Origin of the sequence: Cohnella terricola, from assembly GCF_007786475.1 — a bacterium.
In the GTDB taxonomy this organism is placed as follows: Bacteria; Bacillota; Bacilli; order Paenibacillales; family Paenibacillaceae; genus Cohnella; species Cohnella terricola.
Map to the genome: position 1 here is coordinate 1 of NZ_VNJJ01000024.1, position 43,756 is coordinate 43,756.

The 43,756-nt window shown below is 48.2% G+C and carries 32 protein-coding genes; 7 read left to right on the forward strand and 25 right to left on the reverse strand.

Annotated elements, in window-relative coordinates; all coding sequences use genetic code 11:
* Positions 1-158: 158 nt before the first annotated feature.
* Positions 159-476 carry a hypothetical protein gene (locus FPZ45_RS23850; protein WP_144707169.1) on the reverse strand — a complete coding sequence of 106 codons (318 nt, stop codon included), beginning with the start codon at positions 474-476 and terminating at the stop codon, positions 159-161.
* An 87-nt stretch (positions 477-563) separates the two neighbouring features.
* Positions 564-1,934, reverse strand: coding sequence for an aminotransferase-like domain-containing protein (locus tag FPZ45_RS23855; RefSeq protein WP_144707170.1), 1,371 nt, complete (start codon positions 1,932-1,934; stop codon positions 564-566).
* A gap of 131 nt (positions 1,935-2,065) precedes the next feature.
* Here FPZ45_RS23855 and FPZ45_RS23860 point away from each other — a divergent pair, with 131 nt between their 5' ends.
* Positions 2,066-2,998 carry a DMT family transporter gene (locus FPZ45_RS23860; protein WP_144707171.1) on the forward strand — a complete coding sequence of 311 codons (933 nt, stop codon included), beginning with the start codon at positions 2,066-2,068 and terminating at the stop codon, positions 2,996-2,998.
* A gap of 183 nt (positions 2,999-3,181) precedes the next feature.
* Here FPZ45_RS23860 and FPZ45_RS23865 read toward each other — a convergent pair whose 3' ends face one another.
* From FPZ45_RS23865 to FPZ45_RS23875, 3 genes are all read right to left on the reverse strand, one after another.
* Positions 3,182-3,508, reverse strand: coding sequence for a hypothetical protein (locus FPZ45_RS23865; protein ID WP_144707172.1), 327 nt, complete (start codon positions 3,506-3,508; stop codon positions 3,182-3,184).
* A 153-nt stretch (positions 3,509-3,661) separates the two neighbouring features.
* Entirely contained in the window at positions 3,662-3,976 is a 315-nt protein-coding gene (locus FPZ45_RS23870) for a hypothetical protein (protein ID WP_144707173.1), read from the reverse strand.
* Positions 3,977-4,068: 92 nt separating this feature from the next.
* Positions 4,069-4,614, reverse strand: coding sequence for a TetR/AcrR family transcriptional regulator (locus FPZ45_RS23875; RefSeq protein ID WP_144707174.1), 546 nt, complete (start codon positions 4,612-4,614; stop codon positions 4,069-4,071).
* 186 nt (positions 4,615-4,800) lie between these two features.
* On the opposite strand from FPZ45_RS23875, the gene FPZ45_RS23880 reads away from it, so the two are divergent.
* Positions 4,801-5,523 (forward strand): dihydrofolate reductase family protein, encoded by a 723-nt coding sequence (locus FPZ45_RS23880; RefSeq protein WP_144707175.1) that lies wholly within the window; start codon positions 4,801-4,803, stop codon positions 5,521-5,523.
* Positions 5,524-5,999: 476 nt separating this feature from the next.
* Here FPZ45_RS23880 and FPZ45_RS23885 read toward each other — a convergent pair whose 3' ends face one another.
* From FPZ45_RS23885 to FPZ45_RS23900, 4 genes are all read right to left on the reverse strand, one after another.
* Positions 6,000-6,872: a hypothetical protein gene (locus FPZ45_RS23885; protein WP_144707176.1), complete on the reverse strand. Its 873-nt coding sequence runs from the start codon at positions 6,870-6,872 to the stop codon at positions 6,000-6,002.
* Positions 6,873-7,156: 284 nt separating this feature from the next.
* The gene (locus FPZ45_RS23890) at positions 7,157-7,732 is read right to left on the reverse strand and encodes a hypothetical protein (protein WP_144707177.1); all 576 of its coding nucleotides are present in this window, start codon (positions 7,730-7,732) and stop codon (positions 7,157-7,159) included.
* A gap of 364 nt (positions 7,733-8,096) precedes the next feature.
* Positions 8,097-8,819 (reverse strand): hypothetical protein, encoded by a 723-nt coding sequence (locus FPZ45_RS23895; RefSeq protein WP_144707178.1) that lies wholly within the window; start codon positions 8,817-8,819, stop codon positions 8,097-8,099.
* A 250-nt stretch (positions 8,820-9,069) separates the two neighbouring features.
* Entirely contained in the window at positions 9,070-10,071 is a 1,002-nt protein-coding gene (locus tag FPZ45_RS23900; RefSeq protein WP_144707179.1) for a DUF4365 domain-containing protein, read from the reverse strand.
* An 843-nt stretch (positions 10,072-10,914) separates the two neighbouring features.
* Here FPZ45_RS23900 and FPZ45_RS23905 point away from each other — a divergent pair.
* The 3 genes from FPZ45_RS23905 to FPZ45_RS23915 are packed head-to-tail and all read left to right on the forward strand — an operon-like array spanning position 10,915 to position 14,228.
* Positions 10,915-12,444, forward strand: coding sequence for an MDR family MFS transporter (locus FPZ45_RS23905; protein WP_281284928.1), 1,530 nt, complete (start codon positions 10,915-10,917; stop codon positions 12,442-12,444).
* A 49-nt stretch (positions 12,445-12,493) separates the two neighbouring features.
* Positions 12,494-13,456 carry a helix-turn-helix transcriptional regulator gene (locus FPZ45_RS23910; RefSeq protein WP_144707180.1) on the forward strand — a complete coding sequence of 321 codons (963 nt, stop codon included), beginning with the start codon at positions 12,494-12,496 and terminating at the stop codon, positions 13,454-13,456.
* Positions 13,457-13,475: 19 nt separating this feature from the next.
* The gene (locus tag FPZ45_RS23915; RefSeq protein ID WP_144707181.1) at positions 13,476-14,228 is read left to right on the forward strand and encodes an SDR family NAD(P)-dependent oxidoreductase; all 753 of its coding nucleotides are present in this window, start codon (positions 13,476-13,478) and stop codon (positions 14,226-14,228) included.
* A 29-nt stretch (positions 14,229-14,257) separates the two neighbouring features.
* Here FPZ45_RS23915 and FPZ45_RS23920 read toward each other — a convergent pair whose 3' ends face one another.
* The 6 genes from FPZ45_RS23920 to FPZ45_RS23945 all read right to left on the reverse strand — a co-directional run bounded on the left by FPZ45_RS23920 (position 14,258) and on the right by FPZ45_RS23945 (position 24,659).
* Positions 14,258-14,797 (reverse strand): GNAT family N-acetyltransferase, encoded by a 540-nt coding sequence (locus FPZ45_RS23920; RefSeq protein WP_144707182.1) that lies wholly within the window; start codon positions 14,795-14,797, stop codon positions 14,258-14,260.
* A 188-nt stretch (positions 14,798-14,985) separates the two neighbouring features.
* Positions 14,986-15,345, reverse strand: a complete 360-nt coding sequence (locus tag FPZ45_RS23925; protein WP_186438547.1) for a DUF2167 domain-containing protein — start codon at positions 15,343-15,345, stop codon at positions 14,986-14,988.
* Between the two features lie 29 nt (positions 15,346-15,374).
* Positions 15,375-17,726: a glycoside hydrolase family 95 protein gene (locus tag FPZ45_RS23930; RefSeq protein WP_144707184.1), complete on the reverse strand. Its 2,352-nt coding sequence runs from the start codon at positions 17,724-17,726 to the stop codon at positions 15,375-15,377.
* A 99-nt stretch (positions 17,727-17,825) separates the two neighbouring features.
* Positions 17,826-20,462: a glycoside hydrolase family 3 protein gene (locus FPZ45_RS23935; protein ID WP_144707185.1), complete on the reverse strand. Its 2,637-nt coding sequence runs from the start codon at positions 20,460-20,462 to the stop codon at positions 17,826-17,828.
* A 96-nt stretch (positions 20,463-20,558) separates the two neighbouring features.
* Positions 20,559-21,389, reverse strand: coding sequence for an AraC family transcriptional regulator (locus FPZ45_RS23940; RefSeq protein WP_186438542.1), 831 nt, complete (start codon positions 21,387-21,389; stop codon positions 20,559-20,561).
* Between the two features lie 159 nt (positions 21,390-21,548).
* A complete protein-coding gene (locus FPZ45_RS23945) occupies positions 21,549-24,659 on the reverse strand; it encodes an alpha-mannosidase (RefSeq protein ID WP_144707187.1) in 3,111 nt (1,036 codons plus the stop codon).
* A 367-nt stretch (positions 24,660-25,026) separates the two neighbouring features.
* Here FPZ45_RS23945 and FPZ45_RS23950 point away from each other — a divergent pair, with 367 nt between their 5' ends.
* Positions 25,027-26,139, forward strand: a complete 1,113-nt coding sequence (locus FPZ45_RS23950; RefSeq protein ID WP_186438543.1) for a GntR family transcriptional regulator — start codon at positions 25,027-25,029, stop codon at positions 26,137-26,139.
* Positions 26,140-26,249: 110 nt separating this feature from the next.
* Here FPZ45_RS23950 and FPZ45_RS23955 read toward each other — a convergent pair whose 3' ends face one another.
* The 6 genes from FPZ45_RS23955 to FPZ45_RS23980 all read right to left on the reverse strand — a co-directional run bounded on the left by FPZ45_RS23955 (position 26,250) and on the right by FPZ45_RS23980 (position 32,377).
* Positions 26,250-27,971 carry an extracellular solute-binding protein gene (locus FPZ45_RS23955; protein ID WP_144707189.1) on the reverse strand — a complete coding sequence of 574 codons (1,722 nt, stop codon included), beginning with the start codon at positions 27,969-27,971 and terminating at the stop codon, positions 26,250-26,252.
* 59 nt (positions 27,972-28,030) lie between these two features.
* Complete coding sequence (locus FPZ45_RS23960; protein ID WP_246120570.1) at positions 28,031-28,930, reverse strand: carbohydrate ABC transporter permease; 900 nt, start codon at positions 28,928-28,930, stop codon at positions 28,031-28,033.
* A 24-nt stretch (positions 28,931-28,954) separates the two neighbouring features.
* Entirely contained in the window at positions 28,955-29,878 is a 924-nt protein-coding gene (locus FPZ45_RS23965) for an ABC transporter permease (RefSeq protein WP_246120571.1), read from the reverse strand.
* Between the two features lie 662 nt (positions 29,879-30,540).
* The gene (locus FPZ45_RS23970; RefSeq protein ID WP_144707191.1) at positions 30,541-31,149 is read right to left on the reverse strand and encodes a hypothetical protein; all 609 of its coding nucleotides are present in this window, start codon (positions 31,147-31,149) and stop codon (positions 30,541-30,543) included.
* A 90-nt stretch (positions 31,150-31,239) separates the two neighbouring features.
* Positions 31,240-31,746, reverse strand: coding sequence for a hypothetical protein (locus tag FPZ45_RS23975; RefSeq protein ID WP_144707192.1), 507 nt, complete (start codon positions 31,744-31,746; stop codon positions 31,240-31,242).
* A 121-nt stretch (positions 31,747-31,867) separates the two neighbouring features.
* Positions 31,868-32,377 (reverse strand): DedA family protein, encoded by a 510-nt coding sequence (locus FPZ45_RS23980; RefSeq protein ID WP_144707199.1) that lies wholly within the window; start codon positions 32,375-32,377, stop codon positions 31,868-31,870.
* Positions 32,378-32,610: 233 nt separating this feature from the next.
* Between FPZ45_RS23980 and FPZ45_RS23985 the strand changes: the two genes are divergently transcribed.
* Complete coding sequence (locus tag FPZ45_RS23985) at positions 32,611-34,632, forward strand: serine hydrolase domain-containing protein (protein WP_144707193.1); 2,022 nt, start codon at positions 32,611-32,613, stop codon at positions 34,630-34,632.
* A 97-nt stretch (positions 34,633-34,729) separates the two neighbouring features.
* On the opposite strand, the gene FPZ45_RS23990 is transcribed toward FPZ45_RS23985, so the two are convergent.
* The 4 genes from FPZ45_RS23990 to FPZ45_RS24005 all read right to left on the reverse strand — a co-directional run bounded on the left by FPZ45_RS23990 (position 34,730) and on the right by FPZ45_RS24005 (position 43,645).
* Positions 34,730-36,529 carry a helix-turn-helix transcriptional regulator gene (locus tag FPZ45_RS23990; RefSeq protein WP_186438544.1) on the reverse strand — a complete coding sequence of 600 codons (1,800 nt, stop codon included), beginning with the start codon at positions 36,527-36,529 and terminating at the stop codon, positions 34,730-34,732.
* 112 nt (positions 36,530-36,641) lie between these two features.
* Positions 36,642-37,229, reverse strand: coding sequence for a sensor domain-containing protein (locus FPZ45_RS23995; protein ID WP_144707200.1), 588 nt, complete (start codon positions 37,227-37,229; stop codon positions 36,642-36,644).
* A gap of 204 nt (positions 37,230-37,433) precedes the next feature.
* Positions 37,434-42,044, reverse strand: coding sequence for an SdrD B-like domain-containing protein (locus tag FPZ45_RS24000; protein ID WP_144707195.1), 4,611 nt, complete (start codon positions 42,042-42,044; stop codon positions 37,434-37,436).
* 719 nt (positions 42,045-42,763) lie between these two features.
* The gene (locus FPZ45_RS24005) at positions 42,764-43,645 is read right to left on the reverse strand and encodes an NAD-dependent epimerase/dehydratase family protein (RefSeq protein WP_144707196.1); all 882 of its coding nucleotides are present in this window, start codon (positions 43,643-43,645) and stop codon (positions 42,764-42,766) included.
* Between the last annotated feature and the right edge of the window lie 111 nt (positions 43,646-43,756).

Below are 43,756 nucleotides of genomic sequence, written 5' to 3' on the forward strand. Positions count from 1 at the left end.
TTTTGTCGATACGCTTTTACGCACAGATTTCTCCATACGCAAGTATCCTAGCTACGCGGGGGCTTGGCCCCTCCCGCGACCGGACTTTCACCGGCTAGATGATGCGTGCCTCTGGGCACGCATGAAACCGAAAGGGCACCCGGTTAGGGTGCCCTGAATCAGGATGCGTCCTGTTGAGCGATCGAGTCCATGACTTCTTCCGTCACGTCTTTGCCGCCACTGAAATTCGTGATCAACGAGCCGATCGTATGGATCGGTCCCCAAGAAATGCCCCACCATCCAAACAAGATGCTCAACACCGTGAACTGCGCTCCTCGTCCCTTTTCCCTGGCCCGAATGAAGTAAATGTCGGATGGACGCTTAAATGTTAATACCAGAACCGAGAAGCAAAAGTAATAGAAGACGAATTTTCCGCCTTGCTGCACCTCGTCCGCAATTTCTTGCGCAGTCATCCCTTCGATTCCGATGATTCTCATAGGGACCTTCCTTTTCTACAAAATAAGTTAAATTATACCACAACTCCGAAAATTTGATAGGGAAAATATGGTAAATAAATCGGAAGTTCAGGGAGATTTAGAATGGCCTACTGCAGCAATATGGCGTATTTCATGGATTAATGTCGTAATCCCATTCTCGATACCATTCAATCGAGCATGCGAAACATTTAACTTGATGAAGTTGTCTTGCGGAAAAGAAGGCAGATAATGCTTATCGATCGGTTCGATCCATATGGATTTCCTCTTTAGTCTCCTGATCACTTCATTGGCCGGTATGCTGTCGTGTAGTTTTATGTGGGTATGGAGTGATAATTTCCGACCTACTTCAAATGTAATAAGATTTTTATTCTCATTGAATTGTCGTTCTAAAGCTTCATAAAGGAGTTGAGATCTTTGATCATAAAAGGACTTGATTTTTTGTTTATGCCGATCAAACATGCTGCTTTTCAAATAGATTTCCAGCGCGCCTTGCGAAAGCATAGAGCTATCGATATCTTGAATTCGTTTGTATTGTGCAAATAAGGAAATCAGCATATCAGGGATAACAGCGATACCGATACGAAGTCCCGGGAAAATGATTTTGGAATAGCTTTTTAAGTAAATGACATGTGACTTGCTATCGTAGGTGTATACAGGATCCGCTTTAGCATCCTGATCCAGATCAGCCAAATAATCATCTTCAACAATATAAACATCGTATTTATGCGCTAGCGCAACGAGCTTCTTTTTCTCCTCCGTACTGTAAGAGCAACCTAATGGGTTATGAAGTCGGGGCATTGTATAAAAGAATTTAATATCTTCTGTTCTGAAAATTTCCTCTAATTCCCCGAAGTCGATGCCGCGGGATGTTCTCTTTATTCCTATTACCGGAACACCATGAGTAATCAAATGTTCAATATATAAATGATAGCTAGGTTGTTCGATTAAAATTTTCCTTTTTCCGTTTGGAAAGGGGAGAGCCGTCAAAATGGAAAGGGCTTGCTGTACCCCGGAAACGACAAAAAGGTTGCGGACCTTCGTGAATACTTGGTAATTGGCTAATTGTTTTTGCATGATGTTGAGAAGTGATGGCAGCCCTTGCGCTGTTCCGTAAATAAACAAATCTTGCTTGTATGTATCAATAGCCTTATTGACACAATGCTGAAAATCCAAATAAGGGAAAACGCGGGAGTCTGGTGAAGAAGCTGCAAAATCAACGGCTCCCTCTTCTTCATAGTTTGGGGTAATTGTCGATTTGACGACGTAATAGCCGCTTTTATCCACAGAATAAACGATGTGGCGTCGTTCAAGATCGGTAAGAGCCCGTATAACGGTGCTTTTGTTCACCTGATATTGATTGGCCAGAGCTCGAATGGAAGGCAGCTTATCCCCTTCTTTGAAGGTATGGTTAACGATTAGCTCTTCTAAATCTTTCACGATAAGCATAAATTTCTGCATTTCATTCGCTCCTATGCACATCTGTACCGATACAGATGTGCTTTTTTCTCATTGTAGCACTTGAGGCTCACGTTTAAGATGAAAACCACGGAATCATTCTATACATGAACGCACCTATCAGGAGGTAAGCCATGAAAAACGCTACTCAAAGAACCGCTGCCGCTTACATCGCAGCCATCGCTTATGCGGTAATTATTGGGTTTTCATTTTTATTCGTTAAGCTCACCGTTACCGCAGCTCATCCCTTGGATGTGCTCGCGCATCGATTTTCTATAGGTTTTATTGCTACAGCTGTCCCTTTCCTGTTCGGATGGGTTCATATTCGCATATCATTACGCGATTTGTGGAGAATAATCCCGTTGGGGCTATTTTCGCCGGTGTTGTTTTTCGCTTTTCAGACTTATGGTTTGACAAACACATCCTCATCAGAGGCAGGCATTATCCTGGCTGCTGTTCCTATATTTACCTTGCTGCTCGCTTCTTATTTCCTAAAAGAACGAACAAGCATTAGACAGAAGCTATCTCTGATTTTGTCCGTGGCCGGCGTGGTGTTCATTTTTGCAATGAAGGGCGGAAGCAGTTTCAGTACCGCGAATCTGGGAGGCATATTTTTGCTGGTGTTATCCGCGCTTTCATTTGCAAGCTATAGTGTTTTAGCTCGTCCGCTGGCGCAAAAATACAAGCCGTTGGAAATCACGTTCGTCACAATTGGGATGGGATTCATTGTTTTCATAGCTGCTTCCCTGGTCCGGCATGCAACTGAAGGCACAATTCATACATTTTTTCAGCCATTTGCTCATCCCACTTACGTTCTGGCGCTTGTCTATTTGGGGGTACTATCTTCTGTGGGGACTACACTGTTATCAAGTTTTGCGTTCTCTCGGCTAGAGGCGTCCAGAGTAAGCGTGTTTAGTAATTTATCGACGCTAATATCCATTATGGCTGGCACTTTGATTTTACATGAGGATGTCACCATCTATCATTGGATCGGTGCCATAATGATCGTTGCAGGCGTTCTAGGTACGAATAGGAAGAAAGATCAGCCGAAGACGAGCCAAGAGTAACCCTATCGAGCAATGGTCATTGCCTTTTATCAATCATACCTTCTCAATGCTGTCTAGCCGACCTTGAGCAACCGATCTTCGACCTTTATTTCCCGTATAAGCATAAAAGTTCTATCGCCGTCCTTGGACAGTGATAGAACTTTTATGTCGGAGGTTTCGTAGATCCCAAAAACAGAAATTTATTTATGCTAACAATACAATGACAAGCAATTCGAAGAGAACCAAAGTTAATATCGCAAAATCGGTGGGACCAAAAAAGAGACCTCTACTCTCCAAATAGGCGCGGTATCCCGGCGTGTTTGCAACCTTCAAATACACGTGTTGGCTGTCCGATTGCACAATGACGCCTTCGTAGATATTGCCGTCTAGGGTCTGAACGCGAACCGTTCGGTTTGTATGCATACCGCAAATATGATGGATACGATCTCGAAGTGATCTTAAAGAGGATACCGCATTAGGGTCTGCTTGGTATAAGACTTGGGGTTGGGTTTCTTGAATGGGTTGATCCATGCACATTACCTCCGAATCCTTATGAACGCTCTCCTCCATGCTATGCATGTGCCTAGCTTAAGGTTCGTTGATAAAGTGAGTCACTTCAATATGTAAAATAAAAGCCGAAGCGCAATGTAGCTTCGGCCCTGGATAAAGCGTTGGAGCGTCATTCTAGTGCTTCGTTTTTCTCACATGACGACGTTTTTTATTCGCGCTTTTTTTATTCGTACTTAAAATACCAACACCCGGTGCACCAAAACCGGCGCCAGGGAAAAAACCTAATCCTGAACCCGGGAAACCAAATCCAAATCCTGGGGCAAAACCCACTCCCGAACCTGGAAAACCTACACCCAAACCAAAGCCTGGCAAGCCAAATCCTGGCGCACCAAAACCGGCACCGGGAAAAAAGCCAAGTCCTGAACCTGGTCCACCGAACCCGAGTCCAGGGGCAAACCCTAATCCCGAACCTGGTAAGCCTATAGCCATATGCCACTTCCTCCTCACTGATATAGTGGAAATATCATATGGAATATAAATACCGGTTGATTGTATATTCGCCTTTTGGTTGATTAAGTGTTTTAGATATTCCGCTCCAACAAGGTCCCCAATTGCTCGGCCAGAACTTGATGAGTGACGGGTCTTGCATGAGTAAACCACCACTCCACGACCCCTAACTGAGCAGAGGCAATAAACTGAACGAGGACATCCTCAAGTAATCCCTGATTTTTACCCTTCGTTACATCCACTCCACTCCTCAACTCTTCAACAAGATAATCAAGGAAACGATTGCGAAAATACGGAGCGCCTTTACTGGCTAACATCATTGAAAAGAATGGGTAGTTACTTTCAAAATATTCTGCCCAGATTAGCGTCGCACTTACTAAATCCAAATCCGACGCTGACTCGCACAACCTTCTAAGTTCGTTAATATGCGATTCGATAAGCTTGTCCAGCAGATCGAATTTGTCCGCATAATGAAGGTAGATCGTACCGCGACTGACATTAGCCCTGTCGGATAGATCTTGTATCGTGATATCATCTAGATTTTTTTGAGCCATCAATTCAAGGATTGCATTCTTTAAAGCTTCCTGTGTCTTCTGTATTCGTCGATCGACTTTCGCCATTGCGGCGTTCACCATTCTTTCTATAGATGTTATACAAAAATCGCTGATCTGTTCATTAATTAACAAATCGAGCCACTTTAACAATTGCATGTTTTTCGGTTCTGTCTAAAATTATATACAGATGTTTATTTTTATATCAATGTTCAATACTTGATTATAGTTCGGTATTTGAGAAGGAGACTATTCATGGGACAGTACAAAGTGATCTGCCATATGGTAACTTCATTGGATGGAAAAATAGACGGGGGTTACTTAGAAACTCCAAGCTCTAGCTATTTTGCACAAGAGTATGAAAATATTCATCAGAAATATAATCCTAAAGCATGGATTTGCGGACGAGTTACTTTTGAAAATCACGTGACATATGGAAAACAAGTCGATTTATCTAAGTATCCGGATACCGATGGTTCTCGTGAAGATTTTATTACGGATACAAATGCTGCTGCATACGCTATTGCGATTGATCCATCAGGCAAACTAGGGTGGGAACAAGGCACGCTTGGTGAAGATTACGAAGAGCGCCGCGGGCAACCTATCATCACAGTGTTAAGTGAAAATGTAAGCAATCAATACTTAGCACATCTTCGGGCTGTCGGCGTTTCCTATATATTTGCGGGAAAAAGTACAAAGTTAGACTTACGATTGGCGCTTGATAAAATCAGCCGATACTACAACATAACCGAATTTATGCTCGAAGGCGGCGGATATATCAATGGTTCGTTCTTAAGTGCCGGGCTAGTGGATGAATTAAGTTTGATACTCGCTCCGATGGTAGAAGGGACTCGCCAATCCGTTTCGCTATTTGAATATGGCGACAATCCGTTTCAACTTGGGGTCGAGTTTGCTTTAGAAAAAGTAGAACCTCTTGAGAATAGCGGATTATGGCTGCGCTACCGATTGAAACGATGATGATGCTTGGTTAAGGCCGAAAAATTCTTCGTTACTTGTGGTAGGGTTCAGCTTAACGGGGCTATCGGCGAAAAAAAGCAAAAGGAGCTGTTGCGGAACGGCAGCAACCATCAACATCCAAATTCCATCGTAGAATTGCCTGAAGTTAGGGGGCGTAAGGTTGTAAGTTTTTCTTTATTTATTGTGCGTCTCACCTTACTACAGCAAGAAAAATATTCAACTAACGTTCTTAAATTCACGAAGCCCCACCACCTTAAGGCTCGGAGGAGCCAGCCGCAATGCGGTTAGGTGGTGCGGGTGTGTCCGGCTGATTCTGCTTCCTTGAATACTGAAATGTCTCTCCGAAATGCATCTAGCTTCGGCCGGACCAAGGGGGGCTTAATCCCCCGAAGCGTGAATATGGTTTATACGAAGACCTCGGCTTCATCGATTTAGCAAAATAAAATAAAAATGCGACATAAAGGTCGCATCGCAATTTAATAATTATAGGGATTTTGGGGTATCGAATTATTTGTAATTATTTCATAGTATTTCGCATCATTTATTAATAAGTGAGATGGATTAATTACATGAACATTAACACCTTGCTGATTTCCTTTGAATCGGATCATTCCAACGCATATAATTATTAATTCATTATTAGCACGCAGATCATGTTTAACAATCCTTAGAAAGGTCTCAAGCGCTGATTTGGTTGTCTTTTCTGGGTCAGCGTAAAAAGCATGAGGCAAATATACACTAACTTTGTATTGGTCATTATCAAGATTTAGATAGACATAATCATCAGTTTCATTAAAGTAAACATGTCGTATCTTGCCAAATACACATTTTCTATATCCTACATAGTCAGGAGTAATATGTTTAGAATCTAAACTAAAAATCTTTATTTGGGAACTTCCCTTTTCATTTATATTTCCATTATCAATTACCTCTGGCTTGCTTGATTGTTCACCTTGAAGAGTTCTTCTAGTTGTCAATCTTCTATTTGGTACTTTTTTCTTTTCTTTTGTCTTTAGGTTTTTACTTTTATTCAAAATTGTATTTATAATATGCTCATCTGTGATTGGAGCAGATTCAATTAATCCTAAAATTTTATTACGTTCAACATCACCTTTGTTTTGGAGATAATATGGGCATTCAGTGTCATGAAGATCACCTTGACCATTCCACGTGCTAAAAAATTTTACTCCATTTTTACGGTGTGTAAATTTAATCATTGCATTACATTCTGCACTTATACAATATAGATGTTCTTGGTACTTTGATTCATATAAATCCTTATCGAGATACTCATAGAACACTTCTTCTGTTTCGTCGCCATTTTGATAAAACGCCCATTCTATTTTCATTACCTTCACCTACCTAAATAGGTATAATTATCTAAATCGATAGCACCACGAATTACAGTATATATCTCTATATTTCTCGAATTTATTGACTTTCCGAGGTTTTTGTATAACGTTCTTGTATTCAAGACATCGATCCCCCTTAGATAACTCCTATCTTAGGGGGATCGACGTGTCTGCCTGGATATTCTACTTTGAAATGCTTCGGGCAGACCGAGGACCGTATGTCCCAAGCGTGAATATGGTGTTAGATGAATTTCCTGATTTCTTGAGGTGCTTAATTGCTTTTATCGTTTTTCAACAATTTTAATAATTCTATTTTCATATCTTTCTAATACTTTTCTTATTACGAACTGATCAGTCCCCCCAAATGATATATCATAACCATTCCTACTTAGTATATCGAACAACCAATTTATACTACTAGGACCACGTCCGTAATATCCATCTCTAAAAGAATCTATTATATGATTTAGATCTCTGTCATTTGCATTTACCTCAAATAAGTAGTTCTGATCGCTTCTTAAATCTCTTTTTTGTAACTTATAGATAATAAAAGGTACAATTATTGATGAAATCAATGATAATCCAGCTATTGTTAATTCTATACTGCCATTCCTGACACTCTTAATAATAGCTTTATTTCTAAAGTTTTTAAGTACGTTATCTTCCCTTGTAAGTGGGAATCTACTTTTAACACGACTTGAATTATACACCATATCAATTCCTTCGCTATCACGTCTTTCTAATAATTCAGAAAACACAATTAGATGATAAATATCAATTGATAAATAACCCAAATCATATAGCGAATTTTCACCTAGATCAAACTTCAACGTTAGTTCGTACCCATGATTTTCCACATCTCATTCTCCTTGTTGTATAACTTATTTGCATTCCGATAAAATCCATATTAAGTAAAATACTCTCTTCATATTTTCAATAAAATATCGAAGATAAACATCGAATAATTCGGGCCTATATTTTGTGGTTTTAGTTTTCAGGAATTTCATCTAACGTTCTTGTATTCACGACGTCCAACTCCCTTAAGTCCGTAGGGCGGCTGCGACGCGGTTCGGGAGTTGGATATGTCCGGCCGCTTCTACTTCCCTATATCTGAGTTCTCTTCTATCGAATCCTCTCCAACTTCTGACGGACCGAGGGGCAACGCCCCTATGCGTGAATATGGTTTAGCCGATGTCTTAGACTTCATCGAATAACATTCGGTCAGTATATCAATTTTATTATTGTGTTTACTCCATCAATTAATTCTGTTACTTGTTCTTTACTAGGGTCTTTATCTTTTTGGTGACTGCAAATATTTCTAATGTCCGCCAATAACTGAATTTTACGCCAAGTTGGAACATCATATATTCCCTCGGACTTTAGTGGATCATTTAAATCGGAAATGGTGGGATTCTTCTTGGTTATTTTTATTCCATGATTTATTGCAACACGCTGTAAATGGCGTTCTAAAACAACACCTGCAAGAGCACCTGCTGCACGTAAATTAATTTTCACTAGCTCCAATGCTGCCCCCAGCTCAGAGTCTTGTAGGCTTGTAAATAGGTGTCCTTCAACATCTTCCAAAACTGTATCTATTCTGGATGATAAAGAATTCAGTATTTGAAATTGATTAATTAATCTTATTTTGGCTACTGCTTTGTGTTCAAAATTACCACTATTGGGGCTTACTCCTCTTGTATAATCTTGAATGCAATAAGTCATTGAGGTAAGCGACTTCCTCTTTGGATCCGCCTGGTATAAGGCGATAAATTCATCTATTCGATCTTTGCCTAGTGTCTGTAAGATCCTCAGTGCTCTTGAATACCATGATTGATAACTATTACCAAATTGTAAAATTTTATGTTCATCGAGAAGTCTGAACATTTCATCTTTTTCATTTGCTAGCGAAGAAATCTGGTCCTTAATCTCTAGTTTTACGCTCACATTCTATGCCCCCAATAATAGATTAATCATAGATTTCGCCTAACGTTACCGTGTTCACGACGTCCTTTCACCTTAAACTGCCTGACGAACGACTAGTTCGATCGGCTGACCACGATGCGATTTAGGTGTACGGATGTGTCCCGGCTTCTACTTCTCCGATTTCTCTTCCGGGACCGAGGCGGCTTGTCCGCCGATGCGTGAACACATTGTTATATGAAGTCAATGCCTTCGTGATAAATCAATCAAAATATTAACTTTCCTGTAAATGTGTTTTTAAGTATTCAAATATCCCTAATGAAATTTCCTTATTAATCTTTAAACTTAGTTTATTTTCTTCTGTGAAAGTATTCAGATTAATGTAATTCTGTTCTATAAATTTTGCCAGATCATTTCCGTCAAACTCTACCATATGTCCTGCATCAGTTCTTATTGTCTTAGTTTTCTTGCAGTAAGAGTGCATTAGTAATGTTAGTCCAGTATTCCTTGTTCGAGTATCCAAAAAGTAAAACCACGGAATTCCTATATTAATAGATCCTTTTAACCAGTCCATTATTTCGGGGATTTGGAATATTTCTCTTTCATCTTCATCATATGCAGGAAAAAATATATCCAGTGTTGCTCTGGATTTTATCAGCATATCTTTATTCTTCGATAGTCTGTCTATAAAATTTATTATGTAATCATAGCTACCTGTTAGTATTTCTTTTTGGGGAATTGCTACAACTCTGAAACTGGCATCTTGAAGTGTAGCGTCAATAGCCCAATTGAATTTTATTTGATCTTCATAATTAATAATTGGACCTGCTGTTTGAAAAAGTTCATCTTTAAAATTACTTATAAGCAAATTATCTTTTGGGACTTCTATCCACCACCTATCGCCACTGTTTGGTGATGTTTTATTTATTTCAAACATTACCCAATTCATACGTTTGAAACTTCCGTCCATTATTACAATATAAACTGGAGATTGACTGTTTAAATAGTAGTTCAAATGCTTACTCTCACCAAAAAACTTATATCCTCCAATAGTTCTTGATCTAAAAAAAGAATCTCCATGTTTCAATTGAATGCCAATAAGTTTTCCAGAAACGTTTTCATTTTCCACAAGTTCAATGTACCCATCAATTCCAAAATCGTTTTCTTGATTAATTGGATGATAAATACAATTAAGTTCAGCATTTATAAAGTGTTGAAAGAATGTCTGGCCAACGGTTCCTTTTAATTGATTTTTATTTCTTTTTGGAAAAGACATATTAAATTCCTCCTATCATAAATAGCATTTAGCATTGATTTCATATAACGACTTTCTTGCGAAATTCGCAAATAACATAAGTTCGAAAATATTTACGAAAACAGAACTTTCTACACACCATAATTTTATCACAGAAATGGAGAAATTTGTCGTATATCCCATGCAAAAATCCCCCTAGAGCCTGTTCTAGAGGGCTTTTTTCTATAACCTTCGGTACTACTCTTCCAATGCCCTTCTAACTATTTATCACCCCACTTATACGGTCCCTTATTGAACTCCGTACTGTGCTTGGCTACCTGCATCAAGCATCATCCGATCTCGGGGAACATGTCGCACGGCTGTTACTTATTCCTTTATTCCATATCAACCAGTTACTTTCTCTCAGTGTCTCAGCGCCATGTTATATCTCCATGCAGCCGCAGACCGCCGTACCACTCATCCATTCCCTTCAATTTCGCCCAGTCCTTCACTCCCGCTAGTACTTCCACCCCTACCTCCGTTAATGCGACTTCGCAATTTTCAAAGGATGGGTAGTTTTCTTTTGATAATCCGGAAAAGGATAAGGACACCGCAGCTCCAAAAGTGCATTCGGTCACTCCGGGTATATTTCTCTGCAGACCAGTATATCTCCGCCGATATTCCCCTTCCTTAACTTATTGCCGGCAGAATCTCTGTTGACGATATGGAGCATCGAAACTCCCCCTACGTAAAGATCGTGCATGGCAAAAACATTTATAAATCCACGCCCCTTCCCTGACACGCAGATGTCAACAATGAAAGCTTATGATGATCTCAGATGATTGCACGCCAATCAATTCAGGTACGAGAAAGGGATGGGGCATTGTGGAAAAAAAGCACAACAAGCTAGCTGTAATCGTGGGAGGACTATTGCTCGCCATTCTGATGGCGTCCATGGACAACACGATCGTGTCAACGGCGATGGGAACCATCGTCGGGGAAATGGGGGGACTCGACAAATTCGTATGGGTTACGACGGCTTACATGGTTACAGAGATGGCGTGCATGCCGATCTTCGGCAAGCTGTCCGATATGTATGGTCGCAAGCGTTTCTTCATCTTCGGGATCCTTGTGTTCATGGTCGGCTCTGCACTATGTGGATTGGCTCAGTCGATCGTCGAGCTAAGTCTATATCGGGCCGTTCAAGGCGTCGGTGCCGGGGCGATGGTGTCCATCGCGTTCACGATTCTGTTCGACGTCGTCTCCCCTAAGGATCGCGGTAAAATGATGGGGGCGTTCGGCGCGGTGTTCGGCCTGTCGAGCGTCGTTGGACCGCTGTTAGGCGGCTATATCACCGATCACGCCAACTGGTCGTGGATCTTCTATATCAATCTGCCGCTCGGTTTCATTGCCCTGCTCTTGGTTGCGGCGTTCTACAAGGAGTCGGCACAGCATTCGAAACAAAAGATCGATTGGGCCGGCGCCATTCTACTCGTCGGGGCCGTCGTTTGCTTCATCTTCGGACTCGAGCTTGGCGGCAAAACCTATGCGTGGAGCTCCCCGCAAATTATCGGCTTGTTTGCCGGTTTCGCGGTTCTTGCTCTCTTGCTCGTCATTGTGGAAAAGCGGGCTGAAGAACCGATCATCTCGTTCGGCTTATTTCGCAGCAGATTATACACGACAAGCAATCTGGTCGCCATGCTCAGCGGGGCAGCGTACATGACGGCGGCGATTTTCATTCCGATCTACGTGCAAGGCGTGCTTGGCGGATCGGCCACCAATTCAGGGCTGACGCTTCTGCCGATGATGATCGGCTCGGTCGTCACCGCGACGCTCGGCGGATTCCTGATGACCAAGCTGCAATACCGTACGATTATGATCGGGACGCTAACGATACTGCTGGCCGGCCTTGCTCTCCTTTCGCAAATTACTGTAGAATCTTCTCGACTTCTCATTACCGTGATTATGATTCTTATCGGTCTGGGGATCGGCGCTACCTTCTCGGTGTTAAGCACCGCCGTGCTTCATTCGTTCCCGGCGACGCAGCGCGGAGCTGCAACCGCGACCTTGAATTTCAACCGCTCGCTCGGCATGGCGCTAGGCATTACCATCTTCGGAATCGTGCAAAGCCACAGCCTGGTCTCCAAGCTCACGCAGTCTTTAGGAGCAAATAAGATCGCAATCCCGGCCGACCTGGATATAAGCGATCCTCATTCGTTGCTCATCCCGGCGTTCCGTCAATCCGTCGATACGCGGCTGCTGGATACGATTTCGAACGGGCTGTCGAATTCGATTGGAACAACCATCGCATGGAGCCTTATTCCCGCTGTTCTAGCGCTGATTGCCGCCTTCTTGATGACGAAGGATAAGATGGACCCGGCTGCGGAAGGAGAAGGGTTCGCAACAGCGCATTAAGATGAATGAATATATCGGCTGACGTCATGCCGGTTTAGGAGCGATAACGATGAAGCTTGAACGACTGATGACCATTACCATTCTGCTGCTCAATCGGAAGAGGATACAGGCGCAGGAATTGGCGGATCGCCTGGAAGTGTCTCTGCGCACGGTTTACCGCGATCTCGATACGCTCGGTCAGGCTGGCATTCCCATCGTTTCTTATACCGGCATGGAAGGCGGTTATGAGATTATGGACAGCTTCCGGCTGGATCGGCAATTGCTATCCTTCGACGAGCTGACTGCCCTCTCAACCGCACTCCGCGGTCTCGAATCGACGAAAGCCTACGATCCCTCGAATATGGACCTGCTGCTCAGCAAAGTAGGCGCAATGGTGACGCAAGCCGAGCAAGGGCGAGCAGGAGAAAGCGAGCGTATCCATATTGATTTTACCCCTTGGAAAAATAGCGAAGAGGACCGAACCCGCTATGATTCGCTTCGCCAAGCGGTGAATGATCGGAAGCTCATTCGCTTCAAGTACACGAGCAGAAAAGGGGATGAGCAGGAACGCGAGGTTGAACCGATGGCGCTCGTGCTCAAAACCTATGCATGGTATCTTCACGGCTATTGCCGATTGCGCGGAGACTACCGGATATTCAAGCTATCGCGAATTCGGGAGCTCAAGGTGCAGTCCGAAGATTTCGTTCGCCGAGCGGAGTCGCTAGCGGAGCTGAATGACCGATGGGTGAATCCCAAGGCGAATGAGAAGCACGAGGCGATTCCGGTTGTCCTTCAGTTTAAGGCATCCGCTGCTGTGTCCGCGATGGACCGGTTTAATGAAAGCGAAATCGAACGGCTGCCGGACGGAAAGCTTATTGTGCGAACAACCTACCCGAACGAGAAGTGGCTGATCGCAAACGTGCTTCACTATGCGACGGACGCCATCGTGCTTGAACCCGCCGGAATTGCCGCGAGGATCAGGCAGGCTGCGCTGGATATTGCGGAACAGTATGCCGTACCCGATTCAGACTAAGCTAAGGAAGGATAAACCCATGATGTCATTAAGCGGAAAAGTAACAATCGTGACCGGCGGAGCTAATGGAATAGGGAGAGCGACGTGTATGCAGTTGGCGAAACGGGGCGCGAAGGTGGTTGTCGTCGACTTGGAGAACGATCCGGCAGCCGAATCCGTCGTGTCCGAGATTGCCGCCAATGGCGGTGAGGCCATGCTGATTCAAGCGGATGTCCGCAGCGCGGAGCAGATGAGCGGACTTGTCGGAGCCGTAAAGAGCGCTTTCGGACGAATCGACGTTCTTGTATGCAATACACGCACGGAAGCGGAAACCGCAGCCTTTGCCGAGCTTTCCTGGGAGCAATTCGAACGACAGCTGACGGATGAATTGAAGGCGGCCTTCGAGCCGACGAAGGCGGTCATCCCCACGATGACGGAGCAGCAATTCGGCCGGATCGTCTACTTGTCCAGCACGGAGGGCAGAGATCCGACACCACAACATATTGCATTCGGCACGGCCAAAGGCGGGCTCGACGCCTTCGCCCGCTATATTGCCCAAGAATTCGGCCCCTATGGCATCTCGGCGAATGTCGTCGCTCCCGGTTTCGTGAGATCGCATGAGCCTCTGATGATCTCCGATGAAGAGAGCCGCGTTGTCGGCAGCTTCACGCCGCTTGGCCGGATCGCCGAGCCAGAGGATGTGGCGGGAGTTATTTCTTTCCTTGCCGGGGATGATGCGCGATTCTTAACAGGAACCTACACGCCTGTAACCGGCGGGCTTGTTATGGAATAAACCCGCCACAGCTCCTTCATAACGAACTCTTATTTCCACTCATCCGCCAAAATGGCATAAATGCAATCGTCATACCATTGATCATTCATCCGATAACTTTTGATAAAATGGGCTTCTTTTCTAAACCCCAGATTTTCAAGAAGCTTAATCGACTTCAAATTGTCAGGATCGACGGACGCTGTAATTCTATGCTTACGAAGTCCGTCAAACAAATAATCGATCACTGCCCGAACCGCCTCGGAGGCATATCCATTACCTTGGAAATCAGGAGAAAGAGTAAAACCTAGTTCAACCTGAAAATCATCATCCATAAAGTGAATGCCGACATCACCGACAAGCTGTCCATTCTTCAGGCAAACAGCCACTTGCAACCATGAATCTCTCGTGTTCGGCACAATAGCCGTATTCGCGGAGATAAACTTCTCGACATCGTTGAGATCGGCCGGTCTCCATGACTGATACTTATAAACCTCAGGCAAAGAACGATATTTGAAAAAGGGATCCTTATCTTTCATTTCCAGTGTTCTGATAAGCAATCGATCCGTTGCAAGCCTATTGAAACTATTCATAAGATGTCTCCCTCTCCAATCAACAAGATTTCCGGGCTCCCTGTATCCTCTTCTAACATCACAAGCCATGCAGCCGTTACACCTTTAATGCCGACTTATTATATCGCAAAAATACAGGTAAATAATAATCCATCCCTTATCAAGCGGTGAAAAAGTAAGGGAGCTGCTCCGAGGACAGCCCCCTTCTATTATCTTGGTTTCCATTTGCCCCGGAAAAGAATGTTAGAAGACAGGATAGGGGCACTCCCCGATCCTGTATTTTTAGTGTACGCCAGTACCAGTGGTTTTATTGGGGCTTGTCCAGGTGATTTTCTTCCTCTCACAATCCTCCAAAGCCAAGCACCGGCCGCAATGACGAGGAACCAGAATTTTTTCACCACAATCACAATAATCCCAATCAGTCCGGCTTTCTTGGCAATGGCAAGTGCGGTACCTCCTAAGATCAGACCAGCCAATCCGTAACCCGCAACCTTGTCAGTTGAAGCATCGAAATCCTCGTACCGTTGACCAGCTTTGGTCGTCAGCCCGCTGAGCACCAACTTTTCCATTTCAGCGGCGTCAGCTTGCGAAGCGTCTCCTACGCCTGTTGCGATCGTTCGGAACGGCGCAGCGCGTAGGTCGTACCCGCGCACGTTTGCCACCAGATGCGGCCCGCACCGTCCGAAGAAGCTTCGACGGCCGAGCCGTCCTCGGCTACGACTTCGACGAATGCGTCCCCGCGCATGCGTACGACGCATGCGCCGTCCCTCAACGCGCGAATGCGCGCTTCGCGCAACGCGCCGCCGCTCCACGTGATGCCGACCGTCCAGCCGCCCCGCGCGCGCAAGCCTTCGACATCGCCTTCGCTCCACGCGATCGGCAGGGCAGGCAGCAGACTAAGCTCGCCAGTATGGCTTTGCAGCAGCATCTCCGAGATGCCCGCGGCGCCGCCGAAATTGCCGTCGATCTGGAACGGCGGATGATTATCGAGCAAATTCGGCAGCGTCGAATGCGCCAGCAGCGCCTGCACGTTGTCGTGCGCCTTCTCGCCGTCCTCGAGTCTCGCCCACAGATTGATGATCCACGCCCTGCTCCAGCCGGTGTGCCCGCCACCGTTCGCGAGACGCCGCTCGAGCGTCACCCGCGCGGCTTGCGTCCATACCGGCGTTGCTTCGGGCGACCAGCCCGTACCGGGATGAAGAGCAAACAGGTGCGAGATGTGCCGATGTCCCGGCTCGGCTTCCTCGTAATCTTCCAGCCACTCCATCAGTTGGCCGTGCTTGCCGATTTCAGGCTGCGGCAATCGTGCGCGCAGCGTCTTCAGCCGCATCGCGAAGTCGTCGTCTACGCCGAGAATGTCGGCAGCCTTGATGCACGCAGTGAACAGCTCGCGCAAAATCTGGCTGTCCATGGCCGGCCCTGCGCACAGGATGCCAGGTCTTCCATCCGGCAGCAAATACGTGTTCTCCGGCGACACCGAAGGCACAGTAACGACGCGCCCATCGGGCAGATCCGTCAAGAAATGTTCGAAAAAGACGGCCGCCTCTCGCAGTGTCGGATACGCCCGCTCCAGGAAAGCGCGGTCGAGTCCGTAGGCGTAATGCTCCCACAGGTGCAGGCTGAGCCAGGCGGCGCCCATCGGCCAATACGTCGCGGGCATGTACAAATCCTGCGGCGCGGTGTCCGCCCACAGGTCGGTATTGTGATGGGCGACGAACCCTTCCTCGATGCCGTACATCGTCCGCGCGGTACACCGCCCCGGCTCGCGCATCCGCTCGAGCAGGTCGAAAAGCGGCTCATGGCATTCGGCCAGGTTGCCGTTCTCGGATGCCCAGTAGTTCATCTGGGTGTTGATGTTGATCGTATATTTGCTATCCCACGGCGGCAAAATGCGGTCGTTCCAGATGCCCTGCAGGTTGGCCGGCAACGAGCCTGGACGGCTGCTGGCGACGAGCAGATAACGGCCGAACTGATAGTAGAGCGCCGTCAGCCCCGTATCCTCGGCCCCTTCGCTTACGCGTGCAAGACGTTCGTTCGTCGGCAGCGTGTCCGCGTTCTCATCTGCGGATCCGAGTCTGATCGAGACGCGCCCCATGAGCGAGCGCACATCGTCCGCATGCCGCTCACGCAGCGTATCGTAGGCGGTCTGGCTCACTTGGTCCGCAGCCGAAAGCGCCTGCGCCTCCGGGTCCGCGAATCGGAACGAGGTCGCCGCGGTCAATACGAGCGTGACGCTATCCGCGCGGTCGATGAGCAGATGTTCGCCAATGATCGAAGAGCTCCCCCCTACGGCGGTGGCGCGCAGCACGGTACGGAAGTCGACGCCTCCCGCTCCTCCGCCATTACCTCTCATCACGATCGTCCCTGCGTCCGCCTTGACGATCTCGTCGTAGTAGCGGTTGCCCGGCCCGCGCGTCAGCCGCGTCAAGAAGCTGATCGCGCCGGGGCGGTCAGCCGTCAGCCGGATGACGATCGCCTCGTCCGGGAAGCTCGCGAATAGCTCGCGCTTGAACAAGATGCCATCCGCCCGGTATCTTACCGCTGCGATGCCGGTCATGATGTCGAGCTCCCGTTCGTAATCGGACGTTTCCCTGCTGTGGAGGAACGTCAGGCTCAAATCGCCGAGCGGCACGTAATGGCGCTGCGTCTCGGGAACGCCTGACAGCGCGAGCAGCGATAGCCGCTGCGCCTCCTCCGCGTCGCCTTCGAGCAGCAGACGGCGGATCGTCTCCAGATGGGCGAGCGCGTCCGGATTGTTGCGATCCCGCGGACCGCCGTACCAGAGGCTGTCTTCGTTCAGCGCCAGCTTCTCCTCCGCGGTGCCTCCATAAATCATGGCCCCCAGACGGCCGTTGCCGATCGGCAGCGCCTCGTTCCATTCCGCTGCGGGAGCCGTGAAGGTAAGCTTGTAGGCGGCGCTGCGGCGCCGCTCCGTATTACTGCTGTTCATATAGGCGAACCCCTCTCCCGAAAGGCGTTAGTAATCACAAGACCGGGACGATGGCGTCCCGGTCAGTCTTCTTGCTGAGTCTTTCTTGGCGGCCAGCCCTCAGATAAGGTCGAAGTCTTGCGATACGGCGATCTTGACTGAGCTCGAACCGATCATGACCCGGAATACGCCGGGCTCGACGACCCACTGCAAATCCCGGCCGAGGAGCCGCAAATCTTTGCCTGTCAAGCCAAAAGAAACGGTTGTCTTCTCGCCGGCTTTCAGACGGATGCGCTTGAATGCGCGCAAATCTTTGTCCGGCCGCGCGATCGAACTGACCAGGTCGCCGACATATAGCTGTACGACTTCGTCGCCATCGCGGCCACCCGTGTTCGTCACATCGACCGACACCCGGATTTCGGGGTCCGGCAATCCCTGCGCAACGTCGACCCGCAAGCCGTCGTAGTCGAACGTCGTATAGCTGAGCCCGTGTCCGAACGCGTAAAGCGGAACGTTGTCGCCTTCGACGTAAAAGCGGGAGCCGCCTCGTCTGCGGTTGTAGTAGACCGGAATTTGGCCAAGCGTCCGCGGGAACGAAATCGGCAGACGACCCGCCGGATTGTAGTCGCCGAACAGCACTTCGGCCATCGCGTCGCCGCCCCGCTCGCCGGGATACCAGGCTTCGATGATAGCGGGAATATGGTCCGCCTCCCAGCCCATCGTAATCGGGCGGCCGTTCTGGAGTACGAGCACGACCGGCGTGCCGGTCTCGTATACCGCCTTCAACAGTTCGAGCTGCCGGCCCGGCAAGTCGAGGCTAGAACGGTCGACGCCTTCTCCGCATGTACGGCGGTCATCGCCGAGCGCGACGATAGCTACGTCCGAACGGCGCGCCAGCTCGACCGCCTCCCGGATGCTGGCTGTCTCGTGATTCCACCCCAGCATAATGGACACTCCGTTCGTGTCCTTGCAGTATTCGAGACGAATATCGTAGCTGCGTCCCGCTTCCAGATGGACGGGTACGATCGCTTTCGCGCTCTTGTCCTTGCCCCAGCCGTCGACAATCAGCTCGCCGTCCAGCCACAGCCGCATGCTATCCGCACTGACCGTGCCGATATTGCCGCTCACGTCATGCGTCGGCACAAGCTTACCCGTCCAGCGAACGGAAAAGTGGAAAGACGGAACGCGCTGATCCGGCTTTGCGATTACCCAGTTGAAGTCGATCGACGGGTCGAGACGCGTCAACACCGGCTCGCCGGCCAGCTCCGGGTTATCGAAGTATTCACCTTGCAGCCCGGCGTTGCCGAATCCGTCGACGAAGCTGCCGATCGGGATAGCATCCAGCTCGTTTTCGAGAATACCCGTCCCTTTGGCGTACGACACCGTCGTCCCCGCCGATACGCTATTGCGGATGCCCTGCAGCAGCGTCACCGGCTCGAACCCTTCGATATACGGCGTATAGTCGCCAAGACGCGCGACGTTCGCGCTCGGTCCGATGACCGCGATATGCCGCAGCGATTTGCTCAGCGGAAGCGTGCCGGCTTCGTTTTTCAGCAGCACGATGCCTTCGCGGGCCGCCTCGAGCGCGACATCGCCGTGTGCAGCGCTGCGCACGACGCGTCCGGACAGCGTCGGATCGATGTACGGCTTCTCGAACAGGCCGAGCATGAACTTGACGCGCAACACGCGGGAAACGGCTACGTCCACGGTTGCTTCCGCGATCTCTCCGCTTTCCACCATCTGAATGATCGCGTTCTGATAGACGTCGTGCGGGTAATCGTAATATTGCATGTCGCAGCCCGCCTCGAGCGCTTGACGAATCGCATCCCGCTCCGTCCCCGCCGTGAAATGCGAACGCTGCAGGCGCGAGATCGCGCCGAGGTCCGAGCGCACGAAGCCCGGCATGTTCCACTTGCCTCTCAGCACGCCGGTAAGCAAGCTTTCGTCGGACGCGCAAGGTACGCCGTCTATCGAGTTGTAGGAGCACATCGCGTTAACTGCGCCGCCCTCGACGAAAGCGTCTTCAAATATCGGCATATAATACGTCTCGATCTCGTTGATCCCAAGCGACGTCGCCGACTGGTTCAAGCCGCTCTCGGGCACGCCGTGTACGGCGAAATGCTTCGGCTCGGCAATGATCGTATGATCTGTGGCGAGCGATTCGCCCTGCAGACCTTTGACCATGGCGACGCCCATCCGTCCGACCAGATGCGTGTCTTCGCCATACGTCTCCTCGACGCGGCCCCAACGCGGCTCACGGGCAAGATCAAGCACCGGACCAAAGCTCTCGTGAATGCCGAAGCTTCTCGTCTCGGCGGCGATCGCTTTGCCGATTGACTCCGCGACGGCCGGATTCCAAGAGGATGCAGTCGTAATCGCATGCGGGAAAACGGTGCAGCCCGGACGGGTCAGCCCGTGAAGCGCTTCCTCGCTAAACAGCATCGGAATGCCGAGTCGGGTACGCTCGACGGCGTAACGCTGCAGCTCGTTGTTCACTTCGGACGTACCGTACAGGTCGTGAATGCAGCCGATGCCGTCATCGCCGATCGCTTCCTTCACTTTGTCCCACTCGATCGTCGCGTCGTTCGCCATGACGGTGTCCATATGCGGATGCTGGGCGCTCATGAACGACGTGCCGAAATATTGATCCAGTTGGCGTACTTTTTCCTTGATGGTCATGCGGCCCAGCAAATCCGTGATTCGCTCTTCAACGGGCGCTTGCGGGTTGCGATACAATGCTGACTTCTCCTCTGACATGGGCGAAGACCTCCCCTTACGGTTATATGATTCGGAACTATCTCTACTATAAAAAAGAACCCCCGACAGTTCCTGTCAGAGGTTGCGAACGACCCGTCATTTTTTGTTGCGGAACTGCGAGGGGGTCAAGCCGCTTACTTTTTTGAAGACGCGGTTAAACGTCTCGATGCTGTTAAAGCCCGCTTGAAAAGCGATATCCGTCACGGATTCCCCGTGGCTGCTCTGCAGCAGCGACATCGCGACGTTCGCACGGAATTCGTTGACGTAGTCCACGAATCCGGCACCCGTCGCTTCCTTGAAGAAACGGGAAAAATACGTCGAACTGAAGCCCGCCAAGTTCGCGGCTTGCTGAAGCGTAATATCAGAAGCGTAGTCCCTTTCGATGTACGCCATCACATTGCGCAGCCGTTCCAGCTGTTCAAGCTGCCGGGTCCGTTCCTGCTGCGAGAATGCCTCCATCGGCACAGAGCGAATAATGGCAGCGCCCAGGTCGTGAATGCGGGCTTTGATGATGAGCTCGAACCCATCGCCGCCTTCGCCCCACTCGTGCAAAATGGCACAGATGATCGGCTCGAGCTTCCCGTGCAGCTCGTCTTCCGGGGTAAGCAGCGGCGACGAGAACCGGCGGCCGAAGACGCCTTCGGAATAGTCTCCGAAGACGGACCTGCCGATCTGGAGAATGATTTTGCCGCAGCCTGCCGGATTCGGGTAGAAGCGGTGAACGGCGCAAGAGCTGATCAGCAGTATATCCCGGCTCTTCAGGGCGTACGTATCGTCATTGATGGCGATGTTCATATGGCCTTCGAGAATGTGGACGATCTCGATTTCCTCGTGCCAGTGCGAAGGCGTGCCGGCCTCCTCGTGGCCGACGATAATTTTGTGCGGATTGTTCGTCTTCAGCGCGATTTTCTCATGCCAAGGGTTCACGGCGGTAGTCTCCCCACGGTCGGCGTCGTTGTCCCCAGTGTAGCCTATTTGCGGACAGGTCACAAGAAACGGGCATCGCGGCCGGCATCGATTGAGGGAATACATCGGTAAGATGACCTTCATCCCACGTGAACGTACTGTTTGTCCGCGAAAGTTGAGTTAGTAAGTAACCTTCACGGTTTTGATTTCGAACGGCCGGAAGACGAGTTCGGCCTCGCTCTTTCCGCCCAGCGACTCGATTCGTTCCTCCAGCATGTTGGTGATTTCCTCCGCTTTGGCCTGGCCGCCAAGGATCAGTTTCGTACGTGTATACGTCCCTTCCGCCTCGTATAAACGAAGGATGAACGCACGCTCTGCGTCCTCGCATGGCTTGATCGCTTCGATCAGCACATTGTCGGCGTCGACGCGCGCAAATTGCTTCCCGTCGACTTGGCCTTCGACGACAATCGGCCGGACGTTTAACTCATAAGCCGGGTGGATGACCGAAGTGGCGCCGAAACCCTCGTCATGCGGATAGAAAGAATAAGTGCATGCGTGAACGCCCTTGTCTCCCCTGAAATCGGGACGCACGCCGCCTTTATGCAGGGTCAGCCGCATTTCGCCGTCCTGTACGGAAATGCCGTATTTGCAGTCGTTGAGCATCGCGACGCCGTAGCGATTCTCCGACAGATCGCTGTATTTGTGGTTGACCACCTCGAACATGGCCTTCTCTTCGTTCGTATTCCGCGTCGTCGGACGGCGGAGATATCCGAACTGCACCTCCTGGCGGGCAAAATCGGTCAGGATCGACGTGCTGAACGCCGTTTTCAGCAAACGGTGATCGTCCTGCCAATCCATAACCGTCTCGAACCGCACTTCCGGGCTCGACGCGAAGAAAATCATGTCCTGCCGTAGAGTCGAGCGCGATGACAGCCGGTATTCGCTGCGGATGCGGAATTCGGCCGCGCCGTCGGCAACGACTCGGCGGGACAGCAGCTTGGCGGAAGGAGCCAGCTTCATCTCGATGTCGGCATCGATGTCCCAGCTGTCCCATGCCTGCGGAACATCTTCGGCCATCAGGAACGTATTCAGCGGATGTCCGGCGCCGCGGAGCTCCCGCCCGTTTCTTTGATCCACGAACGAGGCGATATAGCCCTCTTCATCAAAAGTCACTTGGGCGAAAGGCGTTTGCAGTGTATTCCCTACGTATACGAACGGAGAAGCTCCTGACGGCTTGCCTGGAACCAGCTTCAGAGAAACCGCCGACAGCGCCGGGACGGTCAGGCCGGATAGCGCGAGCATGTGTTTGCCGTCCAGATCCTCGATCGCCTGCTGCACATAGTCGCCTTCGACCGTCCAATCGCCGTCGACAGGCAGATAGACCGTATCCGCGCGGTCAAAAGACAGCGTATTGATCACGGACAACGTGTGGGCCTCCGGACGAGCGGTGATCCGCTCGTGCAGCAGCTTGCTTCCCACTTGCAGCAACTCGGTCATTTCCTCAATGGCCTGGTCATGCGCCTTCGGAATGGAGGTGCCGGGCAGCGTGTCATGAAATTGGTTCACGAGCAGCGTTTCCATGAGCGGGCGAATGCCTTCGTCGGATGCGATGCGGCCTGCCTGTACGGCTTCGCGGACCGTAACGTACTCCAGATCACGCAGCAGGAATTCTGCTTTGCGGTTATTGCGTTTGATGTTGTGCTGGTTCGTCAGCGTTCCGCGATGCAACTGCAAATACAGTTCACCGGTATGCGTGGACGGATTCACGATCGACTGCTCGAGTTTGCGCATGAATTCCCCGGCTGTGATGTGGGCCGAGCGCGGTACGCCTTCCAAATCTTTAACCCGGCGGGCCATCTCGATCATTTCGAACTGCGGACCGCCGCCGCCGTCGCCGAAACCGTACGAGATCAGCCGCATGTTGTTCACGGTTTTCTCGCGGATCGGATCGCGGCTGTGTTTGCCGTCCACGACGTAGTCGATCAGGCTGGCCGCGTCGGGCCACACATGCGTTCTGTTGAAGTGGGTGAGAACCTGCGTTCCGTCGATACCTTTCCAGTAAAAAGTCTCATACGGAAAGTCGGTGGTGTCGTTCCAACCCAGCTTGGTCGTCAGAAAATAGTCGACGCCGCAGCCCTTCATGATTTGCGGAATAGCCGCACTGTATCCGAACGTGTCCGGAAGCCAGAACGCGTTGGAGGTGTAATTGAAATATTTTTGCGTGTAGCGCTGTCCCCACAGAAACTGACGGATCATCGATTCCCCCGAGGTCAGATTGCAGTCGCATTCCACCCACACCGCGCCATTCGGCTCGTACCGTCCTTCCTTGACCATTTGCTGGATATCCTCGAACAAGGCCGGATAATGCTTGCGGATCATTTCGGTGTGGTAGGTGGAGCTTTGGATGAACTTGTATTCGGGATAGCGCTGCATGAGGCTGATCTGGTTGGAATACGTGCGCGCGCACTTCTTGATCGTTTCATCCCGGTGCCACAGCCAGGCCGTATCCATATGCGAGTGCCCGATCAAGCCGGCGAATGGTGCAGACGCGGAATTGGTGGCCTTGAGCACTTCCTTCAGATAAGGGCTCGCTTTACGCAGCGCGGCGAAAAAGTCCTCCGATTCGACCGCATCGTACGAATAGTAGAGCACTTTATGCACTTCCGTTAACGCATTCACGACCTCGGCCCGCCGGAAGCTGTTCGCATCCAATTCGGCGGCAAGCTGGTTCAGCGTTTTCAAATCAAAATAGAAATCGGCGGCCTCCTCGTTCATCAGGCAGATTTGAACGCCGCCGTATTCATAGTCGAAACTGCGCATTCCGAGTTCTTCGAACGGCATACAGCCCTTAACGTAGTGCCCAGCGTAATATTCGAGCGCGATATCGATCGTCTCGCCCTCTGCAACATTTTGCTTAAGCAGATCGCAATAGTGGTTGCCGTGTCCCGTCACGACGATTTTACTGGCAAAGGTGCCGAAAGGCTTGCCGTTCACCCACAACATCGCTTCATATCCGCCGATTTTCGGCATGATGTATAGTGTTTTGCCGGCATATCGCGAAGGAACCGTGTAAGCCCCCTTAAACCAACAATATGTTGCTTCACCTTGATAATGGTCCCCGGGTAGGCATTCCTCGAACTTGTTATCGTCCGGGATGTCGTGCCACTGCCGGTCGGTATGGAATTTGCGCATTGCAATCTGGTCGATCGTTTCGAACATCAAAGGCTCCAGCGTCGTTTCAAACCGCGTCAATTTGCTAAGCATGCGGTCGATCTGCTTTGAATTCAGCATGATAATTTTATCCTCCTGCAAGGAATAATAATGTATGGTATATTTGGTATATCATATTATTTCATTTTACCAGTCAAAATGCAATGTATTTTATTGTTTTATACTGAAATAAAATGGGGCAGGATCTGCTATACATGTCCATAAAATTCGCAGTCGATTCCCTAGCTCCTCAACGTCCGGGCGCTGTTTAACGAGCCCTAGACGATTAGTCAGGTTCACGGATCCGGGTTGATATCCCTCCCTCAGATTTCCCATATTATACTTATATACACATGATCAACAGTATGCATAAAGCTGACGAAATGGTATACTTAAGATGTTGCAAAGATTTGATGCACTAGACAAATAAATGAAATCGGAGATACACATGCCGAAAAATACAGCCAAATTATTATATCAAATCATAAAAGATGACATTCTCGCACGGATCGAGAATCAACAATTCTCCTACGACGAACCCATCTGTACGGAGAGGAGTCTGTCAGAGCAATACAACGTCAGCCGCATTACTTCCAAGCGGGCTATTGACGATCTCGAAAATGAGGGAGTGCTTTACCGCAAACGCGGGGTAGGCAGTTTTGTTCGCCGCCCGGATTCTGGAGAATCCTCCTCCCCCAGCGAGGCCCATTCCGTGAAAGTTCGGACGGGGGGCAAAACCGTGCCCCTGATTTTTCCGTTCGCCCTCTTTCAGGGGGGGATCTTCCGCATCGTCGAAGCGGCGACCGAAAGGCTCAAGGACAAGGACTATCATCTCGCCGTCCACATCTGCGAACCTGATGACCAAAAAATGAGAAGCTTATTAAATCATCTGTATTCGCAACATGTCGAAACTCTGATTTGGTACCCGATGGGGAAAGAAATGTATCTCGATATTTTGAAAAAATTTGCGGATGACGGAACACGCGTCATCATTCTTGATAAACCGCACGATATCGAGTTTCTGAGCAACGTAGTTTGCGATAATTTCGGGGGGAGTTATCAGCTAACCAGCCACCTGATCGACTACGGCCATCGCAACATTGCTTATCTATCAAGGTCCTCCCTTGGCGAAGTGACAAGCTTGTCCGATCGCTTCAAAGGCTTCTCGCAGTGCATGAAGGACCGCGGTCTCGAGGTCAATCCCGAGTTTCTGAATATCGGCTTGAGTCCCGATTACCATATGCTCAAGCATGTCGTCAACAGTCTTTACAAATCGGGGGTTACCGCGATCGAATGCGAAAATGACGTGGTCGCCTTCAACGTCTACATGTGCTGTAGGAGCCTGTCCATCCAGGTTCCGACACAGATCAACATCACCGGGTTCGACAATATTGATTGGGCAGTAACCGGCAGTGCGCAAATTACGACGGTGGATCAAAATTTTGCCGCCATTGGCGAGGCGATAGCCGATCTTATTCTGAGCGGCATTCCAACTCCCGTATCCAAAATGGTACCCGTACGCCTCGTGCCAAGGACATCAACCGGTCCGGCGAACGGCTGACGGAAGCCAGGACAGTGAATGAACAAGGTTCGAAAAAACCAGCTCTTGCCGCCGAAACATCTCGGCGATAAGAGCTGGTTCTTTTTTTAGCGGAAGATCGATCTGAGTGATTATTTTGAATACTCAGCCGCTAACTCCACCGCTTTGTTATACTCATCCGTATACCATTTCACAAAGTCGTTGATCCCGATTTTATTCGCATCGGAGACCATTGCCTCTTTTAATGAATTAAACTTGGCATCGTCTTTGGCAAGGACCATTTTCCAGGAGTTGTTCTTGATGACATCCCCGATTCTTGATGAAAGAACGACCATATCGTCCGACAAGGTCGGATATGTTGCTACCTCTTCCGTTATTGTTTTGTCTGCGTTCTTTGTGAGGTAGGCATTCATATCAAAAGCTCCAAAATCGGCTTCCCATTCGAGTCTGAGTTTGGTATCTGCAGGAGCATAAGGCGATTTATCCCAGAATTCATTCCCTACCGCAGCACCGTCAACCGGATCAATGCTGGAACCCCAAAAGGCTTGTGCATTTAGCGGTGAAGCGCCTTTCGAATAGGTCTTACCGTCAGCAAAGATTTCGTCCGGATGCTGCTGCATATCGTAGTATTTTTGAGTCAAAACAGGCTTGCCATTTGCATCGATATCCCACGTAACACCCTTAGGACCGCTTGTAGTCGTGCGTGCGCCGTCGAAAGAATAATTCCAGTTGACAAATTCCATTGCTTTTTCAATATTTTTGGACGACGAACTTACGGCAACCGTCCACGGAATACCTACCGGCTGTAAAGCCGTACGCGTCCTAGTGTAACCAAACGGAATCGGCCTAAATCCAATACCTTGATTTTGTTTTTCTATTGTGGAGAAGTCATTGGTGCCCCATCCGTCAAGAGCAAACAGTACTCTACCCGCAGTTGTTTTTCCAACGGCATCATTAAAACGCTGCGTAATGGAGTCAGGATCAAGCAGACCCATTTGATTTGCTTTATTGAGGAAACGCAAGAAGTTCATGTAGGCGCTGTCATCACTAAGTATGGACACAACCTTGGACTTCCCGTTGTCGTTTTGAATTTCAATCAAAGATCTTTCATCGGGAATTTTGCTGCCCATATAAGGCGCTGCGAACATCCCCATTGTCATATAGGATTGGTCCCAATCCTTCCAGATGGATAAGCCATAAACTTTCTGTCCGTCAGCATTCGTTGGTTCCGCATCCTGCATCTTCTTCAAAACAGCAAGCAGGTCATCCAAAGTATCGATTTTCGGAGCGCCAACTTTTTTATACAGATCATACCGAATATACGGTCCAGTGTCTCCCTTTGATTCAGGATCTGTTTTAATTTTTACACCTACTCCATAAGCTTTTCCCTTTCCTCCGCTTAAGTTGTCTGCGTAATATTTCAATGAAGTTGCTGCATTTGCATAAAGATTCGGAACAAGGTCTTTATAGTCGTCGTATGCAGCAAGCATATTAGCGTCTACTGCATTTTGCACCTGCTTATAATCCTTGAATACAACGATATCCGGAAGACTTCCGCTTGCCATCAATGCTTGCAGTTTCTGTTCTCCCTGATCGCCGGTAGGCAAAAAGTTCAGTGTTATTCCTGTAGCTTTTTTAACCTCCTCTGCCCACCAACCAGTCGCTATGCCCGATTGATTACCCGGCAAACTTAACACCGTAAGCTCTACATTTTCCTTAGAACCGCCTGAACTTGTTGGGCTTGCGCTGGGCGAACCCGAACTTTCGGCATTATTTGGTGCAGTTCCATTGCAAGCTGCCAAGCTTGTCAGCATAACAGTTGCAAGTAAAAATACCAAAACTTTTTTACGCATAAATCTAGTACCCCCAAATTTTATATTTGTATTTCCCAAAAAGGGAATTACATGCCTAGTTATCCTTTCACTGCCCCAAGCATAATACCGTTAACAAAGTACTTCTGTAGGAATGGATAGACACATAAAATGGGTATAACGACGACCATCGATATCGTCATTTTTACGCCTGTCGGCGTTAAAACCGTCGCAAGACTTACCTGTGAACCGGACGCCGCCGCTTGTCTCAGCGAGTCCGCCAACGCATTTGACTCATTCAAATACTGATATAACATATATTGTAAGGAGTAGTATTTGGGATCCGTCATTAAAAACAGAGTATCGGTAAATGAATTCCACTGGCCTACTGCGGAAAACACAGCCAGGGTGGCAACAATCGGTTTGGACAGCGGCATAATCAGGCGTACATATTTTGTAATATATCCCGCTCCATCCATTTCCGCAGATTCTTCCAAAGACGGGGGAATGCTCTCAACATAGGTTTTAAACAATATTAGCGAAAACGGCGCTACAATAGCCGGTATGATATAAGCTAAAAAGTTATTTAAGAGACCCAGGTTTTTCATATTGATATACCACGGTATGATCCCCGCATTAAAATACATAGTAATCAGTACGAAACGGTACCAAAACTTGCGTTTCCAGAATTCAGATTTACTAAAGGCATATCCTAGAAACGTCGTGCCAATCAAAGTCAACGCCGTTCCCAAAACAGTCCTTCCGACTGAAACTACAACCGAATTGAACAATCCATCGATTTTAAGTATCTGAATATAGTTCTCAAAATGAATTCCTTTTGGAAGCCAAACGATAAGACCTTTTGTTACTAAAGTGTTATCGCTGATCGTATTGATAAACAGATAATAAAACGGTATCACACAGGTAAGAGTAAATAACGTCAGCATTATATAGTTGATGGAATTAAAAATATAATCGCTCGTTGTTAATTTGTATTTCAAAAAACTCACTTCTTTCAATTAGAATTAGATGACAGATTCCCCTCTTGTTATCTTCGATAGGAAATTTGCAAAGAATAGCAGTATTACGCTGACTACTGATTTCAGCATACCGACCGCCGTAGCGAAGGAGTAATCATACCCCACCATTCCTTGATTGTAGACATAAAGGTCCAGAACTTCGATGTCATCTTTATTCATGGCATTCTGAAACACAAAATATTGTTCCATTCCGTTATTCAGCAAATTACCGATCGACAGCAATAAAAGAACGAAAAACGTTGGCAGCAGACCTGGAACCGTAATATGCCAAATCATTTGCAATCTGCCTGCTCCGTCAATCTTGGCTGCTTCATACTGTTCGCTATCAATATTGGTCAATGCGGCAATATAGATAATCGCGCTCCAACCTAGACCTTTCCATATTCCGTAACCCAACATGGAAAGCCATACATGATTGCTGGATGCCAGAAAATTAATGCCTTCCTCCGAAGATCCGGAATTTATCAATATTCTGTTTATAAGGCCGTCACTGGTAGAAAACATCGCAAAGGCAATGGAATAAACCAAAACCCAGCTAATGAAATTGGGAATTGTTACCAGAGTCTGAATTGTTTTTCTGAACCGTAGTATTTTTATTTCCGAAAGGAGTATTGCAAATATCAGTGGAAACACAGAAGTCACAATTCCCAAGAAACTCATTCCGAGAGTATTTTTCATGACGCGTAAAATATTGGTCACAGCGTAATGATCTGTAAACATCATTTGAAAATTCCGAAAACCGACAAATTCAGTGGAAAACAAATCTCTTCCCGCTTTGTAATCAAAAAAACTATAAATCCATCCATAGAGTGGCAAGTAAGAAAATACAAACACCAATATCAGTAGCGGCAAAACCATAAGAAACAATCTGAAACCCTGTTGATTCAATAGCTTTTTTGCACCAACCATTTTCATACCTCCAATTGCTTATTCAAAAATGCCTACTCTCAATATGCTATAAGACAAAGGTATAACATTCAAATATCATACCAGCGTCTTGTACTTGTCTCTATCATTTTTCATGAAAGTGCTGACAGCGTTTTCATTTTTTCGAGAATTATTCAAAATCACTCAATTGATTCCATGTTATTTTTGTAACATCCATTTGTTATATTATGATATAGATTTTTAGCGTTATTTGTCAATAGGTTGAACTATAATTTCGTAATTAAACGATATATCATATTTCATTTTTCTCATTATTTCGCATAATACCACATTTTCGCAATGATATTATTATATCATTTATTCAAATTTCGATTCATTTAGTATACCATTCATGGTGCATACTACAAATCGAGTATTGCCGAATACTTTGTCACATAAATACACCCCATTTGTTAGATGTTGTCTAACAAATGGGGTGTATTTCAGAATGCCAATACCTATTCGATCGTTTTTATTCAGAACGTATGTACGTCGCGTATCGCCTCGCTTCTTCCGAGAGATGAAGATCCGAGCTGTCGGAGACGCCAAACGAGATGAATTCAGGCAAGTATATCCCATTGCATCGCTTCAGCGTAGATCGAATCGGCCTTAGCAATTCGCTGATCGGGTACCAGTTGTAGCCGTCAGGACGGTAACCCTCCTCCGAGCCTGTAATTCCCTATCCGATTCCATAATTCAAGCTGTTCATCCCACGTTTTTGTCACGTCTCCATCCACCCAGCGGCTCATGACGATGTTCGTGTGAGGCCTAATCGACCATGACTTCAGCGGCGCCGAATATTGGCCGGCCTCAACAATGGAGATGATGCATGTATCCGTCAACAGAATAACCGCCGTATGGCCATCCGGCGAAAGCACGGCGTCACGGGCATCCGGATAAGAGGCGGTCAGCATTGCCCAATCGGGTTTTTCGCCTCTCTCATCGGCTGGAACGAAAGACAAGGCATTAAGTTCCCCTCCGAACAACGACACATTCCCTCCCTGGAGTGAATAGGACCCATTAATGTGTGCCTTCCATTCCCCCTTCTCGTGCTGAATGCTCCATAAAGTGCCGTCTACGTCCAATTTCCTAAATGAACTGACTTCGTCCTTCTTCCATTCTTGGGTCAGCTCGTTCACCTTAGTTTGATATTCTAATGTCCCTAGAATTTCCTGAAGCCGCAAACCTTTCTTCTCATAAACCTCTCCATAAGCATAACCCTTATTCGTATTCAGTTGGTTCGGCTTGAACACTCGTTCAGCCCAATTGTAAGCCGGCGCATTACCCGCCCAAAATACACCCAGACTCGCGACGGAAACACCAATTTGGCCCGTATAGGTTACTTACTCGGTGATTTCCGTATGCTCCTCAGTATGCTCATCGATGATCAAGCCCAACTGCTGTTTCTCGTTGCCAAGTTTCTCGTAACGAATGTACCTTATACGGTCCTCCGGCGTACGATACTCGAACGCGCGAAGCGCCTCAATCCCTCTACCGGAAGCAGAAGGCCATACAAGAGCTTGAGGGAATAGTAACCCGGAGGGCTTATCTTGCACAGAACGAAACCATATCGTGTCATAGACAGGCTCGGGGACATTCGGGTCTTCGCCATCGGAACGCAGACCGATCAAGAGACCTTTACTGCCGAACGCCTCAGAGATCTGAGCGATAGGGAGTATGGGCGCAGTTGCTTCGTCAACTGACAACGGCGGCGGCTGCACTTGTCCGCTTGCGGCATCTATGCCCAACGGCTGGTTTGTTGACGAGCCTTCGGCTCCATTCTCGTTGTCAGCTGTGAAGCCGCAGAGTGCAGCTACTAGAACAGTAATGAAAAGCAAGTTTCTTGTCATTTATCACGGTCTCCTCTCCCTTCCGCACAATATTTTGACGATTGCCTTTATACATTAGTCGCATTTTTCAATTCCTCCGGTCAGTGACTTGCGTACGTCGGACGATGAGACACGAATTTTTTCAAGAGAAAAACAGCTTCATAATAGAACCATGAAGCCCTAAAAAATACCCAATTGAAATAAAAATCGCAGACCAGATCAGGGCTCCCAAACCCGAGTAGAGTATATATTTCCGTGGGTTCATGCCGCTCATCCCCGCCAGATAACAAGTCAGATGGCGGAGCCCTGGAATGTAGTAGCCGATGCATATCGCCCAAGGGCCATAACGCTCGAACCAGCGATCTGTTTTCTCAATCCTATTGGCCGTGAGCCTGACCCATTTTCCATACTTCCACAGCAACGGCTTGCCGAACTTCCGCCCTAGGGCGTAACTGCAAAGCATGCCACTCATAGCCCCGAGGACGCTGATCACAAGGGATACCGGAAAATAAAGCAGCCCAATTGATGAAAGATAGCCAACAATCGTCATAAGGACCTCATCAGGCACAGGCAAACCAATAATGCCAAGCGCAAGGCATAGGAAGATGCCAATGTAACCGTACTGGATAACGATATCTTGTATGAAAGCGATGATGTTCACACTCCAGTTCTAATGACTTTGGGCAGGGAAGACTGTCTCGCCCTTTCAGGTAGCTTAATGCCTCCTTTGTCAATAAACCTAGTGCCGAACTGTCACATGACGCTTTCAAAGCGGCTCGATGTCATGGATGACGAAATGCAACTTGTTGGTGTGACAACTCCTTTGCCATACTGGGCTCAGCCGATTGTTAAACGGCAAATCCAATGGACAAGGAGACATCATTTATGAAGAAATGGACTCGCAAGAAACTCGCACTTCTACTATTAACTGTTGCGCTATTAACTGCTACGGCCATTACCGCCGTTACCGCTTATATGCGACCAGGGAACGCACCTAATACCCCTCAGGCTTCCGCGCCAGTTGCATCTGAGGAGGCCGGCCCGGACGGGCCGCGGGACGCCAAGGAACTGGAGGCCTTTGCAGATGGCATTTTTGCGGACGCGATGAAGAAGTATAATACGGTTGGTTCCAATTTTGCGGTCGTATCGAATGGGAAAGTGCTGCTAAGCAAAGGATACGGTTATGCCGACAGGGAAAATAAAATTCCGGTAGACAGCAGCACCGTATTCCAGATTGGTTCTGTGACGAAGCAGTTCACGGCATTGGCAGCTATGCAGCTGGTCGATAAGGGAAAGATTGATTTGCATCACGATATCCAGGAGTACCTGGGAGGGATGAAGGTACCGAATACAACAGGGAAAAAACTGACGATGTACGATCTGCTTACGTATACCAGCGGCTTTGACAAGCCGGATATCCTCTCGGGATCGAAGCCGGAATATGTGAAGCAATTCTACCCGATGAAGGAGGCTCTCGAAGCGAATATGCCGACTGTTGTCCGGACTCCGGGGGAAGCGTACACCTACGATAATTTTGGGTTCACACTGGCGGGATACGCGGTAGGGGAAGTAGCGGGCACGTCATACGCCCAGTATATGGAGGACAATATTTTCAAGCCGTTAGGCATGAACTCGACGAATGTGCGGTTTAAACCCGAACTGCTGGGCAGAATGGCTGCCCATTATGATCCTAAAGGCAAGCTAATCCCCTTGGAGGGATTCATACCAACCGATCGGCCTAGCGGCGGCATGGTATCAAACGCAGATGACATGGTGAAGTATCTTATGATGCATCTGAACAACGGAACGTATGAAGGCAAAGAAATCTTAAGTCCCGAAAGCATCAAGCAAATGCACACCTACCAGGTGTTCCCTGACAAAGATTACCCTGTCACAACCATCGGATTCGAAGGCTACTTCACAGAGAAGATGAATGGTCATCATGTGGTTATCAAAGGGGGAAATGTGACCGGGCATTCTTCCTTGATTGTTCTTCTGCCGGAGGAAAATACAGCGTTCTACATGTCCTACAATAACGACTCCATGATGAGTCTCGACGTGTATGAGGCATTTATGAATCATTATTTTCCGAGAAAAGAAGCGGCTCCACAGCCATCCTACTCGGAAATCAGTGAGCAGCAGGCGAAGGACTACACGGGATTGTACCAAAACACGCGACTTGGATCTATGAGGTCCCACGTTTCCTATTCTGACGGAAAATTGGTTATAGAGACAGGAGATCTGGGCAAGAGTACGCTGAAAATGATCCATCCTTTACTCTTTGAGGATGAAGCCGGCAATAAACTAGCCTTTCAAAAAAATGGGGCAGGCCAAATCACCTATTTCTATTACATGACGCTTCCGCACTACGTGGGTTATGCACAAAAAGTAGATACGAATGCGCCATTCACTGATGTACCGGCGGACAGCAAGTATGCGTCTTATATTCATAATCTCTATGCTTTAAAGATCATGGACGGAAAGTCAGCTACCCTCTTCGATCCGAATGAAACGTTAACTCAGGGTGAGTTCTCGGAGTTGCTGCTACACGCCCATGGCTGGGAAAGCATGCCTTATACGATTGAAGGAAACAAGAAGCAGATGTTATCCGGATTGCCTAATTATAAGCCTGATTCTCCTGTCACCAGAGAGATGGCGGCACTTATGATCCAAAACCTGAGACAAGCTGAGCCTGGAACCAAGGTTACATTGAGTGGCGAAACGGATGCTTGGGCAGTTGAAGCCATTACAACCCTTGTATCCCAAGGCATCATGGACCCGGACACCGGGATCAATTCGGACGGTTCCATCGACTTCCGTTCCAAGCAGCTGCTGAAGCGGCAGGAAGCGAGTGCCTTATTGGATCTGGCATTTGATTACTACACGTTGCCAATTTTGAAAAAGTAAAAATCGGCCTTTAAAATCTAAATGGCGGGTGTTCGATCATACGAAGTAAAATGACTCCGTAAGTCGGCACCCGCCACCATGATAAATTACTTAGGGGTTATTCCAGAAGCCCAGCCTCCCTGGCTTTTTCCACCGCTTCCTCCCGGTTGCGGACCCCCAGCTTCATATAAGCCGATGACGCATAGTTTCGAACCGTACCATCGGATAAATACAATTTGGAAGCAATGCTTTTGTATCGCAGCCCTTTGGACACGTACTGTAAAATCTCAAGCTCCCGAGGCGTTAACTCATAAGCCATTGAATCTTTGATTGGCGAAGGATCATCCTCACTATTGTCCGCTTCCAATTGGGCAAACAATTTGTGCGACATGCCCTGATCGATTAGCGTGCCCCCGCGGTAGACGGTGCGTATCGTTTCGGCCAACTCTAATGGCTGTATGGACTTCAACAAGTATCCGTCCGCCCCGCTTCGCATCGCCTCCAGAGCCTTGCTGGTATCCTCGAACGTGGTGAGAATCAGAACACGGATATGGGGCCACGTTTCTTTTATCGCACGGGTTGCAGAGATTCCATCCCTATTCGGCATTTCCACATCCATAAGCACCAGCTGCGGCTGAACCTGCCTGCATAGCTCGATCGCTTGCTCGCCATCTTCTGCCGTTCCGACAACCTGCAAATCCTGCTGTTCCTCCAGAAGAGCCCGCAGGCTTTCACGGATAAAGGGCTGGTCATCGACGACCAACAGGCGAATGACTTCATCCTTAAGCTCCGTTTGTCTGGGCAGCGTACAGGTAACGAGAGTGCCTTCTCCCGGCTCCGTATAGACGGACACATGGCCTTGCAAATTCATCGCCCGCTCCTTCATGGCGCTCAAGCCGAAGCCCTCCCTCCCATGCTCCATCCCGCGGCCGTTATCTTGAATTTCCAGTCTCGTCTGCTGAGGCTCGAATTGCACGGAAACCTTAATCTCTGTCGCGTGTCCATGACGCACGGCATTCGTCAACGACTCTTGCAAGCAGCGGTAAAGTGCTGTCTTCGCTTGCTTCATTACAGGGTATTCCTCCCCGTAGGCATGGAAACGAACCGTCACCTTGGCATGCTCCTGAAACTCCTCCGCCAGCTTCCTCAAGGACTGAAGCAGCGGGAGCGCCTCATGTGGCGATTCGATCTGATGCACGTAACCTCTGACCTCCTCCATATTTTGGCGGGCCAGGTTCAATAGGGAATCGAGACTTTCCGTTCCTTTATCCGTTGCCAGCTCGGGACGCAACGTTTCCAATCCCATAATAAGCGAAGTATAGGCATGACCGACGGTATCATGAAGCTCTTTGGACAGCCGGTTCCGCTCTTCGGCAAGCGTGATGCGCTCGATCTGGGACAGGTACTGCTCCAGCACCGCATTTTGCTCGCGGATAATTTCGCCTTGACGATAATTGTGCACGAGTAATTGGAAGGAGAATCCGAAGACATACGCCAACCCGATGTGAACGGCCATGACCCAGTATTCACTCTGCTCTGCAAGCAGCTTGATTATGGCGGGCAGGAGCAATATGGATACAGGCCCTGACCAGAGATAGGCCCTTTGCACGCTGTGGGCAGCAATTAAAAAGGCATACAGCAGGAATGCAAAGTAGGCTTGCGGAAAAAAGGAAGCCAGATACAAGATCAACCCGCCCGAAATCACGATTTCGGTAAACAGGTAGTATTTATAGTCGAACTGCAAGCAAAGCCATGGAACGGAAAAAGCAAGCAGCTGCCACAGCACAAGGACCACAATCGGCAGCGTGAAATATTGTTGCTGCTCTACGGTCGTAAACGCGAGAGAAATGCTGATTATCAGGCGGATTATGAACATGAGCCAGTCGTACCAGAACCATTTTTTGACCATATCGAACAAAACCATCAACCCCTAATGACTTTCAGTATGACATTACGTAACTAGTATTGAGTAAACAGCTCTAGGGTAAACTACCATCCGACGACCTACAAGGCGAAGCCGGGCATGTTGTCTACCGGTTCACATGCTTGATCATCAGACGCGTGTAGCCGCCTATCAAGCGCGCCAAGCGGCCCGAAAGCCTGTAGCTCACCAGCATCAATACGACCCCTGTGGCTGACATCATCACGGCTTTGGCAACCGTATCTACTGACGCCCCCATAAAGGAAAGGCTGATAAACGGATAGAAGAACGGGACCGCAATCAATACAAGCGGCGCCGCGTAGAGCAAGGCCGCACCGATCAGACTTAAAATTCCTATGGGAAATTTCAACAGAAGCCAGCCAATAGCGATCCAGTTGCGACGGTTCAGCAGCTCTTTTTTCGCTTGAAGCCAGTTGGACATATCCGAGTTGACGGGTTTAACGCAAGGCTCGGTGGTAATGTCTGTATAGATCTTAGTCTGTACTCGTTCAAATTGCAGGAAGGCGGTCGTCGTCCGCAAAACGTGAGTCAGGAGAGGAACGCCGACGACGGTAAACGAAAGGCACAAGCCCAATGTAAAAGCGACCAGATAAAAGCTGAAGTAAAACAATCCGGTGACAAAAGAAAGCAGCAGGAAATAGCCGTTTTGAACAAAGCTAACGACGGTTCTGGCCATCAAAGAGCCCACATCCTTTGCAAGTAGTAGACGTAGTCTACGGCTCTTGATGTCAAATCCGCCAGTGTCATAATGTCATGTGACACAAAAACCCGACGGCTGACAACAGCACACTTTTTGAGGCTGCATGTTGACTTCGGCTCATAAAAAAATACAGAGCAACGGCATTCGTCTAGCCGTGCTCTGTATTCTAATACTTCTTTATTAAAATAACCCCGAGCTCTCCAGCAATTTCTTCGCCTCAGGATGAAGCCTTAATACATTCAAGAGCAACGTCACCGCTTCTGCGCGTGTGATTTTCCCCTTAGGATCAAAGATACCCCCTGGCTTCCCTTTCACGATCCCAACTTCTGCGGCAGTCTGAACCTCATTTCTCGCATAGGCGCCTGCAGCTGACAGATCGCTAAGTTGTTCGTTAGCGGCAACTTTATCCAACGCATCGAAATTAATCAGACGAGAGATTACGACGACGGCTTCCTCGCGGCTAATTCCTTGATTAGGCATGAAGCTGCCGTTGCTATAGCCTTGGACGATGCCCGCACCTGATAGCTTGACGATGTCTTGCTTGGCCCAGTGATTGCTAATGTCGTTAAAAACCGCCGTTTGTTGGCTGCTTCCGGTAAAATCGATCATCCGAGAGAGTATTGCCACGAATTCTCCGCGCGTAATTTCCTCATTCGGCGCAAATTTGCCATTGCTATATCCTTTTACAAGCCCTAATTGTACAAACGTCTGAATCGTGTTTTGCGCCCAATGTCCTTGGAGATCAGTCAGCTCTATCCGCTCGTTCGATTGATTCGCTTGCGCGATTCTCGCTTTCAAATTCGCAAGGAAAGAATATCTATCTACAATAGCCTTAAAAATCTCCTTCGACGGATTCGGATTTTGTTCCGGTTCAGGTGTCGGTGGCGTCGGTGGTGTCAGTGGCGTCGGTGGCGTACTGCCCCCTTGCTGCGGTACGGATTTTATAGATAAGCCTGCATCAACCGTCGCTGTTTCGCCAGGAAGCAAAGTCAACAGATCGGAGGTACCATCGGCATTCATATCGGAATCGATCGTTCGATCTGCTCCTTCGTGCTTAAGAGTCGGCTGATGGGTTGCAGTTGGATAAATAAACTTCACATAATATTTTCCGTGTAATAAATCGTCAAACGCATATTTGCCCTTCACGCCCGACTGATCGGCAGTTGTCGTCTGATCGATCTTCTGGCCATGTTCATCATACAACTCAACTACTATTCCATTGATCCCTTCTTCGTTCGTATCCTGAATGCCGTTGCGATTGGCATCCAGCCAGACGCGGCCTGCTACAGATACCGACGGTAGTTGAATGATGCCTGCATCAACCGTCGCTGTTTCGCCAGGAAGCAAAGTCAACAGATCGGAGGTACCATCGGCATTCATATCGGAATCGATCGTTCGATCTGCTCCTTCGTGCTTAAGAGTCGGCTGATGGGTTGCAGTTGGATAAATAAACTTTACATAATATTTTCCGTGTAATAAATCGTCAAACGCATATTTGCCCTTCACGCCCGACTGATCGGCAGTTGTCGTCTGATCGATCTTCTGGTCATGTTCATCATACAACTCAACTACTATTCCGTTGATCCCTTCTTCGTTCGTATCCTGAATTCCGTTGCGATTGGCATCCAGCCAGACACGGCCTGCTACAGATACCGACGGTAGTTGAATGATGCCTGCATTAATCGTGAAGTTCTCTTCCCCTTGCGCCAGCGATAACACCGATGTCCTCCCGGTTGCTGGATCGACAGCGGAATCTATCGTCGGATTACCGTCTGCATTTTGCACCGTAAATTCGTATCCAGCCGACGGCAAGACAAATTCAACTATATAGTTGCCTGGATTTAATTTGTCGAATTCATAGTGTCCGGATCGGCCGCTATTTGTTGCGGTTGTCGTTGTTGCCAGGAGCCCGCCAGACCCACCGTATAGACGCACTCTTACGCCATTCAACCCTGACTCTCCCGCATCCTGCAGCCCGTTCTCATTCGCATCAATCCATACAAAGCCGCCGATCTTCCCTTTTTTAAGCACGACTCCAACATCAAGGTTAAGGTAATTATCCCCGGCTCCCAAGGTAATGAGATCTGAGTTCACTGCCTCGTACTGAGAACCTGTAAAGACCACCCTGTATGACCCTGGATCCAGATTCGGAAATAAGTATGCGCCGGGCATACCCGAAAAATCATTGGCGGTAACCGTTTCTGCCAGCTTGGTGCCGATTGCGTCATACAATTCGACGGTAACGCCATTCATCCCCGTCTCTATGTCGTCAAAAAGCCCATTCTCGTTCAAATCCAGCCAAACGAAATCTCCGATCGAAGCTTTCGGCGAGCTCTGAAGGCTCATTCCGACCTTATTAGGCTCAGCCGGCAACATCCACTGTCCAGAATCGTATTTCACTCGATAAGCAAAAGAGTTCCAAGCGGTCTCGCCGCCGGTCGGCGCCCCGACAGGCGCTCTCATCGCCCATTCCAAGGTCGTCGTATCCAGTGGATTGATCACATAGTTGCTATCAAACACCAATTTGATGGCTTGTACCGAGGTCAGGTCAGCAGGAGGACTCTCTGTCCAGACGCCATTATCCACGCCTGTGGTCGGGTGCATCGTAATGCCAGGTGTTGTCGAGTAGTATACCTTCACATAAGCTGGCGCATTGACCACTCTCGTGAGTATTGGACCCCACTGACTTCCGCGCGAGACACTGCCGTTAAGAACAGTGGAATCGCCAATGCGCGGGAATGGATTTACGATGGCGAGCTCTTTCATTGCGACATTACCGATATTTTGGATATCCAAGCGATACAACGATTGGCCGCCGGGAGTCGTTGATCCCATCGTTTCCGACCAGCTTGTATCCAACTCCCCCTTCACCCACATTCGGGATTGAAGAGCAGCGCTTGCGGTCACGGTAATGCTGCTCTCTGCTTCAACACGGTAAGTCCCGTCCACACGTTCTGGATTACTGTAGTTAACGTCATTCAAGTAATTCGGCGATTGTACGCCAAACGTGTTCGTGATGATCTGGGCTGCTGTTCCCGGTTTGATCTTCGCTGCAAACTGAATCTTTACGTTTTCGCCGATGAGTAAACCTCCCGGGTTACTATCATCCCAGCTCCAGGTCAATTTCGTTTCACCCGAAGGTAGGGGCTCTGCTGTGAAGATGGGATCTGTGGGAGTGCCTGCTGGTTTAGTAATAGACCACGATCCAGGCACGTATTCTAGATTGGCCGGCAAAATCGTATAGATGACAGGGTTAAACAAATTTGCAGAGCTTAGCTGAGGACGATTCGTAACCGATAAGGTATAAGTCACGGATTCCGCAGGAGCTGCGCTTGTTTTACTAACGGTGTTCTGCAGCTCGAGCAGCGGACGATCAGCTACGATGGAAGTCTCGCTATTATCAGAACTTGTCTTAATTTCTCCGGCAAAAGGATTTGTAAATTTAGCCGACGAACGGATGTTCTCTCTTGAATCCATAGCTACAACAAAATCGCTAGCAAGATTATACGTAAACTCAAAGTTACTCCCTTGGCTCCAATCTATGGGTAAAGTTCCGAATCTAACCTGAATACCTTTGATATTTCCGAGTGCTGTCGCGTCATAAGTTGTGGCAGTGCTTGCACTCGTGTTACTCCAAAGCATCCACACACCCGGGTCTTCTTCTAACATATAATACAAATCATAAGTCGAAACACCTGAGAAAAGGGCTGTTTTGACCGTTTGCAGTTGCAGTCCGAGCGGTATACCCGATTTCGTATGAGTAGGTGTCATTATTTCCAATACACCACTATCCAACGCTACGTTTGCTTTGTTGGATAAGCCAGAGAGGTACAGTTTTATGGTTTGACCAGGTGATCTTTCTGGTTCGTTGGTATAGACATTAAAAGTAGTTCCCGCATGAATTGGCGCTGTTTCGAAGCCATGCGTGACACTAGAATCAATTGTAGCGGGCGTTTTACCCAGAGGCGTATAATTCATCTCCACATCTGTAGTCGCTTCAGTCGCTGTCATGGAAGCAGGATAATTGACGACAAGCTTGAAACTCATCTCAGTCTGAAGGTCGTCGCCTATTTCCCACGATACGGTATTATTAGCAGGAATGTATGTCCCACCATTGTCAGCCAGAATGAATTCTGCGCCGCCATCTAATGTTGCTGTAACGACGACATCTTTAATATCTAACAATCCTTTCCCGTTTCCACTATCAGGTTTCACGACTATTTCATAATGTACAGCGGAGCCTTTAAAAGGATCTACGGTTGGAACTATTTTCTTGATTTCAATACCCCAATGCGCGGATCCCTGGGAGGTCACCATCACCTCATTGGAGTCCATTGAAACTGGACTGCCGTTGTCAGTTGCCGTGAATACGGCTTTCGTAGTCGCCTGTGTGCCATCGGGCGTAACGTAATTCTCAAACTTCCCTTTTACAACCAGCCGACCGGCTGTACCTGGAGGCAAAACACCGTTTCTAAATGTGAAGGTTACGAGGGTACTGCCGTCAGTTCCCGAAGTCACAGTACTTGTCGTAATCGAACTGTCCGTTCTTCCCGTGTACGTTACCCCTGCCGGTACTAGCAATAAAATACTAGGATTCGTATAGTTGCCTATGGTTGAAGAGGCAGAATAGTTAATGATGTAGTTGAATTCTTCACCCGAATCAACGACTGGCTCGTTCGTAGATAAGGATATAACAAGCCCATTTACGGATGATGCGAATGTCTTTGTACCGGGAATAAAGGTTTGTGCGCATAAAATCAAAGCCAATAATAAAACCGCTATCTTCTTCAACTCGTTTCCTCCTACGCAATTATTAGCTAACTATTTCTTTGAGGCTCTAAGGTTACGGACCAATATTCGTTCCTCCCAATTATCGTACAGAATTCGACAATTGCACCCTCACTCCACCACAATTTATGTCGATTTTCTCCTACTATTTTATCATAGTAGATGGGACCACTTGGGAATTACAAAGAAAACTTTAAGTTCGCGCTTACAACAACACACTTGATGGTGAATGTTTTGACAACTACTATTATAAAATGGAAAATAAAGCCAGAAAGGCGCAGACCTGTTTTGAGGAATTAATTACATTGAGTCGATTAAGAAGCTAGCGGAAAGAACAAAAAAAGGGTCAACAGCGTCAAGTAATGCCCCAACGCCATGACCACATTTTTTCCTCCGATTAAGAACGATCCCTAACCCGAGCCGGGCAAAGAAACCCCAATATTTTCGAGATTTCGCCCTACTTGTGATATGGATCGTCGCGCAGTCTGTCATGCTAGGTTTTAGTTCTTAGAGAACTCGATTAGAGCTTAATTCCCTTCATTCTACTTGAACACTTATCCTGAATAGAAGGAAGAGGCGCATGAGTAGCGCCTCTTCACTTAGAAAATATTGAAAATGGTATGTTTCCGGAAATACGCGTACACTTCCTTGCTCCTGATCGCCTTGCCAATAGCTGCTAACAGTCTGTCGTTCGCGACCGAGCAGTTGACCGATTTCCGTTGCTAAACTGATTTCAATGCAAGCATTCTTTTTTTCGGCCTTGTCGTCATGACGGATTCGTGTCCAAGCTCCTCTTTGATTTTCTCCATAGCAAACAATGGCTTATGCTCATTCCCTGGCTGCTCATAATAGCTAAAATCAAACTCTTCAAGCCTAGCTTCCCCCAAAGCAGCACGTAATTTCGCAATAACCGGAACGTCGCAAGTAGCGTCTGGTCCGACAACATTGTAAACGCGTACACCTTTATGGTTGGAGCTTTCTAACGATTTTTCGATGGCATTAACCACATCGCTTGCAAGCACATGTGTTAATTGTGTAATTGGTAAAGATAACGCAGTATGAATGTCAACTTCTTCCGGTGACCAAGTTCCATCAGGTGCGATGCTTCCAAATCTCAAGTGGATAAAATCGGCATCCGCATATTTACGGCTGAAGTATCGCGTTAGGTCCTCCACCATGGCCTTACTTAATCCGTATGCATCCGTTGCCAAACAAGGATGATCATCAGCGATAGGGAAGCTTAAGGGAAGAAACTCTGGGTCCAGACAACCAACCGCTGCGATTGAACTAGCCATGACGAATTTTCGGCATCCACGGTCAAGCAAGTAACGGAGTAGCCTTCTTGTTCCGAGTAAGTTGACGGAAAGCCCTTCCTCCTCACTGCATCCGCCTGTAACTGCGGCGAGATGTACAACAGATGTAATCTCATACTTATCGAGCTGACGCAAATCTTCGAAGCTGTCGAACGTCCCCTTCACAAAAGGCACATCACTATTCGGTTTATTTCTAGACATACACAGAACATCATACTGCTTGGCAAGTCGCTCTATCAAACGAGCCCCCAAAAAACCACTCGCTCCAGTAATTAATATTGGAGTTGTCAAAAAAAGTGCAGTTTGAAAACACCCTCATACAGAAATCCCGTTGCTAAGCTGCTTGTGACAGCATTCTTTCGCGATAAATAGCAGGGGGCCAGCCCCCTGGATTAGAGGTGT

Coding starts and splice junctions, on each gene's coding strand:
- FPZ45_RS23930 (WP_144707184.1), bottom strand. CDS start 17,726: ATGAACAGCAGTAATACGGAGCGGCGCCGCAGCGCCGCCTACAAGCTT.
- FPZ45_RS23935 (WP_144707185.1), bottom strand. CDS start 20,462: ATGTCAGAGGAGAAGTCAGCATTGTATCGCAACCCGCAAGCGCCCGTT.
- FPZ45_RS23860 (WP_144707171.1), top strand. CDS start 2,066: ATGAAAAACGCTACTCAAAGAACCGCTGCCGCTTACATCGCAGCCATC.
- FPZ45_RS23855 (WP_144707170.1), bottom strand. CDS start 1,934: ATGCAGAAATTTATGCTTATCGTGAAAGATTTAGAAGAGCTAATCGTT.
- FPZ45_RS23945 (WP_144707187.1), bottom strand. CDS start 24,659: ATGCTGAATTCAAAGCAGATCGACCGCATGCTTAGCAAATTGACGCGG.
- FPZ45_RS23995 (WP_144707200.1), bottom strand. CDS start 37,229: ATGGCCAGAACCGTCGTTAGCTTTGTTCAAAACGGCTATTTCCTGCTG.
- FPZ45_RS23950 (WP_186438543.1), top strand. CDS start 25,027: ATGCCGAAAAATACAGCCAAATTATTATATCAAATCATAAAAGATGAC.
- FPZ45_RS23900 (WP_144707179.1), bottom strand. CDS start 10,071: ATGTCTTTTCCAAAAAGAAATAAAAATCAATTAAAAGGAACCGTTGGC.
- FPZ45_RS23915 (WP_144707181.1), top strand. CDS start 13,476: ATGATGTCATTAAGCGGAAAAGTAACAATCGTGACCGGCGGAGCTAAT.
- FPZ45_RS23910 (WP_144707180.1), top strand. CDS start 12,494: ATGAAGCTTGAACGACTGATGACCATTACCATTCTGCTGCTCAATCGG.
- FPZ45_RS23975 (WP_144707192.1), bottom strand. CDS start 31,746: ATGACAAGAAACTTGCTTTTCATTACTGTTCTAGTAGCTGCACTCTGC.
- FPZ45_RS23875 (WP_144707174.1), bottom strand. CDS start 4,614: ATGGCGAAAGTCGATCGACGAATACAGAAGACACAGGAAGCTTTAAAG.
- FPZ45_RS23985 (WP_144707193.1), top strand. CDS start 32,611: ATGAAGAAATGGACTCGCAAGAAACTCGCACTTCTACTATTAACTGTT.
- FPZ45_RS23955 (WP_144707189.1), bottom strand. CDS start 27,971: ATGCGTAAAAAAGTTTTGGTATTTTTACTTGCAACTGTTATGCTGACA.
- FPZ45_RS23920 (WP_144707182.1), bottom strand. CDS start 14,797: ATGAATAGTTTCAATAGGCTTGCAACGGATCGATTGCTTATCAGAACA.
- FPZ45_RS23870 (WP_144707173.1), bottom strand. CDS start 3,976: ATGGCTATAGGCTTACCAGGTTCGGGATTAGGGTTTGCCCCTGGACTC.
- FPZ45_RS23865 (WP_144707172.1), bottom strand. CDS start 3,508: ATGGATCAACCCATTCAAGAAACCCAACCCCAAGTCTTATACCAAGCA.
- FPZ45_RS23885 (WP_144707176.1), bottom strand. CDS start 6,872: ATGAAAATAGAATGGGCGTTTTATCAAAATGGCGACGAAACAGAAGAA.
- FPZ45_RS23925 (WP_186438547.1), bottom strand. CDS start 15,345: ATGGAAAAGTTGGTGCTCAGCGGGCTGACGACCAAAGCTGGTCAACGG.
- FPZ45_RS23965 (WP_246120571.1), bottom strand. CDS start 29,878: ATGGTTGGTGCAAAAAAGCTATTGAATCAACAGGGTTTCAGATTGTTT.
- FPZ45_RS23850 (WP_144707169.1), bottom strand. CDS start 476: ATGAGAATCATCGGAATCGAAGGGATGACTGCGCAAGAAATTGCGGAC.
- FPZ45_RS23880 (WP_144707175.1), top strand. CDS start 4,801: ATGGGACAGTACAAAGTGATCTGCCATATGGTAACTTCATTGGATGGA.